General features: G+C 68.2%; 52 protein-coding genes and 1 pseudogene (1 of these 53 cut by a window edge). 36 read left to right on the top strand and 17 right to left on the bottom strand.

Translation table 11 applies throughout. From position 1 onward, the window contains the following. The 4 genes from AB0F41_RS15955 to AB0F41_RS15940 form a co-directional block, all read right to left on the bottom strand. On the bottom strand, positions 1-768 hold the 5' portion of the coding sequence (locus AB0F41_RS15955) for an aldo/keto reductase (protein WP_357424317.1). The gene continues 249 nt to the left of window position 1, outside the view; only the first 768 of its 1,017 coding nucleotides appear in the window; it begins with the start codon at positions 766-768; the stop codon falls past the left edge of the window. Between the two features lie 16 nt (positions 769-784). Continuing rightward, positions 785-1,225: a MerR family transcriptional regulator gene (locus AB0F41_RS15950; protein ID WP_357424315.1), complete on the bottom strand. Its 441-nt coding sequence runs from the start codon at positions 1,223-1,225 to the stop codon at positions 785-787. 194 nt (positions 1,226-1,419) lie between these two features. After that, positions 1,420-2,400, bottom strand: a complete 981-nt coding sequence (locus tag AB0F41_RS15945; RefSeq protein ID WP_357424313.1) for a pirin family protein — start codon at positions 2,398-2,400, stop codon at positions 1,420-1,422. Continuing rightward, on the bottom strand, positions 2,393-2,701 hold the full coding sequence (locus AB0F41_RS15940) for a GNAT family N-acetyltransferase (protein ID WP_357424311.1): 309 nt from the start codon (positions 2,699-2,701) through the stop codon (positions 2,393-2,395). The genes AB0F41_RS15945 and AB0F41_RS15940 overlap by 8 nt, the downstream gene beginning before the upstream one ends. 185 nt (positions 2,702-2,886) lie before the next feature. Between AB0F41_RS15940 and AB0F41_RS15935 the strand changes: the two genes are divergently transcribed. Then, positions 2,887-3,087 (top strand): hypothetical protein, encoded by a 201-nt coding sequence (locus AB0F41_RS15935; protein ID WP_357424309.1) that lies wholly within the window; start codon positions 2,887-2,889, stop codon positions 3,085-3,087. A gap of 13 nt (positions 3,088-3,100) precedes the next feature. Here AB0F41_RS15935 and AB0F41_RS15930 read toward each other — a convergent pair whose 3' ends face one another. Continuing rightward, entirely contained in the window at positions 3,101-3,592 is a 492-nt protein-coding gene (locus AB0F41_RS15930; protein WP_357424307.1) for a histidine phosphatase family protein, read from the bottom strand. 177 nt (positions 3,593-3,769) lie between these two features. On the opposite strand from AB0F41_RS15930, the gene AB0F41_RS15925 reads away from it, so the two are divergent. Next, positions 3,770-5,443, top strand: coding sequence for a 4Fe-4S binding protein (locus AB0F41_RS15925; RefSeq protein WP_357424306.1), 1,674 nt, complete (start codon positions 3,770-3,772; stop codon positions 5,441-5,443). Positions 5,444-5,606: 163 nt separating this feature from the next. On the opposite strand, the gene AB0F41_RS15920 is transcribed toward AB0F41_RS15925, so the two are convergent. Then, on the bottom strand, positions 5,607-6,356 hold the full coding sequence (locus AB0F41_RS15920; protein WP_357424304.1) for a helix-turn-helix transcriptional regulator: 750 nt from the start codon (positions 6,354-6,356) through the stop codon (positions 5,607-5,609). A gap of 65 nt (positions 6,357-6,421) precedes the next feature. Here AB0F41_RS15920 and AB0F41_RS15915 point away from each other — a divergent pair, with 65 nt between their 5' ends. After that, on the top strand, positions 6,422-7,798 hold the full coding sequence (locus AB0F41_RS15915; protein WP_357424302.1) for an MFS transporter: 1,377 nt from the start codon (positions 6,422-6,424) through the stop codon (positions 7,796-7,798). Positions 7,799-7,901: 103 nt separating this feature from the next. Here the strand turns inward: AB0F41_RS15915 and AB0F41_RS15910 are convergent, their stop codons facing one another. Then, a complete protein-coding gene (locus tag AB0F41_RS15910; protein ID WP_357424300.1) occupies positions 7,902-8,672 on the bottom strand; it encodes an acyl-ACP thioesterase domain-containing protein in 771 nt (256 codons plus the stop codon). A gap of 247 nt (positions 8,673-8,919) precedes the next feature. On the opposite strand from AB0F41_RS15910, the gene AB0F41_RS15905 reads away from it, so the two are divergent. The 8 genes from AB0F41_RS15905 (at position 8,920) to AB0F41_RS15870 (ending at position 17,268) form a co-directional block, all read left to right on the top strand. Continuing rightward, positions 8,920-9,894 (top strand): NADPH:quinone oxidoreductase family protein, encoded by a 975-nt coding sequence (locus AB0F41_RS15905; RefSeq protein ID WP_357424337.1) that lies wholly within the window; start codon positions 8,920-8,922, stop codon positions 9,892-9,894. 78 nt (positions 9,895-9,972) lie between these two features. Beyond that, positions 9,973-10,500: a DUF3558 family protein gene (locus tag AB0F41_RS15900; protein WP_357424299.1), complete on the top strand. Its 528-nt coding sequence runs from the start codon at positions 9,973-9,975 to the stop codon at positions 10,498-10,500. A gap of 5 nt (positions 10,501-10,505) precedes the next feature. After that, the gene (locus AB0F41_RS15895; protein ID WP_357424297.1) at positions 10,506-11,066 is read left to right on the top strand and encodes a DUF3558 domain-containing protein; all 561 of its coding nucleotides are present in this window, start codon (positions 10,506-10,508) and stop codon (positions 11,064-11,066) included. 451 nt (positions 11,067-11,517) lie between these two features. Continuing rightward, positions 11,518-11,892 (top strand): 30S ribosomal protein S12, encoded by a 375-nt coding sequence (gene rpsL, locus AB0F41_RS15890; RefSeq protein WP_014353064.1) that lies wholly within the window; start codon positions 11,518-11,520, stop codon positions 11,890-11,892. Position 11,893: 1 nt separating this feature from the next. After that, entirely contained in the window at positions 11,894-12,364 is a 471-nt protein-coding gene (gene rpsG / locus AB0F41_RS15885) for a 30S ribosomal protein S7 (RefSeq protein WP_030525248.1), read from the top strand. A 128-nt stretch (positions 12,365-12,492) separates the two neighbouring features. Then, the gene (gene fusA / locus AB0F41_RS15880; RefSeq protein ID WP_357424295.1) at positions 12,493-14,595 is read left to right on the top strand and encodes an elongation factor G; all 2,103 of its coding nucleotides are present in this window, start codon (positions 12,493-12,495) and stop codon (positions 14,593-14,595) included. Between the two features lie 83 nt (positions 14,596-14,678). Beyond that, complete coding sequence (gene tuf / locus AB0F41_RS15875) at positions 14,679-15,869, top strand: elongation factor Tu (protein WP_357424293.1); 1,191 nt, start codon at positions 14,679-14,681, stop codon at positions 15,867-15,869. 580 nt (positions 15,870-16,449) lie between these two features. After that, positions 16,450-17,268: a hypothetical protein gene (locus AB0F41_RS15870; RefSeq protein ID WP_357424291.1), complete on the top strand. Its 819-nt coding sequence runs from the start codon at positions 16,450-16,452 to the stop codon at positions 17,266-17,268. Between the two features lie 26 nt (positions 17,269-17,294). Here AB0F41_RS15870 and AB0F41_RS15865 read toward each other — a convergent pair whose 3' ends face one another. Further along, a complete protein-coding gene (locus tag AB0F41_RS15865; RefSeq protein WP_357424289.1) occupies positions 17,295-18,539 on the bottom strand; it encodes an FAD-dependent monooxygenase in 1,245 nt (414 codons plus the stop codon). Positions 18,540-18,610: 71 nt separating this feature from the next. On the opposite strand from AB0F41_RS15865, the gene AB0F41_RS15860 reads away from it, so the two are divergent. Then, the gene (locus AB0F41_RS15860; protein WP_357424287.1) at positions 18,611-19,729 is read left to right on the top strand and encodes a WYL domain-containing protein; all 1,119 of its coding nucleotides are present in this window, start codon (positions 18,611-18,613) and stop codon (positions 19,727-19,729) included. Here the strand turns inward: AB0F41_RS15860 and AB0F41_RS15855 are convergent. Next, positions 19,706-21,904 carry a hypothetical protein gene (locus tag AB0F41_RS15855; protein ID WP_357424285.1) on the bottom strand — a complete coding sequence of 733 codons (2,199 nt, stop codon included), beginning with the start codon at positions 21,902-21,904 and terminating at the stop codon, positions 19,706-19,708. The genes AB0F41_RS15860 and AB0F41_RS15855 overlap by 24 nt on opposite strands. Before the next feature lie 315 nt (positions 21,905-22,219). Further along, the gene (locus tag AB0F41_RS15850; protein ID WP_357424283.1) at positions 22,220-22,576 is read right to left on the bottom strand and encodes an SPW repeat protein; all 357 of its coding nucleotides are present in this window, start codon (positions 22,574-22,576) and stop codon (positions 22,220-22,222) included. A gap of 221 nt (positions 22,577-22,797) precedes the next feature. Here AB0F41_RS15850 and AB0F41_RS15845 point away from each other — a divergent pair, with 221 nt between their 5' ends. Both AB0F41_RS15845 and AB0F41_RS15840 read left to right on the top strand, forming a co-directional pair. Beyond that, positions 22,798-23,997 (top strand): FAD-dependent oxidoreductase, encoded by a 1,200-nt coding sequence (locus tag AB0F41_RS15845; protein WP_357424281.1) that lies wholly within the window; start codon positions 22,798-22,800, stop codon positions 23,995-23,997. Positions 23,998-24,006: 9 nt separating this feature from the next. Then, positions 24,007-24,807 (top strand): aspartate/glutamate racemase family protein, encoded by an 801-nt coding sequence (locus AB0F41_RS15840; RefSeq protein WP_357424279.1) that lies wholly within the window; start codon positions 24,007-24,009, stop codon positions 24,805-24,807. 36 nt (positions 24,808-24,843) lie between these two features. Here AB0F41_RS15840 and AB0F41_RS15835 read toward each other — a convergent pair whose 3' ends face one another. Next, the gene (locus AB0F41_RS15835; RefSeq protein WP_357424277.1) at positions 24,844-25,746 is read right to left on the bottom strand and encodes a LysR family transcriptional regulator; all 903 of its coding nucleotides are present in this window, start codon (positions 25,744-25,746) and stop codon (positions 24,844-24,846) included. Between the two features lie 167 nt (positions 25,747-25,913). Here AB0F41_RS15835 and AB0F41_RS15830 point away from each other — a divergent pair, with 167 nt between their 5' ends. Together AB0F41_RS15830 and AB0F41_RS15825 are read left to right on the top strand one after the other, a co-directional pair. Beyond that, complete coding sequence (locus tag AB0F41_RS15830) at positions 25,914-27,185, top strand: MFS transporter (protein ID WP_357424275.1); 1,272 nt, start codon at positions 25,914-25,916, stop codon at positions 27,183-27,185. Positions 27,186-27,192: 7 nt separating this feature from the next. Continuing rightward, on the top strand, positions 27,193-28,461 hold the full coding sequence (locus tag AB0F41_RS15825; RefSeq protein ID WP_357424273.1) for an FAD-dependent oxidoreductase: 1,269 nt from the start codon (positions 27,193-27,195) through the stop codon (positions 28,459-28,461). A 113-nt stretch (positions 28,462-28,574) separates the two neighbouring features. Here AB0F41_RS15825 and AB0F41_RS15820 read toward each other — a convergent pair whose 3' ends face one another. Then, on the bottom strand, positions 28,575-29,630 hold the full coding sequence (locus AB0F41_RS15820; RefSeq protein ID WP_357424271.1) for a ferredoxin--NADP reductase: 1,056 nt from the start codon (positions 29,628-29,630) through the stop codon (positions 28,575-28,577). 66 nt (positions 29,631-29,696) lie between these two features. Further along, complete coding sequence (gene mftR2, locus AB0F41_RS15815; protein WP_357424269.1) at positions 29,697-30,347, bottom strand: mycofactocin system transcriptional regulator MftR2; 651 nt, start codon at positions 30,345-30,347, stop codon at positions 29,697-29,699. A gap of 286 nt (positions 30,348-30,633) precedes the next feature. Here mftR2 and mftA point away from each other — a divergent pair, with 286 nt between their 5' ends. The 4 genes from mftA to mftG all read left to right on the top strand — a co-directional run bounded on the left by mftA (position 30,634) and on the right by mftG (position 35,376). Beyond that, positions 30,634-30,783 carry a mycofactocin precursor MftA gene (mftA, locus tag AB0F41_RS15810; RefSeq protein WP_357424267.1) on the top strand — a complete coding sequence of 50 codons (150 nt, stop codon included), beginning with the start codon at positions 30,634-30,636 and terminating at the stop codon, positions 30,781-30,783. Positions 30,784-30,797: 14 nt separating this feature from the next. Beyond that, positions 30,798-32,303, top strand: coding sequence for a mycofactocin radical SAM maturase (gene mftC, locus AB0F41_RS15805; RefSeq protein ID WP_357424265.1), 1,506 nt, complete (start codon positions 30,798-30,800; stop codon positions 32,301-32,303). A gap of 194 nt (positions 32,304-32,497) precedes the next feature. Continuing rightward, positions 32,498-33,898 (top strand): mycofactocin biosynthesis glycosyltransferase MftF, encoded by a 1,401-nt coding sequence (mftF, locus tag AB0F41_RS15800; protein WP_357424263.1) that lies wholly within the window; start codon positions 32,498-32,500, stop codon positions 33,896-33,898. Positions 33,899-33,912: 14 nt separating this feature from the next. Next, entirely contained in the window at positions 33,913-35,376 is a 1,464-nt protein-coding gene (gene mftG / locus AB0F41_RS15795) for a mycofactocin system GMC family oxidoreductase MftG (RefSeq protein WP_357424261.1), read from the top strand. 814 nt (positions 35,377-36,190) lie between these two features. On the opposite strand, the gene AB0F41_RS15790 is transcribed toward mftG, so the two are convergent. Further along, positions 36,191-36,808 (bottom strand): hypothetical protein, encoded by a 618-nt coding sequence (locus AB0F41_RS15790; RefSeq protein WP_357424259.1) that lies wholly within the window; start codon positions 36,806-36,808, stop codon positions 36,191-36,193. Between the two features lie 201 nt (positions 36,809-37,009). Here AB0F41_RS15790 and AB0F41_RS15785 point away from each other — a divergent pair, with 201 nt between their 5' ends. Then, on the top strand, positions 37,010-37,645 hold the full coding sequence (locus tag AB0F41_RS15785) for a Pr6Pr family membrane protein (RefSeq protein WP_357424257.1): 636 nt from the start codon (positions 37,010-37,012) through the stop codon (positions 37,643-37,645). 273 nt (positions 37,646-37,918) lie between these two features. Here AB0F41_RS15785 and AB0F41_RS15780 read toward each other — a convergent pair whose 3' ends face one another. Beyond that, positions 37,919-38,842, bottom strand: a complete 924-nt coding sequence (locus AB0F41_RS15780; RefSeq protein WP_357424255.1) for an oxygenase MpaB family protein — start codon at positions 38,840-38,842, stop codon at positions 37,919-37,921. Between the two features lie 273 nt (positions 38,843-39,115). On the opposite strand from AB0F41_RS15780, the gene AB0F41_RS15775 reads away from it, so the two are divergent. The 11 genes from AB0F41_RS15775 to AB0F41_RS15725 all read left to right on the top strand — a co-directional run bounded on the left by AB0F41_RS15775 (position 39,116) and on the right by AB0F41_RS15725 (position 49,267). Continuing rightward, the gene (locus AB0F41_RS15775; protein WP_357424253.1) at positions 39,116-39,340 is read left to right on the top strand and encodes a hypothetical protein; all 225 of its coding nucleotides are present in this window, start codon (positions 39,116-39,118) and stop codon (positions 39,338-39,340) included. After that, positions 39,340-39,555, top strand: coding sequence for a hypothetical protein (locus AB0F41_RS15770; RefSeq protein WP_357424251.1), 216 nt, complete (start codon positions 39,340-39,342; stop codon positions 39,553-39,555). The genes AB0F41_RS15775 and AB0F41_RS15770 overlap by 1 nt, the downstream gene beginning before the upstream one ends. Next, positions 39,552-40,418, top strand: coding sequence for an ABC transporter permease (locus AB0F41_RS15765; RefSeq protein WP_357424249.1), 867 nt, complete (start codon positions 39,552-39,554; stop codon positions 40,416-40,418). Before AB0F41_RS15770 ends, AB0F41_RS15765 begins: the two co-directional genes overlap by 4 nt. Position 40,419: 1 nt before the next feature. After that, entirely contained in the window at positions 40,420-41,283 is an 864-nt protein-coding gene (locus tag AB0F41_RS15760; protein WP_357424247.1) for an ABC transporter permease, read from the top strand. A gap of 7 nt (positions 41,284-41,290) precedes the next feature. Beyond that, positions 41,291-42,811 (top strand): MCE family protein, encoded by a 1,521-nt coding sequence (locus AB0F41_RS15755; RefSeq protein WP_357424245.1) that lies wholly within the window; start codon positions 41,291-41,293, stop codon positions 42,809-42,811. After that, positions 42,811-43,833 (top strand): MlaD family protein, encoded by a 1,023-nt coding sequence (locus AB0F41_RS15750; RefSeq protein ID WP_357424243.1) that lies wholly within the window; start codon positions 42,811-42,813, stop codon positions 43,831-43,833. Before AB0F41_RS15755 ends, AB0F41_RS15750 begins: the two co-directional genes overlap by 1 nt. After that, complete coding sequence (locus tag AB0F41_RS15745; protein ID WP_357424241.1) at positions 43,833-44,843, top strand: MCE family protein; 1,011 nt, start codon at positions 43,833-43,835, stop codon at positions 44,841-44,843. Before AB0F41_RS15750 ends, AB0F41_RS15745 begins: the two co-directional genes overlap by 1 nt. Next, positions 44,843-45,943: an MCE family protein gene (locus AB0F41_RS15740; RefSeq protein ID WP_357424239.1), complete on the top strand. Its 1,101-nt coding sequence runs from the start codon at positions 44,843-44,845 to the stop codon at positions 45,941-45,943. The genes AB0F41_RS15745 and AB0F41_RS15740 overlap by 1 nt, the downstream gene beginning before the upstream one ends. Before the next feature lie 238 nt (positions 45,944-46,181). Then, the gene (locus AB0F41_RS15735; RefSeq protein ID WP_357424335.1) at positions 46,182-47,297 is read left to right on the top strand and encodes an MCE family protein; all 1,116 of its coding nucleotides are present in this window, start codon (positions 46,182-46,184) and stop codon (positions 47,295-47,297) included. Then, the gene (locus AB0F41_RS15730) at positions 47,294-48,472 is read left to right on the top strand and encodes an MlaD family protein (RefSeq protein WP_357424237.1); all 1,179 of its coding nucleotides are present in this window, start codon (positions 47,294-47,296) and stop codon (positions 48,470-48,472) included. Before AB0F41_RS15735 ends, AB0F41_RS15730 begins: the two co-directional genes overlap by 4 nt. Before the next feature lie 12 nt (positions 48,473-48,484). Continuing rightward, positions 48,485-49,267, top strand: a complete 783-nt coding sequence (locus AB0F41_RS15725; protein WP_357424235.1) for a hypothetical protein — start codon at positions 48,485-48,487, stop codon at positions 49,265-49,267. A gap of 35 nt (positions 49,268-49,302) precedes the next feature. Here AB0F41_RS15725 and AB0F41_RS15720 read toward each other — a convergent pair whose 3' ends face one another. Continuing rightward, complete coding sequence (locus tag AB0F41_RS15720) at positions 49,303-50,241, bottom strand: LysR family transcriptional regulator (protein WP_357424233.1); 939 nt, start codon at positions 50,239-50,241, stop codon at positions 49,303-49,305. A 97-nt stretch (positions 50,242-50,338) separates the two neighbouring features. Between AB0F41_RS15720 and AB0F41_RS15715 the strand changes: the two genes are divergently transcribed. Continuing rightward, a complete protein-coding gene (locus AB0F41_RS15715; protein ID WP_357424231.1) occupies positions 50,339-51,517 on the top strand; it encodes an MFS transporter in 1,179 nt (392 codons plus the stop codon). On the opposite strand, the gene AB0F41_RS15710 is transcribed toward AB0F41_RS15715, so the two are convergent. After that, on the bottom strand, positions 51,514-52,812 hold the full coding sequence (locus AB0F41_RS15710; protein WP_357424229.1) for a TetR family transcriptional regulator: 1,299 nt from the start codon (positions 52,810-52,812) through the stop codon (positions 51,514-51,516). The genes AB0F41_RS15715 and AB0F41_RS15710 overlap by 4 nt on opposite strands. Before the next feature lie 197 nt (positions 52,813-53,009). Between AB0F41_RS15710 and AB0F41_RS15705 the strand changes: the two genes are divergently transcribed. The 3 genes and pseudogenes from AB0F41_RS15705 to AB0F41_RS15695 all read left to right on the top strand — a co-directional run. Then, complete coding sequence (locus AB0F41_RS15705) at positions 53,010-53,435, top strand: YbaB/EbfC family nucleoid-associated protein (protein WP_357424227.1); 426 nt, start codon at positions 53,010-53,012, stop codon at positions 53,433-53,435. 20 nt (positions 53,436-53,455) lie between these two features. After that, complete coding sequence (locus tag AB0F41_RS15700; RefSeq protein ID WP_357424225.1) at positions 53,456-55,072, top strand: hypothetical protein; 1,617 nt, start codon at positions 53,456-53,458, stop codon at positions 55,070-55,072. After that, positions 55,069-56,454: pseudogene (locus AB0F41_RS15695) on the top strand (hypothetical protein); the annotation flags it as partial. The gene AB0F41_RS15700 and the pseudogene AB0F41_RS15695, both read left to right, overlap by 4 nt.

Here is a 56,454-nt window from a genome sequence, read left to right as displayed (position 1 = left end):
ACTGCGCAGGGGAGCGAGCAGCGCGGCATTGTGATCGGCGTTCTCACCGGTGAACCGGGGCATGTTCCGCCGGAAATCGGAATCGTTCAACTCGTCGCCCCGGGCGAAGGATCCGGTGAGGAAGCCCCGGCCGAGCGGGGAGTACGGCACGAAGGCGACACCCAGTTCCGCGGCGGCGGGCACCGCGGTGCTTTCGACATCGCGTGAGAACAGCGACCATTCCGACTGCACCGCGGCGATCGGGTGGATCGCATGCGCCGCCCGCAGCTCGGCCCCGGTGACCTCGGACAGGCCCAGTGCTCGCACCTTGCCCTGCCGGACGAGCTCGGCCATGGTGCCCACGCTGTCCTCGAGCGGGACGGCCGGGTCCCGGCGATGCATGTAGTACAGGTCGATGGTGTCGATACCGAGCCGGTACAGGCTCGCGTCCACGGCGCGGCGGATGTAATCGGGGGAGTTGTCGAAACCCCGATAGGCCGGGTCGTCGGCCTTGCGGACGATGCCGAATTTGGTGGCCAGCACGATCGCGTCGCGGTTGGCGCGGACGAAATCGCTGAGGAATTTCTCGTTGTCACCGGACCCGTAGATATCGGCGGTATCGAACAGGGTGACGCCGAGTTCGAGCGCGTGGTCCAGGGTCGCGCGGGCCTCCGCGCTGTCGGTGGGGCCGTAGAACTCGCTCATGCCCATACAGCCCAGGCCCTGGAGCCCGACCCGTAGTCCGTCGGTTCCCAGCGTGGTCGTCGGCAATGACGAGGAGGAGGTCATGGTCGCGGATATCCCTTCACGATGCGGCATTATCGGGCGCCCGGGCGGGGTCGTTCGCTATGTGCTGCTCATAGGTCGCGATCTTGCGGTCCAGCACGCCCACAGTCTGCTGGAGTTCGGCGATACGGTCGAGGACCTCGGCGCGGGTCTGCCGGAACATGGCCAGCCGCTCCGGAATCGTCGCCGCACCGGCTCGGACCAGTTCGGCGTAGCGGATCATGTCCGCCACCGACATCCCGGTGGTACGCAACCGGGTGATCAGGATCAGCCATTCCAGATCACGATCGCTGAACCGGCGTCTACCGGTGTGATCGCGGCCGATATGGGACAGCAGGCCGATCCGCTCGTACCAGCGCAGGGTGTCCTGGCTCAGCCCGCAGTACCGGGCCGCGGCGCCGATCGGATGGCGGGGGAGATCACGCGTGGGGTCGCCCGGGGCCGGTCCGGATACGTTCACGACTCTGTCTCCTCACCGAGTGTCGTTGCGCCCGCCGGCCCTGGGTGGGCTATCCGGCTCGTCGAACGTCATCGACGCTACCCACTTGGAGTGGACTCCAGGCAAGCGGCGATTCCGCAACGCTCGGGTCGCGTGACCGGCTTCGCGGCCGTGTCCGGCGGTGCCGGAGTTCCCACGGCGTGGGAGAGCGAAGGTCAGCTGTGTGAGCGCCGCCGCCGCGGCTTCAGATGCAGACCCGGCAGCGGCGGGGCGGGTATGCGCTGCTCGGGAGTATGGCCCTCGATATCGCCGAACCGGTCGGTGTCGTGCGCCTCCCAGGCCGCGCGGGCCGCGACGATCTCCGTGTGATCCCGGGCCACGAAGTTCCACCACATCACCAGTTCTTCGGCCAGCGGTTCACCGCCGATCAGCGCGAAGCGGGCGCCGGTGGTGCTGGACAGAGCCAAACGGTCACGGCCGGTGCCGAGATACAGCAGCGGGCCGGGGGCGAGCTCGATCCCGGCCACCGTCACCGTCCCCTCCACGACCAGGACCGCGTACTCGAACCCCGGATCGGTGTCCAGGACGGCGGTGGTTGCCGGGTCCATCCGGATATCGGCGCCCACCAGCGGGGTGTAGACGATCGCGGGTGAGGTGGCCCCGGCCAGCGACCCCAGCAGCACGGTGGCCCGCAACCCGGGCACGGTGTACACGGGCAGATCGCGATGCTGCTCGAAATGCGGGGCGATTCCGCGGTGACCGCCGGGCAGGGCGATCCACAGCTGCAGGCCGCGGCCGGCGGGCGCGTCGGGCACGGTGTACTCGGAATGGGCGATCCCGCGACCCGAGGTCATCAGGTTCAGCTGACCCGGTTCGATCCGGACATCCGAACCCACCGAATCCCGGTGCCGGATCATTCCCTCGAACGGCCAGGTGACGGTTTGCAGGCCGATATGCGGATGTGGATCGATATCAGGGGGCGCATCGGTCGTGGTGACCGTGGGCGCACCGAAATAGTCCAGGAAGCACCAGGCGCCGACGGTCGGCAGGTCCCGCTGCGGCAGGGTGCGTTCCACGTAGGTTCCCCGGACTCCGCCCAGCGGTACCTCCCGCGCCGGATGGAGTTCCGCGACCGGTCCCGGCCCGGATACCGGTTCGCAGTGGGTTTCGGCGGGATGGGGGTCGAGGTCACTCACCGCTGTCGCCGACGATATGACCGGCGTATTCGGGGTGCTTGTCCAGGTAGGCCCGGATGAACGGGCATTGCGGGCGAATTCCGCGCTCCCGGTCCACCGTGTCCTCGATGGCGAATTTCGCCAGTTTGCTGCCCAGGCCCTTGCCCTCGAAAGCGGAATCGATCTCGGTATGGGTGAAAACGGTTTCCGTGCCCTGCTCGTTGTACTCGGCGAACCCGGCCAACTCGGCGCCGTACCAGACCTCGTAGCGGTCCTTGTCCGCGTTCCGGATCACCTTGCTCTGCGCGGTCGCTTCGGTCATCTCCGCAGTTCCTCTCCCTCGGGACAAATCTGCTCGGGCGGCCCGGCCGCCGGCCTGTCCGCCGAGCGCCAGCCTAGTCGGCAGCGAACCGGTCGCACCCGCCGCGACCGCCGTGTCCAGCCCGCCTGACAGCGTGGAATCCGCGCGTGCCAGCACATCCTGCCGCCGGAACGTAGCCTGGAACCATGGCGAAGGAAATCGACCACGTACGGGCGCGTTCGGCCTGGGCGACGGTCAAGGAGAGCCCGGTGATCACCGCGATCGCGGTGGCGCCGATCGTCGTGGTGTTCGGACTGGTCTGGTGGCTGATCGGCGGCTGGGCGGCGTTCCTGCTGCTTGTGCTGCTCGGCGCCGGGGCGGTGTTCGGCGGCAAACTGCTGCGCTGAACGGCGCGCCCCGTCAGCGTGGGACGTGGAAGGTCACCAGATCGCCCGTACGGGTGTCCACCGCGTCCCACTCGCCGGCGAATCGCAGCACCGCCAGCGCCGACGTGGGAAATTTGCGGCCGATTCGCACCGCGGCATCGCTGTCGTGGGTGGCGGCGAGATCCCACGCGGTCCACGGCATGCCCGGTGCATGCCCGATGACCAGCAGCGTCGACACCGCGGGATCGGTCAGTCGCACCAGTTCGATCAGGTATTCGGCGGACGCCTCGTAGATACCGGATTCGAACACCGCCGGGGCCTGGACTCCGGTGGCGGCCAGTGTTTCCCGGGTACGGGTGGCGGTCGAACAGCGCACTTCGTCGACCGGCGGTAAGGTCGCCCGCAGCCAGTCCCCGGCCAGGCCCGCTTCCCGGCGTCCACGCGGTGCCAGCGGGCGCTCATGATCGGCGACACCGGCCGGGTATGCCGACTTACCGTGCCGCATCAAGATCAGGGTCCGCACCATGGAACTACCGTAAGCACCCTCCGTTCGGAGATCCACAACACACTCGAGGCAAACTGAAAGCGGCATCACAATAGAGTGGAAGGCCGGTGACCCCGGTCCACACCCAGTTGTGACGCCCCGCCACCCGTGACCCGGACGGCACCAGACCGCATATAAGTCTCGAGGATCTGTACAAATATGGCCTACGTAATCACGCAACGTTGCTGTAACGACGCCAGCTGCGTTTCCGAGTGCCCGGTCGACTGCATCCGCCCGACTCCGGACCAGCCGGAATTCGCGACGACCGAAATGCTCTACATCGACCCCGACACCTGCATCGACTGCGGCGCCTGTGTCGACGCGTGCCCGGTGGAGGCCATCTTCTCCGAGGACGATCTGTCGGCCTCGCTGGCCCGCTTCCGGGATATCAACGCGGCCTGGTTCGAACGGCATCCGCTGGAATCCAATCTGGACCCGATCTCGACCCCGGTGCGTCCGCCCAAGGAGCTGGGCACCCTGCGGGTCGCCATCGTCGGCGCCGGACCGGCGGCCGCCTACGCGGCCGACGAACTGCTCCGGCGCTGCGACGTACAGGTGGAGATGTTCGACCGGCTGCCCACGCCGTGGGGGCTGGTGCGCGCGGGTGTGGCACCCGACCATCCGGGTACCAAGACGGTGGCGGGGATGTTCGAATCGGCGTTCCGCCGCGACACCCTCCAGTACTACCTGAACGTCGAGGTCGGCACACACATCACGCACGAGGAACTGCTCGCGCACCACCACGCGGTGCTGTACGCGGTGGGGGCGTCCTCGGATCGCCGGATGGGAGTCCCGGGCGAAGATCTGCCCGGCAGCCATTCCGCCACCGAATTCGTGGCCTGGTACAACGGGCACCCCGACTACGCCGACCGGGTATTCGATCTCTCCGGCGAGCGCGCGATCATCGTCGGCAACGGCAACGTCGCCCTCGACGTCGCCCGGGTGCTCACCGTGCACCCCGACGAACTCGCCAAAACCGATATCGCCGACCATGCCCTGGCCGCGCTGCGCAGCAGCAATATCCGGGAAGTGGTCGTGCTCGGCCGGCGCGGACCGCTACAGGCGGCCTACACCTCGCCGGAATTCCTGGCGCTGGCACATCTGTCCGATGTCGATATCGTCATCGATCCGGCCGAACTGGAACTCGACCCCGCCTCCCAGGCGCTGCTCGACGACCCGGACGCCGAACCGTCGCTGAAGCTGAAGTACACGCTGGCCGAGGAATTCGCCGCCCGGCCCGCCACCGAGGGCAACAAGCGGATCGTGTTCAGATACCTGGCCGCTCCGACCGCGGTGACCGGCACCGACAAGGCGGAAGGGCTGGAGTACGCCCGCAACGAACTGGTCGAGGAGGACGGCGTCCTCAACGCCCGGCCCACCACCGACACCGGAACACTCCCGGCGTCGCTGGTCCTGCGGTCCATCGGCTACCGCGGCCGGCCGATCCCGGACCTGCCGTTCGACGACAAGCGCGCGGTGGTGCCCAACGAACACGGCCGGGTCATCGGCCCCGACGGAGCGCCGGTGAACGGCGTCTACGTCAGTGGCTGGATCAAACGCGGCCCCCGCGGGGTCATCGGATCGAACCGCGTCGACTCCGAGGAAACCGTCGAAGGCCTGATCTCCGATTTCATCGCGGGCAAACTGGTCGCCCCCACCGGCGACCGGGAGGCCCTCCGCGCCCTGGTCCGGGAACGCCAGCCCGACCTGGTCGACCGCGTCGGCTGGAAGGCCATCGACCAGGCCGAACGTGGTGCGGGTAAGGAAGCCGGGCGGCCGCGGGTGAAGTTCACGAGCCTGGCGGACCTGCTGCAGGCGGCGAAGGGGTCGTGAGTAGGTAAGTTCACACCTTTGGCTGGGGCGGTGCCGGTTTTCGGCACCGCCCCGGTGTGTTTTTGCGTGCGGAGGTGGGGGTTCACGGCGATGGGGAAGGTGGCCCAGCTGTTGCCGGCCGGGACGTTGCTGACGGAGCGCGACCGGCGATCTGGCGTCGATGTCAGCGAGGTGACAGCCATGCCGCCAGGTTCGCTACCCCTTCAGCGGTGACGTTGACGCTGCGTGGGACCGGGCTTCGTGTGATCCAGCCGAGCTCGAAGAGTCTGTCGGTGATCGCTGTGCCGAGCGGCCCTGCGAGGTGGTGTGCTTGCTCGGTCCAGTCGATGCAGTAGCGCAGCGGTCGCACGGTCGAGAGCCGGCCGGGAGCTACGCCCAACGCCACCAACGACTCGGCTCCGTCCGCGGTGAGCCGGTACTGGTCGCCTTTCCCCGATGAGGAGAGCCGGTCACCTGTGATCTCCGGGTGGTGGAGACCATCGCCTCCAGTGATCCAGCCTGCCGCGATGAACCGCTGGAACAGGTCAACCCCGGCCTGCCCAGCGAGATGGCGGTAGCAGGTCCGAGCGCTCCGGACCGCGTGGGCGCGGGTGTGAGCACGCAGGGAAGTGATCGGCGTACGTGGCGCGAGCCGAGCGAGAGCTTCCAGGACTCCCTCGACATCGTCGGTCGCCAGGCGGTAATAGCGGTGGCGACCCTGCTGCTCGACGGCGACCAGTTCGTGGTTCAGCAGCACCGTCAGGTGGTTGCTGATCGTAGACGCGGACACGCCCGCCTCCTGGGCAAGGCGTCCGGCCGGGAGCGCACGGCCATCGGCCAGCGCCATCAGCACACGGGCGCGTCTGGGGTCAGCGAAGGCGGAGGCAACACCGGCGATGTCAGGCTCACCCGGTGATGTCCGATCCTGGCTCATATCTCGAGGCTACGAGAGGAACGCTTCGACGCCCGCTGAAACGTCCCGGACCGAGGATCGGGAGCATGGCGTCAAATCCCTCCCGATGGCCCCTGACCCTTGCGCTGTGCGGCGGCTACTTCCTCGTCCTGCTCGACGTGACCGTCGTCAACGTCGCGCTCCCGCAGATCGGCGCTGAGCTGCACGCGGAAAGCAACGGGCCGGCGTGGACGGTGGACGCTTACTCGGTGCCACTGGCTGCGCTCCTGCTGGCCTCGGGCGCGATCGGCGACCTCATCGGCCACCGCAGAGTTGTCCTGCTCGGCCTCATCGGCTTCGGTGGCGCGTCCGTGCTGTGCGCTGTGGCACCGACCATCGTCGTGCTCGTCGCGGCACGCGCAGTCCAGGGCATCGGCGCGGCCTTGATGCTGCCGGGCACGCTCGCGCTCCTCGTCGGCAACAGCCCGGACCGGACTTCCCGAGATCGGCTCGTCGGGGCGTGGGCGGCGATCGGCGGGGCCGCCCTCCCGGCAGGCCCCGTCATCGGCGGGCTCCTGGTCCAGGCCGCCGGATGGCGGGCGGTGTTCTGGCTGAGCGTCCCAGTCATCGCGCTCGCACTCGTGCCGGTCATCCGGCTGCCGAGGTCCACGCCACAGCAGCAATCAGCACGCAACGTGGACTGGGCGGGCGCTGCGCTGCTCGTGGCCGCGCTGACCTGCTTCGTCATCGCGATCATCCAGGCTCCCGCCGCGCCGCCGTCGGCGGTGCTGTTCGCGGGGGTTGCCGTCTTCGCGCTGGCGGCTTTGCTCGTCATCGAGCGGCGGGTGCCGCGACCGCTGCTCCCGGTACCCCGCGAGGCACGATGCCTGCTCGGGCTGGCGTCCCTGGTGGCCGGATTGATGAACCTGTGCGCACTGGGAGGGCTGTTCCTGTTGACGCAGGCCTTCCAGGACGTGGACCAGCTGGACCCGCTCGCCGCAGGTCTCCTGACGCTCCCTGCGATGCTGCCGCTTCCGCTCCTCGGAGCACCAGCAGGGCGGCTGTCCACTCGCATCGGCGTATGGCGCACCGCCGCTCTCGGCCTCCTCGTCGCCGCAGCCGGGATGGCTGGGATCGCCGCCGGCCTCACCAACACCGGAACCGGCCGCATCGTCCTGGCACTCTTCCTCACCCTCTGGGGCACCGGCCTCGGCGTTCTCACTCCGGCGATCGTCGCGGCAGCGTTGAGGGCCACGCCTCACGCACCTGGCCTCGCTTCCGGTGCAAGCAACACCGCCCGGCAGACCGGCGGAGCGCTCGGCATCGCGACCTTCGCGGCCGTTGCCGGGTCTGCGAGAGCACCTGGTTTCAGCTCGCACTCGACTGCGCTGTTCACAGGTTCAGCAGCCCTCTTCGTTCTCGCCGGCCTGCTCTGCCTCGGCGTCGCGCAAACCCGGCAACCTCCCGCGAAGGTGGGCAGGTGACCTTGGCGGGTGGGGTCGCTGTCTCACCTTGGCCAGCAAGCCCACCCCCACCTTCAGGAGCAGGTCGCCCCACCTCGGCAAGCCCGCTTACCCGCCCATACCGTCACAGCGGTGCGATGCGAACCACCGTCGTCGTCTCCCCGTCCACCACGAACCACAGCCGCAGCGACGGACGTCCGAAGTTGCCGCCCCCCGGCTCGTATCGGCTGCGGACGCTGATGTGCTGCCGGGCCAGGACCGGGGCGACGTATTCGATCACCGCGCGGTAGGGGCCGCTGACCAGTTTCGGGTAGTCGACCAGATACTGCTCCACGGCTTGCCAGTAGCAGGCGTTGTTCACGTGGTTGTACTGGTCGATATCGGTGGCGCGCAGCGGGAAGGGGTGGTCGATATCGGATTCGGCGGGGGTGGTGTCGGTGAGCCAGGGGCGCCAGCGCAGGCGCTGCTCGGTGGTGGTCTGGGCGAGGTAGGCGAGGCCCGCGTCACTGATGCGGGCGGGCATATTGTTCGCCTCGTTGATCTTGATCCAGAAGCCTTCGGTTTCGATCAGCCCACCGCGGTCGCTGGTGATCCGCACCCGCATATTGCTCCAGCGGGTGGACATGCTGGAGCACCAGCGTTGCAGATGCACCTGGTCGGGCCAGCGGACGGGGCGGATCACGTCGATCACTGTGCGCCGCACGATCCAGTGGGGATCGGTCTGCTCCAGAATGGATTGCTGGAGGTGCTCCCAGGCAATGTCCTGGAGATAGCGGGCGATACCGTCCAGCCGCACGCGGTTGTACGGGTCCACGTCGCCGGCCCGTACCGGCCACGCCGAAGTGAACCCCATGCTCTCCTGGGGGAGCGGGGCGAGCGGCTGATCGAGTGACACCTGTGCTCCTCGCGCGGCGCGGACCGCCGCGGTACTTCTCCGTGTTCCTGTGAGAAGACTTTACGGGCCCCGTGTCACCGCGCCACGCGGAGCCATCCGTTTGCTGGGCACTCCGCTAGCGGTGGCCGGTATCGGGGGATGGACTTCGGCTGCCCGCCCCCGATAGGTTGATGGAGACCAGTTGATTGGTACATATCACCCGGCGCGTCTCTATACGTGGCCGGTGACGAACAGAGAGGTCGGCACTATGCGCGCAGCTCAGGTGAGCAAACTCGAGGGGCCGGAAGCGATCGAGATCGTCGACATCCCGGAACCGAAGCCTTTGCCCGGTGGCATCGTCATCGACGTGCACGCCGCCGGTGTCGCCTTTCCCGATGTGCTGATGACCCGTGGGTTGTACCAGATGAAACCGGAGATGCCCTTCGTCGTCGGCGGTGAGGTCGCCGGTGTGGTGCGGGAGGCGCCCGAGGGCGCGCACGTGCGTCCGGGTGACCGGGTCTGCGCGCTGACCCTGCTGGGCAACGCGATGGCCGAGGTGACCACCACCACCGCCGAGATGGTTTTCCCGCTCCCGGACAACATCTCGTTCGAAGAGGGCGCCGGCATCCTGTTCAACGATCTCACCGTGCACTTCTGCCTGCGTAACCGTGGCCGGCTGGCCGAAGGGGAAACCGTGCTGGTGCACGGGGCCGCCGGCGGTATCGGCACCTCCACGTTGCGGATGGCGAAGGCGCTGGGCGCCGGCCGGGTGATCGCGGTGGTCAGCACCGAGGAGAAGGCCGAGATCGCCCGGGCCAACGGCGCCACCGATGTGGTGCTCACCGACGGCTGGCTGAACCGGGTCAAGGAACTCACGGACAATCGCGGCGTCGATATCGTGCTCGACCCGGTGGGCGGTGACCGGTTCACCGACAGCATCCGTTCGCTGGCCCGGGCCGGGCGGATACTCGTGGTGGGCTTCACCGGCGGCGATATCCCCACCGTGAAGGTGAACCGGCTGCTGCTGAAGAACGTCGAAGTGATCGGCGCCGGCTGGGGCGAATGGATGCTGTCCAACCCCGGCTATCTGGCCGAGCAGTGGGCGGAAGTGGAACCGCTGTTCGCCTCCGGCGCGATCGCCCCGCCCAAGCCCGCGTTGTTCCCGCTCGAACAGGCCGCGCAGGCCGTGGCTTCGCTGGAAAACCGTGCCGCCACGGGCAAGGTCGTGGTCGCCGTCCGCTGACCGGCCGGGCGGCGCGGGGAACCCACGGGCGACCTGCGCCGCCGTCGGACAAGCTCTTTCGTCGGTATTGTGCACTGCATGCGGATCAGGTCGGCGATAGTCCTCGGGTTAGCCGCCGCGTTTGCTCTGACGGGGTGCGGTACCGACGAAGGTTCCGGGGAGGACGAGGGGCCGCGGGGGCCCGCTCCGAAAGTCGCCGCGCTGGGTCCGTTCGTGGGGGAATGCGGTCATGTCACCGATGACGAGGTGCGCGATATCGGTGGGCTCGGCCAGATCGTGCAGTCGTTCAAGAACGCTGTCGGCTGTAACTGGCAGGCGGGTGGGCTCGCCGGTTCGTCCATTACTTTCGCCTCCTACCGGGGCAGTCCGCTGGAACGGGAGAAGGCCTGGGTCACCACCCACGGCCGCCCGCCGGAGCCGATCACCGTGGGCGGGCGCACCGGTTTCGCCGCGCTCGACCCCAGCGGCCGCATCTGCGACCTCGCGGTACAACTGGACGACGACTTCTTCGAATGGTCCACCGCCTTCTCCGGATACGACACCTCCGGCAACCCGTGCGACCGCAGCAGGGCGCTGGCGGAACTGACCATCGAGCGGCTGGGGTGAACGCGATGTCCAGGGGTGAGGCGACCGTCCGCGGGCGGGGAATCCGCACGGCCGCCGCGGTCGTGACGTTACTGGTCACCGCGGTGCTGGGAGCCGGTTGCGGCAGCACGGTCCAGGGGACCGCGATACCGGTGGGCGGCGGCGAGACGGTCGATACGGCGCAGATCGACAAACTGCTGCGTGAATGCGATGTGGTAACCGATCAGCAGATCATCGACGCGCTCGGCGGCAACACCTACATCAGCGATTCGTTCTTCGGCGCGGTGTGCATGTGGGATATCGGCGGCGGGTCGGGGATGCTCACTCTCAACTGGTACGAGAACGGATCGCTGCGCAATGAGCAGGCGACCAACGACAAACTCGGTTACACCAGTACCAAGACCACGGTTCAGGGAACCATTGCCCTGGAGGTCCGCCGGCCCAACGATCCCAACGCCTGCGGTATGACGGCCAGCGCCGCGGATTCCGGGGTTATCGGGTGGTGGGTCAACTCGGCAGGGGGGACGGGCGATCCGTGTGCGGCGGCGAAGAAACTGCTGGAGTTGACGCTCAACATCGCCAGGTAGGGGTGGGAACACGAACCCACGCCTATCCGTTGAACACTCCGAGACCGCTGGACCCGCCCTGATTCGAAAGGTTCGCTGCGCCGAATAGCCCACCGATCGGCGCCGAGTCAGCGAGACCCTGAAAGGGTTCGGCCCGCGTCGCCAAGAGGGCCGAACCCCCGCGCGGCGAAGCCGCGCCAGCATTACTGCCGTTACCACATGACGCCCCTCTTTTGCTCCGTTTGCGACCCCCGAGTACAGTGGACCGCTGTGCCCGGAAGGATACGGGCAAGTTCGAGCGCAGACGTAGGCCAGCGAAAGCGGCTGACGGTTCCAGCGTGCCTGTAAATCGGGCCCTGAACTGCGTGCGACACGCCCGACCTCGGGACGCGAGAAACGTGGTTGGACGTGCGGGTGAAAGCTCGATGAACAGCCCTGACACCGCCAGAACCGATTAAAGGAAAGCCGGTCTATGCCAACCATCAACCAGCTGGTCCGTAAGGGTCGCCGAGACAAGGTCGCCAAGACCAAGACCGCGGCCCTCAAGGGGAGCCCGCAGCGGCGTGGCGTGTGCACCCGCGTGTACACCACCACCCCGAAGAAGCCGAACTCCGCACTGCGGAAGGTCGCGCGTGTTCGCCTGACCAGCGCGGTCGAGGTCACGGCCTATATCCCCGGTGAAGGTCACAACCTGCAGGAGCACTCGATGGTGCTCGTCCGTGGCGGTCGTGTGAAGGACCTCCCCGGTGTGCGTTACAAGATCATTCGCGGCTCTCTCGACACGCAGGGCGTGAAGAACCGCAAGCAGGCCCGCAGCCGTTACGGCGCCAAGAAGGAGAAGAGCTGATATGCCGCGCAAGGGCCCCGCACCCAAGCGTCCGCTGATCAACGACCCGGTCTACGGGTCGCCGCTGGTGACGCAGCTGGTCAACAAGATCCTGCTCGACGGCAAGAAGTCCACCGCCGAGCGCATCGTCTACGGTGCGCTCGAGCAGGCGCGTGAGAAGACGGGCACCGATCCGGTGGTCACGCTCAAGCGCGCGCTGGACAACGTCAAGCCGGCGCTCGAGGTGAAGCCGCGTCGTGTCGGTGGCGCCACCTACCAGGTGCCGGTCGAGGTTCGTCCGGGTCGCTCCAACACCCTCGCGCTGCGCTGGCTGGTCAACTACTCGCGGGCGCGCCGTGAGAAGACCATGATCGAGCGCCTGGCCAACGAACTGCTCGACGCCAGCAACGGCCTGGGTGCTTCGGTCAAGCGTCGCGAGGACACCCACAAGATGGCCGAGTCCAACCGGGCCTTCGCGCACTACCGCTGGTGATGTCTGTCCGGCCCATCGCTCCTGGGTCGGGAGGCTTACGGAAGCACCGCTTCCGGCGTTGACAAGAGAAGGCGACCGTTTCGGTCGTCGGCGAAAATCCCAACTAGCTACGAGCGGGGAAGATTTCCGTGGCACAGGACGTGCTCACCGACCTGAACAAGGTCCGCAACATCGGCATCATGGCCCACATCGATGCGGGCAAGACCACTACGACCGAACGCATCCTCTTCTACACCGGTGTGAACTACAAGATCGGCGAAACCCATGACGGGGCGTCGACCACCGACTGGATGGAGCAGGAGCAGGAGCGTGGCATCACCATCACCTCCGCGGCGGTGACCTGCTTCTGGAACCAGAATCAGATCAACATCATCGACACCCCGGGCCATGTCGACTTCACCGTCGAGGTGGAGCGCAGCCTGCGTGTGCTCGATGGCGCCGTCGCCGTCTTCGACGGCAAAGAGGGCGTGGAGCCGCAGTCCGAGCAGGTGTGGCGGCAGGCGGACAAGTACGACGTGCCCCGGATCTGCTTCGTCAACAAGATGGACAAGCTCGGTGCGGACTTCTACTTCACCGTGCAGACCATCAAGGACCGTCTGGGTGCCAAGCCGCTGGTCATCCAGCTGCCCATCGGCGCCGAGGACACCTTCGAGGGCATCGTCGACCTGGTCGAGATGAAGGCCAAGGTCTGGACCGGCGAGACCAAGCTGGGCGAGAAGTACGAAGTCCAGGACATCCCGGCCGATCTGGTCGAGAAGGCCGAGCAGTACCGCCAGGAACTGCTCGAGACCGTCGCCGAGTCCGACGAAGCGCTGCTGGACAAGTTCTTCGGCGGCGAGGAGCTCTCGATCGACGAGGTCAAGGGCGCCATCCGCAAGATGACGGTCAACTCGGAGCTCTACCCGGTGCTGTGCGGTTCCGCGTTCAAGAACAAGGGCGTGCAGCCCATGCTCGACGCCGTTGTGGACTACCTGCCCTCGCCGCTGGACGTCGAGTCGGTGCAGGGTCACGCGCCGAGCAACGAGGAAGAGGTTCTCACCCGTAAGCCGAGCGCCGAGGAGCCGTTCGCGGCCCTGGCGTTCAAGATCGCGGTGCACCCGTTCTTCGGCAAGCTGACCTACGTCCGCGTCTACTCGGGCAAGGTCGACTCCGGTGCCCAGGTCATCAACGCGACCAAGGGCAAGAAGGAGCGTCTGGGCAAGCTGTTCCAGATGCACTCCAACAAGGAGAACCCGGTACCCCAGGTCAGCGCCGGCCATATCTACGCGGTCATCGGCCTGAAGGACACCACCACCGGTGACACCCTGTGCGATCCGAACAACCAGATCGTGCTGGAGTCCATGACCTTCCCGGACCCGGTCATCGAGGTCTCCATCGAGCCGAAGACCAAGTCCGACCAGGAGAAGCTGGGCACCGCGATCCAGAAGCTCGCCGAGGAGGATCCGACCTTCACGGTGAAGCTGGATCAGGAGACCGGCCAGACCGTCATCGGCGGTATGGGCGAGCTGCACCTGGACATCCTGGTCGACCGGATGAAGCGCGAATTCAAGGTCGAGGCGAACGTCGGCAAGCCGCAGGTGGCCTACCGCGAGACCATCACCAAGAAGGTCGAGAAGCTCGAATTCACCCATAAGAAGCAGACGGGTGGTTCGGGTCAGTTCGCGAAGGTCATCATCGCGCTGGAGCCGTTCATCGGCGAGGACGGTGCCACCTACGAGTTCGAGAACAAGGTCTCCGGTGGCCGGGTGCCGAGGGAATACATCCCTTCGGTCGACGCGGGCGCACAGGACGCCATGCAGTACGGTGTGCTCGCCGGTTACCCGCTGGTCAACCTGAAGGTAACCCTGCTCGACGGTGCGTACCACGACGTCGACTCCTCGGAGATGGCGTTCAAGATCGCCGGCTCGCAGGCCCTCAAGGAAGCGGCCCGTAAGGCCGGTCCGGTGATCCTCGAACCGCTGATGGCGGTCGAGGTCACCACGCCCGAGGAGTACATGGGCGATGTGATCGGCGACCTGAACTCCCGCCGTGGCCAGATCCAGGCCATGGAGGAACGCAGTGGTGCCCGTGTCGTCAAGGCGCTGGTTCCGCTCTCGGAGATGTTCGGTTATATCGGTGATCTGCGGTCGAAGACCCAGGGCCGGGCGAACTACTCCATGGTGTTCGATTCGTACGCGGAGGTTCCGGCCAACGTGTCGAAGGAGATCATCGCCAAGGCGACCGGCGAGTAATTCGACCGGGCGTCAGCACGACCCTGTAAATAAATCCGCACTGCTGCAACTGCAAGCAACAACAAGTCCAGGAGGACACCACAGTGGCGAAGGCGAAGTTCGAGCGGACGAAGCCGCACGTCAACATCGGCACCATCGGTCACGTCGACCACGGCAAGACCACGCTGACCGCGGCGATCACCAAGGTGCTGGCGGAGAAGTACCCGGATCTGAACGAGAGCTTTGCCTTCGATCAGATCGACAAGGCGCCGGAGGAGAAGGCTCGTGGTATCACGATCAACATCTCCCACGTCGAGTACCAGACCGAGAAGCGTCACTACGCCCACGTAGACGCCCCCGGTCACGCCGACTACATCAAGAACATGATCACCGGTGCGGCGCAGATGGACGGCGCCATCCTGGTGGTCGCGGCGACCGACGGCCCGATGCCGCAGACCCGTGAGCACGTGCTGCTCGCCCGTCAGGTCGGTGTGCCCTACATCCTGGTCGCGCTGAACAAGTCGGACATGGTCGACGACGAGGAAATCCTCGAGCTCGTCGAGATGGAGGTCCGCGAGCTGCTGGCTTCGCAGGAGTTCGACGAGGATGCCCCCGTCGTGCGCGTCTCCGGCCTGAAGGCGCTCGAGGGTGACGCCAAGTGGAGCGAATCCATCGTCGAGCTGATGAACGCGGTCGACGAGTCGATCCCGGACCCGGTCCGCGAGACCGAGCTCCCGTTCCTGATGCCGATCGAGGACGTCTTCACGATCACCGGTCGTGGCACCGTCGTCACCGGCCGTGTGGAGCGTGGCGTGATCAACCTCAACGCCGAGGTCGAGATCGTCGGTATCCGTCCGGAGAAGACCAAGACCACCATCACCGGTATCGAGATGTTCCGGAAGATGCTGGACTCGGCGCAGGCCGGTGACAACGCGGGTCTGCTGATCCGTGGCATCAAGCGCGAGGATGTGGAGCGCGGCCAGGTCGTGGTCAAGCCGGGCACCACCACCCCGCACACCGAGTTCGAGGGACAGGCCTACATCCTGTCGAAGGACGAGGGTGGCCGCCACACCCCGTTCTTCAACAACTACCGTCCGCAGTTCTACTTCCGTACGACTGACGTGACGGGCGTTGTGACCCTGCCCGAGGGCACCGAAATGGTTATGCCCGGCGACAACACCGAGATGTCGGTGAAGCTGATCCAGCCGGTCGCCATGGACGAGGGTCTGCGCTTCGCGATCCGCGAGGGTGGCCGCACTGTCGGCGCCGGTCGCGTCACGAAGATCGTCAAGTGATTCACTGAATCGCTGAGAACGGCGTCGCTCCGAAAGGGGCGGCGCCGTTTTTCATTTCGCCGGCCGAGTCGACAGAAAGCGTTGAGGGCGGCTAATGTCCGATTCGGCCTGGTATTCGTTCACTTCGTGAACGATCACCGCCGCGGGGATCCGGGGGGATGGTTTGCCGGACAATCGGATACGCGTTTTCGCGGCGGTCCTCGTAGTCGGACCGGGCTCGGAGCGGGTCCGGCGTCGGCAGCCTGGGTCCGGAGAAGGCAGGACGAGGTAGATGACGAACCCGCAATATCCCGGTGCCGGCGATCGGCCCGGCGGATTTCCGCCGCAGCCGCCCAGTGGGCAACAGCAGCCCGGGCCGTACGGTCCGGGACAGCAGCCGTATGCCCCGGGCGCACAGCAGTTTCCTCCGCAGGGGATGCCGCCGATGTACGGGCAGGTGCCGTACCAACCGCCATCCGGGGGACCGTACCAACCGCCACCCGGTGGGCCGTACCCACCGCAGCCGGGCGGGCCCTATCCACAAGGGGCCGGTGGGCCGTACCCACCGCAGCCGGGCAAGAAGCGCGGGACCGTGGTGCTGGTGACGCTGGTCGCGGTCATGCTGGTCATCGGCCTCGGTGTCGGCGGGTATTTCCTGGTCTCCGGTGGCGGCGGGGGTGGGGATCCGCGTGCTGTCGCCCAGCAATTCGTGGACGGCGACGGCGATGACAAGGAGCTGATCTGCGCATCGGACCTCGCGAAGATCGAGGAGGCCGGAACAGCGGCGCCAGTGCCCACCGAGCCCGTAACGATGCCCGATGATGCCGCCGCGAAGAGCGAGCTGGTCGGTGTCGATGTGCCGGAGGGCAGCGACCGGGGGACTTTTACGGTCAAGACGGACGTGACAGTCGGTACGCAGAGCCACAGCCAGACCGTGGAGTACGACCTGGTCGAAGAAGACGGCGAGTGGAAGGTCTGCGGCATTCTGGAGGCCTCGGAGCCCGGGAGCAGCGACTCCGAGGAACCTGGGACCAGCGACCCCGACAGCAACAGTCCCGACGGCAACAGTCCCGGCGGCAACAGTCCCGGCGGCAGCGACTCCGACGCCGCACGTGCTGTGGCCCAGCAGTTCGTGGACGGCGACGGCATCGACAAAGGTGTGATCTGCACAGCGGATGTCGCGACAATCGAACTGGCCGAAAAGTCGGGGTCCGGGCAGGTCCAGCTGCCGGATTCCGAGTATTCGACAAGGAAGATCACGAACTTCGAGGTGCCCGAAGGCAGCGATGAGGGGACGTTCACCCTCGAACTGAGCGTGAAGGGGGGCAGTTCGGCACCCATCAAATCCCTCGACTACGACCTTGTCCAGGAAAGCGGCGCCTGGAAAGTGTGCGGCGTCCTGCAGGCGTGGCTCAATTGACCCGGAAACCGAGGTGGCCGATCACGTCAGCGTCTGCGGCCGAGCCGGTTTGCGGCGGCGAGCACCGGGATCACCGCGCCGGTCGCGGCCGCTCCGAGCCCGGTGTCGGTGAGCTGTATCCAGCGGACGGTTTTCATCGCCTGGTGTAGTACCTCACTGCCGCGCAGCCGCATATCCGCTTCGAAACGGCTGACAGCCACGGCGAGGGTGGTCGTGCCGTCGGCGACCGTACGCAATTGCGTGACGAGACCCGCGGCGTCACGGATGGCGGCGCCGGCTCCCATACCCGCGGTGGGTGGGGTCGCGTGGACGGCGTCGCCGAGAGCGGTGACGGGTCCGGCGGGCCAGGGGGCGAGATCGTGTGACCGGGTCGAAGCGGCGTTGAAACGGAAGGCGGCGATGCTGTCGGGGTCGGCTCGGGCGATGACCTCCAGTGAGCGTTCGCCCCACCCTCGCCGGCGGAACGCGGCGAGCAGCGCGGTCCGCAGTGCGTCGCCGTGGAGTCCGCGCATCGAGTCGGACACCGCGGATTCGGGGAACATGGCGCCCCAGATATAGGTGGGACCGGTCGTTATCGCCTCTCGGCGACCGGGCACGTCGAGGACGGCATTGCCCACCGGGTCGAGGAAACCGACGTAGAGCGCGGTGGCCCTGGGGCCCACGGCCATCCCCGAGCGTGCTCCGAGCCGTTGCCGTTCGGGTGCGCCGATACTGTCGGCGGCGGTGCGGCCGGAGAAACCGATGATGCCGGTGGGTTCGCTGGTGGGGCCGCCGGCCAGCTGCCGGGCCACCACCGAGTGGGTGCCGTCCGCGCCCACCAGCAGATCGCAGCGGACCGGAGGCCCGTCGGCGAATACGGCCATCGGTGCGCTGTCGGTCGCACGGCCGATTTCGGTAACGGTCCGGCCCAGGTGCAGATCCGCGCCGACGGCATCGGCGAGTACGGTCCGCAGGGTTATGCGGTCGATGTCCACGCTCGGGCTGTCGCCGAGATGCGGCCCGTAACCCAGCAGGCGCCCGTGCCGGTCCCAGAGTGCGTCGGGGGGCCGCAGCCGTAGTGCCGATGCCGACGCCAGCAGCCGTTCGAAGATCTCCGGTGCGACGAGTTCCCGCAATGCGGCCTGCGCCCGGCCGTCGAGCGTGATGTGGTAGCCCCCGGTATTCGCGACGTCGAGATCGCGATCGAAGACCTGAACGTCGAACTCCTGCCGACGGAGACCGGTGGCCAGCGCCAGGCCACCGATCCCGCCTCCGACGATGATGATGCGCATTGTGTTCCGGCTCCTCGCACGTGATCGAACATGGTGTCGGATGCGACAGTGCCACCGGTGGTGGACATCGAATGTCCACTATGGTGGGGCCGGTGGCCGATACCTCCCGGCGCGCGTTACGCCTGCTGTCCTTGCTCGCCACCGGACGACGCTGGTCGCTCCGTGAACTCGCCGCTCGGCTGGAGGTCGGTGAGCGAACTGTCAGGCGGGATATCGAAACCCTGCGCCTGCTCGACTATCCGGTAGAGACGCTGCACGGCCCGGCCGGCGGTTATCGATTGGGTGCGGGCCGTGCGCTGCCACCCCTGCTGTTCGACGATGATCAGGCGCTGGCGGTCGCGGTGGCCCTGCAGACCGCCCCGAACTCGGTGTTCGGGCTCGGCGAGGACACCGCGCGGGCCCTGGACACCCTCGAACAGGTCATGCCGGCCAGGTTGCGGGCGGCCGTGGAAGCGCTGCGGCTCACCACGTTGCAGAACTATTGGGAGTTTCCGGCGCCACCCATCGACGCGGCGGCGCTGAAGGCCGCGGGCAGCGCGGTGAGCCGCCGCCAGGTACTCATCGTCGAAATGCTCGGCGCCGACGGCACCCGCGCGGCCCCCGGCGCGCCCGGGTTCGACCCGGCCCGTCGCCTCGAACCGCACCACCTGGCGGTCTGGGCGGGCCGGTGGTACCTCGTGGGTTACGACCACGCCGACAGCGCCTGGCGCGTGCACCGCCTCGACCGCCTCTATCTCCATCCACCCACGGGTATCCCGTTCACACCGAGGGAGCTACCCGGCGGCGATATCGCCCGCTTCGTCATGACCAACCACGACCGCGGGGACACTCCCGCCACCTGGGAGTGCACCGGGAGCGCGCGGCTGAACCTGCCGGCGGAGACCGTAGCGCGCTGGGCGCCCGGCGGTTCGGTTGTCGAGCCTCTCGATCCCGGTCACTGCAGGCTCACCGTCGGTGCGTGGTCCTGGGCAGGTGTCGCGGGACTCATGGCGACTTTCGATGCCGATCTCAGCGCTGTGGAACCGCCGGAACTCGTGCGAGCCTGCCGCCGGCTCGTGGGGCGATGGCAGGCCGTGACCCTCGACCGCGATCAGGCCGGTGACAGCGATCGGGCCGGGGACCCGGGTACGCCGCCGCGGCCTCGAGCCGGACGCGGCGGCGCCGGATCAGGATTCGCGGGCGGCCTGTAGGAGGGCGTTGGCGAACTTCACCATCTGGGCCGGGCCGCCGTACCACGCGGAGATCGCGGAGAGGAGGGCGGTGCGGGCCTCGCGTGCGGTGCGGGCGACCTCGTCCGCCGACACGTCACCTTTCTCGGCCTTACCGGCCAGGATCTCGAGATCATCGCTTGCGGTGAGCAAGCGCATGATGACGTGGATATCGATATCGGCGCCTTCCTCGGGGCGGCCGTGCCGCGATGTGCTGTCGGCGGGTGCGGCCGGGCGCCCGGTTTCGGGCTGTTCCGACCCGGAAGGCACTGAAGGCACGGACAGCTCAGGGAGCGACGGCAGCGCCGGTTGCGGCTGTTCGGCCGGCTCCGGTGCGGCCGGTGCCGGTGCGGACGATACCGATGCGGCGGCCGACGCCTCGGCGGCCTCGCGGGCCCGCCGGGAGCGGCGGGTTTCCAGGGGCGGACGCGAATCACTGTCGGATTCGGTTGTTTCCGGGGCGGTATCAGCGGCATCCGGTACCAGCGTCAGCGCCGACGCCGTACTGCGGCGGGCGGTCGGGAGTTCGGGCGAATCGGGCTCCGTGCCGGTGTCGTCGGTTCCGGCATGCCGGGACTCGGGTGCCTCGTGGCCGGATTCCAGGATCCGGGTGAGGATCTCGGAGACAGGCGATCCGGACTCGTCGTCGTCGGTGCCGTGGGCCGGTTCCGGGTCGAGCAGGCGGTCGAGGATCGGGGTGCCGTCCGGCGGCGCCAGACGCGGCGGGGCAGCCGCCTCCGCGGGATTGCCGGCCGGTTCGGGATCGCCGGAGTCCGCGGCCGTGCCGATCGGCCGCAGGCCGCCGGATTCCGGGTCCCGGGCCGGGGCATCGGAGGAATCGCCGGGTTTGTAGCGTCCCGCGGAGCGCGGCAACCGGCGCGCGGGCAGTTGGCCCGGGGTGCTGTCGGACTCCGCGATATCGGTGGTCCGGGTGGGGAGTCCGATATCGGATTCGCCGGAGACGCCGCGGGTGAGCGTGTCGCGAGGGCTGGTGACGGGGGCACTCTCGTCGGTGTCGGGAGCGTGCCGGGCCGCGGAACGGGGCAGCCGCCGGGCCGGGGCGGCCGATTGCTCTCCGGTGCCCGGTGCGGCGGCTTCGGGGGACCGCGGTGTGCGGGTGGGGAGCCCCTGCGTGGCCTGTTCCGGGCCGGGATCGCCGGGCAGCGGATACTGCTCGGCGATATCGGCGGGCAGCGCCCCGGAGAGGCCGGTGGACTGCGACTCGGAAAGTCCGGAGGGCTGTGACCCGGAAAGGCCGGGGGCATGGTCTTCGGAGAGTCCGAGGGCGTGCTGATCTTCGAAAGGGTTGAAGTTCTCGGGGGACTCGCCGGTGTCGGCGGGGTCGAGTTTGCGGCGGCGGCCACCGGTCTCCAGCGAATGGGGTACCGCTTCCTCACCGATGGAGCTGAGCCAGCTGGGCAGCGAACCGGTGTCCGCGGACGAGCCGGTGAACGAATCCGTGTCGACCGGTTCGGGGTAGCGGTCCTCGGGGTTGCCCGGCGCGGCCGGTTGGGAGCCGGGGCCCGCGTAGTCCGATTCGGATCCGGAGGCCGGCAGATGGGTGGTCGGGGGCGCGGGACTACCCGCGGTGGGGATGGTCGGATCGGTGGAGTGCGCGGGATACGGCGTCCCGGGCGCGGGGATCCGGGACGAGGACGAGAGCGCGGGGGCGGACCCGCCCGGCTGCGAGATCTGCGGCATGGGCGCGGAATCGGCGGGTGCGGCGGAACGGCTCGGCCTGCCGGCACCCCGGGTGGGCAGCGCGGTGGTCTCGGCACCGGAAGGGTCGTCCTCCGGTGGGGTCGAGAACGGTGGATTGTCGGGTGGCGGGACGGGGTATCGGGTATCCGTGTCCTGGCCGACAGAAGTCATCACCTGTCCGGGTGCGTCACCGGTGTTCCAGGCGGCGAACGGATCCATTGCCGCCGAGCCGCCGGTGGTCTGGGTCGGAGTGGACAGGGGTGCAGGGGTCCACGTGTAACCGTGATCCGGGATGGAATCGGATCGGTTCGTGGCGCCGTTCGAACCATTCGCCGAATCGAATCCATGAGATCCGAAGCCGGCGAAGCCCCTCGACTCGGAGTCCCACTGCCCGCGCCCGTACTCCTCCTGAGGGGCGCGGCGTTCGTCTCCGAGGCTGGCATTTTCGGCATCCATGTGCCCATTCTTACCTCCCGGGGCGGATTTCGTTCCAGTGTGCGAAGCTTGCCGCCACTGCTGCGGAGGCCGAGGGTGATCAGGATTACATCGGCGCCCGAGTCCTCGTTCGGGCGCCGAGATCTCCGTGATACCCGGTCATGCGGCGCTGACGTGCGCGGTCGACGGGCCACCGGAACGCGGGCCCCGATCGTCGGCCTGCCGGAGGGCAGCGCGCGGCCGGAATCCGTGCCCCTTACTTATTTCCCGGTGGTGTCGATGGCACATATGTGCCTTCCGCCGGTGTCACCGGCGGTGGTTCGATACGGCCCGGCGTCAGTGGTGCGGGGCCGCCCCGTGCATCCGTCCGGCCACGGCAGGCAATGCCGCCACCGCGATGACGACGGTGACGATCCCGACCACCCATGAGGTCCACGACGCGCCGTTGTAGGCGGTGTAGTCCATAACCCACGGCGCGAGGAACAGCAATGCGCCGAAGAGGGCCATGGCGTAGTCGGTGGCCGCCATAGCGGGCCGGTACATCTGAGCGAGCCCGGTGAGTGCGATGAGCACACCGAGCACGATCATCGTCCAGGCCGCGCGCTCGTTGGTCGCCACCCAGATCGGTGAGAGGGCGGTGAAGACGCCGAGCACCACGGCCAGGAAGTCCTGGGTCCGGCTTTCGGTGAACATAGTGGCCTCCTGATCTCCGAAACAGGTCCGTAGGTAGGGCCTGACCTCGGTATATCGCTGCGCGGGCGGTGGGTCGATACCGCGACGGACACGATTGCGCGGCGAATCGGTGCCCAGCCGGGGCGCTTCCCCCGCCGGGATCCGCAAGTTAGGGTGGGCTACACAAATTTCTATAACCTGTTTCAGGCGCGGCACGCGGGGGCCGCGGGAGGGAGTTCGGTATGTCCGCGCCGATCGTTATCGCCGGTGCCGGCCTGGCCGGGCTGCGCACCGCCGAGGAGTTGCGCCGGGCCGGGTACGAGGGCGAGCTGGTGTTGCTCGGGGACGAGGCGCACGCGCCCTACGACCGGCCCCCGTTGTCCAAGGACTTCGTCCGCGGCACCACCGCGTCCACCCCGCTGCGCCCCGGCGACTTCTACGACGAGAAGAAGATCGACCTCCGGCTGGGCACCGCGGCGGCCGGTGTGGATACCGCCGCCAAGCAGGTCCGGCTGGCCGACGGCCGCACCCTGGACTACGACCAGCTGGTCATCGCCACCGGCCTGCGGCCGCGGCTGCTGCCCGGTGCGGAGGACGTCACCGGCGTGCATGTCCTGCGCAGCCACGACGACGCCGTCGCGATCCGGGAGGGGATGCGCTCGGCCGAGCGCGCCCTCATCATCGGCGCCGGGTTCATCGGCTGCGAACTGGCCGCGAGCCTGCGCGCGGAGAACCTGGCGGTGACCCTGGTGGAACCGCAGCAGACCCCGCTCGCCGGGGTGCTGGGCGTGGAACTCGGCGAACTGGTGGCTCGCCTGCACCGGGCCGAGGGCGTGGACCTGCGCTGCGGGGTCGGCGTGGACGCGCTGCTCGCCGATCCCGAGGGCCGGGTGCGCGGTGCGACGCTGGCCGACGGATCGGAGGTCGCGGCGGATCTGGTGGTCTCCGGAATCGGCTCCCGTCCGGTGACCGATTGGCTGGCCGGTTCCGGAATCGAGCTGGCCGAGCCGTCGGCCGGAGGCGGCGTCTTCGCCGACGAAACCGGGCGGACCAGCGCGCCGGGAGTCTGGGCGGTCGGTGATGTGGCTGCCTGGCGGACTCCGACGGGCGAACATCGCCGGATCGAACACTGGACCAACGCCGGGGAACAGGCCAAAGCGCTGACCTGCGCGCTGCTGGGCGTGGAGGCTCCGGGCATCGTGCAGGTGCCGTATTTCTGGAGCGATCAGTACGAGCTGAAACTGCAGGCGCTGGGCACCCCGCGCGCCACCGACGATATCCGCGTCCTCGCCGACGACGGGCGGAAGTTCCTCGCGTACTACTTCCGCGAGGGCCGTCTGGCCGGTGTGGTCGGTGCCGGGATGACCGGTCAGGTGATGAAGATGCGTGCCAAGATCGCCGCGGCCGCCCCGGTGGAGGAGTTGCTCGGCGCGACTCAATAACCTGTTGGGGTGATCGTCGCGCTCATCGACTCCGGTTTCGGGCTGCTGCCCACCGCGGCGTGGCTGCGCAAGCTGCGTCCCGACGTGGATCTGCTGCTGCAATTGGACCCCGAGGGCGCGCCGTGGGGGCCCAAACCTCAGGACTGGGTGGTCGAGCGGGTGGTGTCGGCCGGCCGGACCGCCCGTGACCTGGGCGCCGAGGTGGTGGTGTTGCCCTGCAACACCGCCAGTGTGACCGCGCTCGAACACGTCCGGGCCGAGCTCGGCGCCGAGGTGCCGGTGGTGGGCACGGTTCCGGCGATCAAACCGGCCGCGGCGGTGTGCCGGTCGGTCGCGGTCTGGGCGACCGCGGCGACCACGGCCAGTTCCTATCAAGCGGATCTGATCGCACGTTTCGGCGGTGACGCGAAGGTGACCGGAGTGGCCTGCCACGGGCTGGCCGAGGCGGTCGATCTCGGCGATATGGCCGCGGTGCGGGCGTCGGTGGCGGACGCCGCGGCCCGGACACCCGCCGACGTCGAGGGAGTGGTGCTGGGGTGCACCCACTATCCGCTGATCGTGGACACCATCGTCGCCGCGCTGCCCGACGGGGTCCGGTTGTTCGACAGTGCCCAGGCTGTCGCGGCCCAGACGGTCCGGCGGATGGAAGCGCTGGGCGGTCCGGCCACGGGCGATGGGACCGTGCGGGTCTATCTCAGCGGCCGTCCCGGTGAACTGCCGCCCGGTGCGTCCGCCTATGAGCCGGGGCGAATTCTCGGCGCGGCCGGCGGCGCCGCGCGTCGCGGCGATGCCGATCTGCCCGGCAGATGAGGGCGATCTGCCGGCGCCGCGATACGCACCCGATGATCACGGACGGCCCGACTCCGTTCCGTCGATACCGAATTCCGCGGCGATGACCTCGGTGACGACGGCGACGATGCTGCGGGCGACGGGTTGCCGCACGATCCAGGTCTGCATGGTGATCGGCGGATCGGTCAGCCGTCGCCACCGCCAGCCCGGTAGCAACCGCCCGGCGGTGGTCCGGCTCAGGATGGCCCCGTGCGCGCCGGTGGCGCGCAGGCAGGCGCGGGCGTTCTCGGTGTAGTTGGCGAAATGCCAGCGCGGTGTTATTCCGGCCTCGTGTGCGGCCGAGACGAGCCGGTCGTGGCCGATCGGCACCTGATCGCGCGCGTGCGCGAGGACGTCCATCCCGTCGAGGGCACGTAGTGGGCAGCTGTCTCCGGTGAAGCGGTCGTCGGCCCGGGGGTCGACGACGAGCCCGAACGGCTCCTCCAGCACCCGATGGCGGACCAGATCCGCTGTGGGCGGCTCATGCACGAATGCGATATCCAGCCGACCGGCGCGTAGTTGCTGGAGTTGTACCGTGCTGATCGCGTCGGTCAGCGCCAGATAGGCCTGCGGGACGGCGTCGCGCACGGTGTCGATCAGGTGGTCGAGCCAGTCGGGCGGTAGCCCGGGCGCCAGGCCGACCTGGACGATCTCCCGTACCGGGCCCGCGTCCCGGGCCGCGTCCTTCGCGGTGTCGGCATATCGGAGCAGGGTCAGTACATGCTGGTAGAGGGCAGTTCCGGCGGGAGTGGGCACCACTCCGGCCGGAACCCGCTCGAAAAGCGTTACGCCGCATTCGCGTTCGAGTTGCTGGAGCCGGCGGGTCAGGGCGGGCTGGGAGATCAGCAGCGCTTTCGCGGCCGAAGACAATGATCCGCGATCGAAGACCTCGACGAAATATCGCAGTTGCTGCAGCTCCATCGCCGCCCCCGATCCTTCACTCCGAGCCCGATGCCATAACTTCAGAACATACCCGGGCCATTCAAGCGGCATTGGATCACGGACTGTTCGCGCGGTTGCATTGTGGTCGGCACCACAGTCGCCCGCAGCGGGCCACGATGCCGCAGCTTCGCTCGAAAGGATCCACGGTGACCGCGTTATCCACCGCACCGCCATCAACCCGGTATCGCTGGGTCGTTCTCGTCCTGTGCTGGGCCGCCTTCACGATGACCTCGGTCGATCGCGCGACCTGGGGCCCGGCGGCGGGCTCGGTCGGTGACGACCTCGGGGTCGCCGTCGCCGGACTCGGGGTGTTCGCCACCGCCTACTACATCGGATACGTCATCTCGAACCTGATCGGCGGCTTCGTCGCCGATTGGATCGGCGCCCGGTTGACCGTCGGCGCGAGCATCCTGCTCTCCGGCGGATTCATGCTGGCCTTCGGTGAGGTGGACAGCCATGCCCTGGGGCTGCTCTTCCAGGCGTGTATCGGATTGTGCGCCGGCGCCGAGGTCGGCGGCGGGGTCAAACTCATCACCAGCTGGTTCCCGGCGCACCGGCGCGGGTTCGCGATGGGTGTTTTCATGACCGCGACCTCGCTCGGCCTGGTCGTCGCGAACGCGGTCGTGCCCCGGCTGATCGAATCGCACAGCTGGCGGACCTCCTACCACCTGTTCGGGGTCACCTCGATCGTGATCGGCCTGTGCTGCCTGGCCCTGCTGCGCCCCGGCCCGCTGACGGTGGCCCGCCCGGAAACCGGCGGCCGGCCGAACCTGCGGCCGCTACTGGGCAATCGCGGTCTGCTGCTCCTCGCGCTCGCCGGATTCGGCGCGCTGTGGGGCACCTACGGCTTCATCACCTGGTCGAATCTGCTGATGGTCAAGGGGGTGGGGATCGACCCGGTGCGGGCCGGCACCGTCGTGGTGATCTTCGGCGCGGTCGCTGTGTTCTCGAAACCGCTGGTCGGCCTGGTGGGTGACACTCTCGGCCTGAGTCGCAGACGGCAGTGCATCGCGATTCTGGCGGCGTTCGTGGCCTGCCTCATCGCTTTCAGTTTCGCCACCACCGCGACCCAATTCCTCTGGATCGCCCCGTTCCTCGGTATCACCGCCTATATCTACAGCCCGGTGATGATGGCCATGATCCCCACGCTGTCGGGTCCGGAACTGGCCGGGACCGCATCCGGCGGGGTGAACGCGTTCTGGCAGCTCGGCAGCACCATCGTGCCCGCGGTGGTCGGGCTGGTCTTCGGTGCGACGGGGTCGTTCCAGCTCGTCTTCCTCGTCCTCGCCGCGGGCCCGCTGCTGGCGATCGTCCCCATGTATTTCATCCGCGGCGCCGACCGCCGCGAGGCCGCCGGTACCGCGACCGCGCGGCCCGGCGACAACCCGCTGATCCTCGCCACTCCCGGAAAGGCCTGATCCCCGAATGCCATCGAGCAGTACCCACTACGACGTCATCGTCGCCGGCGGCGGATCGGCCGGTATCGCGGCCGCCGCCGGTGCCGCCCGGGCCGGTGCGCGCACCCTGCTGATCGAACGCGGCCCCTGCCTGGGCGGGGCGGCGACCCTGCGCAATGTCGTCACCTACTGCGGGCTCTACACCCGCGACGATCTGCGGCAGGTGGTCTTCGGTATCGCCGACGAGGTGGTCTCCGCGCTGAAGACGCGCGGTGCGGTGAGCGAACCGCGCAAATTCAACGCCGTCACGGTGGTCTTCGACCCGGAGAGCGTCAAGGTCGTCCTCGACGACCTCTGCCGGGCCGCGGGCGTCGATATCCGGCTGCACAGCCTGCTCATCGGCGCGCACACCGACGGCGACCGCGTCACGGCCGTCGAAGTCGCCGACCACGAGGGCGTGCACCGGTTCACCGCCGACGCGTTCGTCGACGCCACCGGCGACGCCGACCTCGCGCAGCACGCGGACGCCGAGGTCCGCTACGGCACCGACGGCTGGGTGCAGAACGGGAGCCTCGGGGTCCGGTTCGGCGGTATCGAGCCCGATGCCGAGGTCACCATGCGCACGGTGGGTGCGGCCGTGCGCGCCGCGAAGGCCGCGGGCACCGGCGGGCTGCTCGCCGAATCCGGTCTGGTGGCCCGGATGCCGGTGTCCGGCGATGTCATCGCGTATCTGGTGGACGAAGGCTACGACGCCCGATCCGCGGCCGACACGACCCGCGCCGAGATCGGTGCCCGCCGCCAGGCCCAGGCCTATCTCGGGGTCATGCGTACGATCCCGGGGGCCGAAGACGCCTATATCGTCAGCACCGGGCCCGAACTCGGTACCCGGGAATCACGGCACATCATCACCCGGCATCGTCTTCGCGAATCCGATGTCGCGCACCCGGGTACCACCGAGAGTGCGGTCGCGATCGGGGCCTGGCCGATGGAATACCATCCCGGCCCGGGTATTCCGTCGACCTGGAAATTCATCGGCGATCCTGGTTTCTATCCGATCCCGCTCGACTGCCTGCGTAGCGTGAGTACGAGCAACCTCTACGCGGCCGGGCGCACTCTCGACGGCGACCGGCAGGCCGGCGCTTCCCTGCGGGTGATGGGCACCGCGTTCGCCACCGGCCAGGCGGCCGGAGTCGCGGCGGCCCGGCAGGCGCTCGACGGCGACGCGACCACCGCGAGCGTGCGCGAGGAACTGCAACGTCAGGGGGCGCGTTTACCCGAGTCGGTGCCCGCGATCTGACGGGTCCCCGGCCACATCCGGCCGATACCCGGCGGCCGTGGCCGGGGCGTGTCACGGGTCCGGTGGGGACGCGGGGTTCCACCGGACCGTTGGGCGCCGCCCCGGCCCGATCGTCAGAACTGGATACGCAGGTGGTCGGTGACGGGGCGGGCCTGGCAGCCCAGGATATAGCCGTTCTCGATGTCCTCGGGATCGAGGATCTCCGCGTTGTCCATTTCGACCTTGCCCTCGAGCACCGTGCAGGCGCAGGACCCGCATTCGCCCTCCTGGCACGAGTACGGGACATCGATGCCCTTGTCGAGCATGATGTCGACCAGGGTCTGCTTCCGCGGCCAGCTCAGGTTATGCGTTTCGCCGTCCAGTTCGACCTCCACCGTCGCCGCGTCGGCGGCGTCCTCGTCGGAGATCTCGGCGGGCGCGGTATCGGCGAAGGGGTCGCCGGCCAGGGAGTTGAACACCTCGGCGTGGGTGCGGTTACGCGGGACACCCACCAGGGCCAGCGCCTCGTGGACGCCTTCCATGAACGGTTTCGGGCCGCACATGAACGCGGCGTGCCCGGTGTAGGGCCGGGTCAGTTCGGCGAGGGCGGTGACGGTGGGCAGGCCCTGCACGCTTTCCAGCCAATGGATCACGGTGAGCCGCTGCGGGTGCTTCCCGGCGAGTTCACGCAGTTCCGCCGCGAAGATCACCGATCCTTCGTCCCGGTTGGCGTAGATCAGCACGATCTTGCCGCTGCCGCGGTCCAGGGCGGATTTGAGGATGGACATCACCGGGGTGATGCCGCTGCCCGCGGCGAAGAGCAGCAGGTCGTCGTCCAGATCCTTGGGTGTGAACACACCGGAGGGCGGTAGCACCTCGAGTTCGTCGCCCGGTTTGACGTTGTCGCACAGCCAGTTGGAGCCGTAGCCGTCCTGCGTGCGCTTCACCGTGACCTTGGGCAGGTCGTCGGTGTAGGGGGAACTGGCCAGCGAATAGCACCGCGCCACCGAACCCGTGCGATCACTGGGGATACGCAGGGTCAGGAACTGGCCCGGCCGGTACGCGAACTTCTCCCGAGCCTGCTCGGGGATCTCGAAGACCAGCGAGCTCGCGTCGGTGGTTTCCGCGATGACCTGAGCGACCCGCAATACGACGGATCGCGAGCCATGGGGCACTTCGACGGTGGTCATCTCGTCCTCTCGACACTGGTAGCCGGCGGCCTCCAGCCTACGGCAAAACTAGAACGTGTTTCAATTTTAGCCTATGCCGGCGGACCGTTGGTGGACGAGCTGACCTTCCAGCCCGGCGACCAGTACGCCGACGCCGAAATCGTAGGAGTACTTACCGCGCAGGTCGGGCAGGTATTCCATTGCGCGGGCAACTCGCTCCGGCATGACCACATCGGGCGGGGTGTCGAGGTTGCGGGGGTTCACCCGCCGGCGGCCGAAGAGATAGGTATGGATGGTCGCGTAGCCGGCCAGCACATTGCGATCGTCGAACCCGGCCTCGAACAGGATCTCCATGATCGCGGCGATCAGATCGAGCTGTTTGCCGAGCATCTGCTCGATGAGAACGTCGCCGAGACCGGGATGGCGGCGCAGCCGTTCGTCGATCTGGGCCAGCAGATCCACCAGCCGGTCCTGCCAGGTGCCCGATTCGGGGGGCGGTTTACGCACCCCGGCCAGTGCGGCCGTGGCCACGAGGTCCAACAGCTCCCGTTTGTCGGCCACGTAGTAGTACGGCGCCATGGGCGAGACCCCCAGCTCGCGTGAGAGCCGCCGCATGGATAGTTTCTCCACCCCGTCGGCACGGACGACCCGCAGTGCCGCCTCCACGATCTCGGCCTCCGACAGGGTGCTCCCGTTACCACCCCCACCCCCGCTGGCCTGCATCCGCACGACTCCCATTGCCACCTCAATACGTCGGGCGGCATCCGCCCGTCACGTTCTGTTCAGCTGCTTTGCCCCCGCAGTCTAGGACTACTCCGGATGGTGCTGTGAGCGGAACCGGGCCGTGGGCATTACGCCGAAACTGTTCCATTTTGTCAGTGGATGACGTTATGGTGTGACGGTGATCGCATCCGGCGATCACCGCGCCGGCTTCGTGCCGTGGCTCACCGGCGATCTCCACGGGGATCGCGGCGGCCCCGGCCGGACAGCCCGTCGGCGCAGGCACCAATCTGTGGAGGTAGCCATGGCGGACAACCGTTCCTTCGGACCGGCCGGAACCGAACAGCGCGGTCCGATCGGCACTGTCGACAACCACGCGGCCGACGACGCGCCCGTCATCGAGGAAAGCCTGGTCGAAGAGGTTTCCATCGACGGTATGTGCGGCGTCTACTGATCGGCGGGGCCGCAATGCTAGATCTGGAAACCCGCTGGCAGTTGCATCCCAGGGTGTCGCTGCGCCCGGAACCCTTCGGTGCGCTGCTCTACCACTTCGGTAATCGCAAACTGTCGTTCCTGAAGAATCCGCGGATCGTCGAGATCGTGCGATCCCTGCCCGGGCATCCCTCGGCCCGCGCGGCCCTGCGGGCCGCCGGGATCGCGGACTCGGCGTCCGATCCGTACGTGAAGGCCCTTGCCGGTCTGGCCGATTCGGACATGATCCAACCCGCGCCCGAGGCCTCCGTGCCCGCCGTACCCGCGCCGTTCGCCGGCGTGGGCCCGGCCGACCCGGCGGTGCGGCTGGTGGACCGTTTCGAATCCGGGCTGGCCGCGCCGATCTGCCTCACCTGGGAGCTCACCTACGCGTGCAATCTCTCGTGCGTGCACTGCCTGTCCTCTTCGGGCCGGCGCGATCCGCGGGAGCTCAGCACCGAGCAGTGCAAGGCGCTGATCGACGAATTCCAGAAGATGCAGGTGTTCTACGTGAACATCGGCGGCGGCGAACCCACGGTGCGTCCGGACTTCTGGGAACTCGTGGATTACGCGACCGCGCATCAGGTCGGGGTGAAATTCTCCACGAACGGCGTGCGAATAACTCCCGAGGTCGCGCAGCGGCTGGCCGCCAGCGATTATGTTGACGTCCAGATCTCACTGGACGGGGCCGATGCCGCGGTGAACGACGCGGTGCGCGGGCCGGGCTCCTACGATATGGCGATTCGCGCGCTGGAGAATCTGGCCGCGGCCGGTTTCCGGGACGCGAAACTGTCCGTGGTGGCCACCCGGCACAATATCGACCAGCTCGATCAGTTCCGCGAGATCGCCGATCGCTACGGCGCCACACTGCGGCTCACCCGGCTGCGTCCATCTGGGCGCGGTGCCGACGTCTGGGATGATCTGCATCCGCTTCCGGAACAGCAGCGCACGCTGTACGACTGGCTGGTCCGCAACGGTGACGGCGTGCTCACCGGCGATTCGTTCTTCCACCTCTCCGCCTACGGTGAGGCCCTGCCGGGGCTGAACATGTGCGGCGCCGGCCGGGTGGTCTGCCTGGTCGATCCGCTCGGTGACGTCTATGCCTGCCCGTTCGCGATCCACGAGCGGTTCCAGGCCGGAAATATCGTCACCGACGGCGGTTTCGAGACGGTGTGGCGGGAATCGGAGCTGTTCGCCGAACTGCGGGAACCCAGCGGCGGCGGAGCCTGTGCGTCGTGCGCGCACTACGACTCCTGCCGGGGTGGCTGTATGGCGGCGAAGTTCTTCACCGGACTGCCGGCCGACGGGCCGGACCCGGAATGCGTACAGGGATACGGGGAAGCGGCGCTGGCCGACGCCGGTCGCATCATTCCGCGCCCGGCGGTGGACCATTCCCGCACGAGTGCCCCGCGCCGGTCCCGTTCCGGTGGTCCGGTTCCGCTGACGTTGCTGCCGCCGGCGAAACGTCCGGCGCGCGCGTGTGACGAGAGTCCGCTCGTGTGAGAATTGTTGTCCGAGACCGCCCGGAGCGCCGATTGCCGAATCGTTGCTCCGGGCGGTTATTCATATCCGTGCTATCGGTTCGGTGACCTATTTCATGTTCACGCGCACGGTCGTCGCGGGAATTTCTCCCGATCGGCCCACTTTTTCCCGGACTGCTGATGTCAGCCGTCGAAACGGCAGTTACCATCCGTGGAATGCGCCATGATCGCCTGCCCGACGGATTCGGGGTGCGGATCGACCCACGGGTACGCGCATACTCGGGGGGACGCATCCTGATCGGAGGCTCACCCGCACGTTTGCTGCGCCTTGCGCCCGAGGCCGCCCAGATGATCGGTGACGGCTATCTCGAGGTGAACAGCCCGCAATCGGCGGTGGTTGCCAGACGGCTACTGGACTCGGGGGTCGCCAATCCCCGGCCCCGGCTGTTGCCTTCGCCGGAGGACGTCACGATCATCGTCCCGCTGCACAACAATCCCGGCGGACTGGACCGGCTGCTGGCCGTGCTGCGCGGCCATACGGTCATCGTGGTGGACGACGGATCCGACGAACCGGTCCACGTCGCCGACGAGCACGGCCGCCGCTGCGAGGTGAAGGTGCTGCGGCACGAGGAGCGCCGCGGTCCCGCCGCCGCGCGCAATACCGGCCTGCGGGAGGCCACCACCCAGTTCGTCGCGTTCCTCGATTCGGATGTGGTCCCACGCAGCGGCTGGCTCGAAGTGATGCTCGGCCATTTCAGTGATCCGCAGGTGGCGCTGGTCGCCCCGCGGATCGTGGCACTGGATCCGGAATCCAACACCCTCGCCCGCTACGAACACGCCCGCTCCTCGCTGGACCTCGGCCGCCGTGAATCCGCGGTGCACTCCGGCGGGGTGGTGTCCTATGTCCCCAGCGCGGCGCTGCTGGTGCGGCGCGCGGTCCTCGAAGCCGAAGGCGGTTTCGACGAAAACATGCACGTCGCCGAGGATGTCGACCTCTGCTGGCGGCTGGAACGGTCGGGTTGGCGGCTCCGGTACGAACCGGCGGCCCATGTGGCCCACGATCATCGGGTCTCGTTCCGCGACTGGTTCCGCCGGAAACTCTTCTACGGCACCGGTGCCGCACCGTTGAGCGAACGGCACGCCGGAATGGTGTCGCCGTTGCAGATTCCCAAGTGGACCGCGGTATCGGCGCTCTTCCTGGCGACCCGCACCCGGTGGGGTCTGCTGGGCGCGCTGCTGACCCTGCTCGTGCCGCTACGCCGCCTGCGGCTCGCCTTCGCGGGTGTGGACAACCCGACCGGTATCGCGGCCATATACGTCGCTCGCGGGTTCTTCGCGGGGCTGTGGCGGCTGGCCTCGGCCATGTGCCGCCACTATTGGCCGATCACCCTGGCCGCGATGCTGTTCTCGCGCCGGATCCGCCGGATCGCGCTGTCCCTGGCCGTGGCCGAGGGAATGGTCGACTGGTACACCCACCGGGAGGCGGGCGGACTGGACCCGTTGCGCTATATCGCCTTCCGCCGGATCGACGATATCGGGTACGGCACCGGCCTGTGGCTGGGCGCGTTCCGGGCCGGCAGCCCGGCCGCGTTGAGACCTACCGGCCCCCCGCGGTAAGGGGGCGGCCGGCCGTGGTGGAGACGCTGATCATCGGTGCCGGGACGGCCGGTTGTGTCCTGGCCGCGCGACTGAGTGAGGATCCCGGGCATCACGTCCGGCTCGTGGAGGCGGGCAGTTACTGGGCGTCGGCCGCGGATTTCCCGCCCGAACTCACCGATAGTGCCGGGCTGCCCGTCGGCGACGACGCACCGTGGCTCTGGCGCTACCCGGTGCTGTTCACGCCGAACCGTCCGGGCCGGATCGTGCGTGGCCGGGGCATCGGCGGTTCCGGATCGGTGAACGGCTGCTATTTCATCCGCGGCGCGGCCCGGGATTTCGCGGCCTGGAGCCGGGAAGCCGGCACCCGGGCCTGGGATTTCGAGGATGTCCTGCCGTATCTGAGGTCGTTGGAGAACGATCACGATTTCGGTGACCATCCCGGGCACGGCCGCAGCGGTCCGGTGCCGCTGCGGCGGATCGCCCGCCCGTCCCGGCTGGTGGCCGAATTCGGCGCGGCCTGCCTGGATCTCGGCTTCGGTGAGGTCGCGGACTGGAACGCGCTGCCCGGTGGCCCGGAATCAGGCGTGGGACCGGTGCCGTGCACGGTCGGCCCGCCGGACGCGGCGGGCCGGTATCAACGCATCGGACCGGCGCACTCGTATCTGCTGCCGGCGCTCTCGCGGCCCAATCTGTCCGTCCGGGGCGATACCTCGGTGCTCCGGCTGCGTTTCGACGGAGCCCGGGTGGTCGGTGCGGACTGTCTGTCCGGCGGGCGGGTCGAGACGATCTACGCCGACCGGGTGGTGGTGTCGGCGGGGGCGATCGAATCGGCCGCGCTGCTGCTGCGTTCCGGTATCGGTCCGCCCGGACAACTGGCCGCGTTGGATATCCCGGTGGTGGCGCCTTCGCCCGTCGGGCAGTGGGCCACCGACCACCCCGAGATCGGGATCGACTACCGGCATCCGGCGCCGTCGGACGGTGTGGTGCCGGTCGAATACGTGCTGGAATTCGACGATATCGAAATCCGCCCCTACACGATCGCCTTCACGCCCGGAGCGCACCGGATGGGTGTGACCCTGATGCGGCCCACCGGCACGGGCAGCATCCGCCTGGCCTCCGCGGACCCACGCACCGCGCCACTGATCGAACACGGATATCTCGCGACCCCCGTCGACCGCGCCCGGCTCCGCGAGGCGGTGGAACTGGCCGGCAAGATCCTCGACACCATGTCGGCGCGGCCGGTCGGCGCGGCGGCCTCCGGCGCCATCACCGATGAATGGCTGCACGAACGGCTGGAGACCTCGCAGCATCTGTCGGGAACCTGCCGGATGGGTCGCGCGGACGACGCGCGGGCGGTGGTCGACGAGCGCTGCCGAGTCCACGGAGTGGACGGGCTGTCGGTGGTGGATCTTTCGGTGGTCCCGGTACCGCTGAGCCGGGGCCCGCAGGCGACCGTGGTGTTGCTCGCCGAACGCGCGACCGCGGATCTGCGCTGATACGCCGGCGGTGAGAACGGCCGGTTCGCGGCCGTGTGCGCCACGATTCGATACACGCGTTCGGTGATGTCGCGCTAACCGGTGGCGAACGCCGCTGCGCGCTTCCGGCCCGCCCCGGTGCTGGTCTCGCTGTTCGGTTGGCGCGCCCGCGGACCCTACGGTACTTTCCACCGGTGCGATTCGCCGGGCGGCGGCTCGGTCCGCGCGCGCGGGCGATCTCCGTGGCCCGCCCGCGAACCGCCACGGCAGTGGTATAGCCGTTTGCTATGGATATGCCCCCACTGCCCCGCGCCGGGACAACCGGTGTGGTAGGTGAGCTGTATCGGTCGGGGATACAGCTCACCGGGGCGCTTCGCCGAAATACCAAGCGGCATCACGCAATATTGCGTCTCCAATTTCGACACCCCGGCCCGATCTCCCCGAGATCCCGCCGCGAACAAGTACTCTGGTCCTTCGGGTGGCCCGCTGCGGCAACGTGATACGGGCACCCGGGAATCCGCACCCGGCGCCGGACTCGGGGAAGGTACGGCGCCGGTGCGGAAGACCCAGCGAACTCCCCGCGATCGCGGAACCATCGGAATTCTGCGCCCGGCCCCGTCGGGGAATCGTGCCCGCGAACATCGGTGCCGGGCTCGACGTCGACATCGGTGTGGTGCGTGCGGGCCGGAGCGATGAACCCGCAGCGGCCGATCGCCTCCGCCGGCTCGGGGACTGCCGGAAAGAGCTACCCGGATGTTTGAGTTGCCAGGAGACTTTGCCAGGAAAGCGGCCCGCATATGGATGTACCGTTGGATAACGGTACAAAATTCGAGGATCAGAAGGCGCTACCGGTGCCGGGAAGGCCGGGGAGGCCCGTTACCGGCAGGGGCAGCGGCAGCGGCGGCAGGCCGGGCAGCAGCGCCGGCAGTGACGGCAGCAGGCTCGGCGGGGCCGGCGGAATGTAGGGGTTGGGCATGTTCCAGCCACCGTGCGGCGGTCCGCTGCGGTTGGTCTCGCGATCCCGGGTGACGGGGGTGTCGTGATCGTTGTCGCGGTCGTTGCCGTAGCCGGCGTGCGAATCGCGGTCCCCGCGGTCGTTGCCGCCGCTGTTGAACTGGTCGTTCCAGCCGTCGTAGTTCTGCCGGTTGTGGTCGCGATATCCGTACCGGCCGTTGTCATCCCAGCCGAAATCGCCGTTGTCGTAGCCGACTCCGTTGTCGCCGATGCCGGTGTGGCCGGTGCCGCGGTCGCCGGAACCGTAACCGTGATCGTGGTCGTTGCCGAAGCCGCCGAAGCCGCCGGAATCGCTCGAATCGTGGGAATCGCTGCTCGAGGAGGCCGGGTCGGCGAGGGCGGTGCCGGCGACACCGGCGAGTGGCGTCAGGGTGAGGACTGCGATCGCGGCGATCCGGGCGGCGATACGTCGGGTGCGCTGGGCCGGGGTTCGGTTCATCGGTGGGGTCCTAACTGATCACGTCCCGGTGGGCTCGCGGGGCGCTGCATTTATCGGAACAATGCTTACCGTACCGCTAGATAACGGCACATTCAATAGGTAGGGAAATTTTTGGTGACAGGTCGTAGTGGGGGCAACGGCCGATGCGACCGTCCGCGCGTCCGAGCAGCCGATCGCCTCCCGTGTGATCATCTGGGGGGCATGACTGCTGATGCGGGCGCGGCGAGTTGGCTGCGGGTGGTGCGAATCGGCGTCGGGATACTCGGCGTCGTAGCGCTGGCGTGGATCCCGGTGCGGGACCTGGGCGCGGAGGGCTTCTCGCTCGCGAACTACTTCAGCTACTTCACCATCCAGTCGAATGTGCTGGGTGTGGTGGTGTTGCTGGTCGGCGGTTTCGCCGATCCCGCTGCCCGGCGCTGGCAGGTGCTACGTGGCGCGAGCACCCTCTACCTGGTGATCACCGGGGTTGTGTACGCGACCCTGCTGGCCCACCTCGACGTGATGCTCGACGACCGCTGGATCAACGACGTGCTGCACCGCGTGCTGCCCATCGTCATCCTCGCCGATTGGATTGTGGCGCCCCGGCGGCTGGGGATCACACCCGGTTTGATCGGCGCCTGGCTGGCCTACCCGGCGGTGTACGCGGCCTACACGCTGCTGCGGGGGCCGTGGGCGGGCTGGTACCCGTATCCGTTCCTGGACCCGACGGAACAGGGGTATGTATCGCTGGCACTGGGGCTGATCGTGCTCACCATGGTGTTCGCGCTGCTCGCGGTGGCGGTGGCCGGAATCGGTGATCTGCGCGGCCGGCGGGAGCGGCCGCCGCGGCTCAGCTGAAGATCTCGTCGAGGCCGGTCGCACCCAGTTCGGCCGCGCTTTGTGGGCCGCCTCTTCCCGGATGGACATTGCGAACCTACTGTCCCCGGTATCCGAGCGGTCCCGAGGCGCCGGTCCGAAGCAATCGACATCACTTCAACGCGTTTTAGCGGAATCGCGCCCGAATCTGGAGCTTCCGTTCTGCCCGGTCGCCTCACCGGGTCCTCCCGCCCCGGTGGTGTGGCCGGGCTCGATCTGATGCGCGCCCGGTGCCGGTCCGGCCTGCTCCCGGCTTCAGATGAGGTTTTTCTGCCGCTTGATGCGGCGGCGGATGTCCATCATCAGGGTGTGGCTGCCGCCGTGGCGCAGGAAGCGGGGGATGAAGCGGTTCACGAAACCGACGAAGAGGAAGAGGTTCTCGAAGCGACGCTGATCGGCGGCGGTCCATTCGACCCGCATCTGTTCGCGGAAGTGGGGGGCGAGGAAACCGATGGTGAGGAATCGCAGCAGGCCCCGGAACGGGATGCGCAGGTACCAGTGGATCATTCGCAGGTCGAGCAGGTCGTTGAGGTAGGAGCGGACGAAATCGTCGAGGACGGCCTGTTCGCAGGCCTTGTTCCAGTACTCGTCGAAGTCGGCGCGGGTGGCCGGCCACATATCCTCGGGAACCTGCAGGGTGGTGCCCAGCGAGGAGGAGGACCGGTAGAACGCCTCGTTCTGCTCCGGGCTCATCCGGCCCGATAGCAGCTGGTAGGTGTCCTCGAAGCCGATGTAGAGGCAGGCCGCCACCCACAGCTGCAGGTTGCGGTCGAAGGCGTTGTACTCGACCGGGGCTCCCGGTTCGGAACGCACCTGCCGGTGGGCGACGTTGACCGCCTCCCGGAATGCCTTCTTCTCCGCGTCGTTGCCGAGGATGGCGACGGCCAGGTACTGGGTGGTGGTGCGGGCGCGCTTCCACGGGTGTTTCATCAGCGAACCCGATTCCACCTTGCTCTCCGCGACGCCGTATCCCACACCGGGGTTGGCCATTTGCATGATCACGTTGGCGGCGGCGCCGGCGAACTGCCAGAAATCGAGGGCATCGGTGAGCCGGAGCGGGCGTTTGGTGAGCGGCCGGTGTGTGGTGGCGATCCGGATACGTGTCTGCTCCGTGGTCGGCGGTCGGTGACCGGAGTCGTCCGGAGCGTTGGTTTGCCAGGAGTGTGCGGCGGCGGTCATGGGCATCCTTCCCCAGGGATCAGATGTGTCCTAAGTTACTCTAAATTCTTCCCACAGTCACTGGATATGAATGAACTGTGGCTAACTTACGGTTCGGATTCGGGGGTGGGAAAGATACCTAGAACAGGTGTCAAGCCATGATCTCATGGCACCAATCTTCACGAAAACCTTCCGGCGCGACAGGAATCGTGCGTAACATACCGCTCCGACCAACCGTCTCAGACGTTCCCTGGCGGGGGGCGGCGCGGCGGCCGGTCAAGGAAGGAGCGCGATATGCTCAAACGGCTGGATCGTATTTTCAGCTATGAGATGAAGGTGTCCGAGTTCGTGGGCACCTTCATCATCCTCGGCATTCCCTACGGGCTCATCGGAATCGTCTGGACGCTGACCCACACCTCGCATCTGCGCGAGATGCACGGCCTGGATGTGATCATCTCGTTTCTCGGTTCGATCGTGTGCTGGCCGGTGCTCACCTTCGCGAATGTGTCGATGACCTGATGATGGCGCTGGTGTGGCTCATCGACATCATGGTGATCGTCGTCAAGATCCTCGGTGGGCGGACGAAGGTGAATCCGGTACTGCGCTTCGGACTCTGGCTCGCGCTGTTGTGTGTGCTCGCCGCGGGTATCGCGGCCGTCGGCGCCGGGCTGGTGCTGCTGCAGCACTACCTCACCGGTGATCTCGATACGAGCGGCCCGGTGTTGCCGTGGTGACCGCCGGATCGGCCGGAGCGGGCAGGCCACCGGACCGTACCGATCTCGAACAGGCCGTCGACGACCTGAAGGGCCTGTGGCGGCGCCACCCGCAGCGCTCCCTGGAGACCCTCGGCCGGCAGGTCACCCTGGGCCGGCAGGCCGCGGTGGAGACCGTGAAATCCATGGCCGCGCGCCGATTCCCGTTCGCGGAATTCGCCAAACAGTGCGGTTTCATGGCGAATGTATCGGCCGCGCCGACGATCTTCGTCGCCATGCCCATCGCTGTCGTGGTGTCGATCCAGATCGGTGCGCTGGTGAACCAGGTCGGCGCCACCACCTTCATCGGCGCGGTCGCCGGACTGGGCATCATCCGGCAGGGGGCGCCGCTGGTGACCTCCCTGATGATCGCGGGTGCGGTCGGTTCGGCCATCTGCGCCGACCTCGGGTCCCGGACGATCCGGGAGGAAATCGACGCGATGATGGTGATGGGGGTCGATCCGGTCCGGAGACTGGTCGCCCCGAGACTCGTCGCCGCGGTGCTGGTGAGCATGCTGTTGTGCGGGTTCATCGTATTCGTGGGCTTCGCGACCGCCTATATGTTCAACGTGTACGCCCAATCGGGTACGCCCGGTTCGTTCATCGGCTCCTTCGCCTCGTTCGCCGTGGCCAACGATATGGCCGTGGCGCTGGTGAAATCGGCGATCTTCGGGATGCTGACCGCGATCATCGCCTGTGATGTCGGCCTGCACGCCAAGGGCGGGCCGGGCGGTGTGGCCAACGCCGTGAATTCGGCGGTCGTCTCATCGGCCCTGATGCTGTTCGCCACCAACATCATCATCACCCAGGTGTACAACACCGTCTTCCCGACGAAGGTGATCTGACGTGGGCACTCCGTACACCCCACCGGCCCTCAAACCGGTCCGCCTGGTCGCCTCCGCGGCGGCGGCGCCCATAGATGCCAATCGCCGGCTCGGCCATCAGGCCATCACCTTCGTACAGGCGCTGTTCGCGGTGCCGTTCGTGCTCAGGCACTACCGCAAGGAAGTCCTGCGCCTGACCGCCGATGTCGGCTGGGGCAACGGATCGCTGATCGTGGGCGGCGGCACCGTCGGCGTGGTGATCATCCTGTGCGGGTTCGGCGGGATCACGGTCGGAATGGAGGCTTTCAGCGCGCTGAACCTGCTGACCATGGGACCGCTCACCGGCGCCATTTCCGGGTTCGCCACCACCCGTGAGTTAGCGCCGATTCTTGCCACCCTGGCGTTCGCGATCCAGGCTGGCTGCCGGTTCACCGCCCAGCTCGGTTCGATGCGTATCGCGGAGGAGATCGACGCTCTCGAATCCATCGCCATCCGGCCGCTGCCGTATCTGATGACCACGCGGATGATCGCGTCGACACTCACCATCATCCCCCTGTACAGCGTGGGGCTGGCGGTGGCGTATCTGGCCACGAAATTGTCGGTGCTGCTCTTGGGCGGTACGTCGGCGGGTACCTACGATCACTACTTCTTCCAATTCCTGATCGGCCCCGATCTCTTCTTCTCACTGCTCAAGGTCGTGGTGTTCGTACTGCTGGCCACCTTCATCCAGTGCTACTACGGCTTCTTCGCGGCAGGCGGGCCGGAAGGTGTCGGGGTGGCGGCCGGGCAGGCGATCAAGATGGTGATCGTCGTGATGGTGTTCGCGAATCTGTTCTTGACACTGGCGATCTGGGGTATCGACCCCGGTTTCCGGATTTCGGGGTGAGGCGTCGATGATCATCGATCACAGCGGCCGGGGGCCGCGACCGTGGCATATGACGACGGCCGGTCTGGCCATGCTCACCCTGCTGGCGGTGCTGCTCGGGCTGCTGGGCCTGCGCTACACCGGACGTTTCGAGGACCGGGTGCCGGTGCGGGCGGTGCTCACCAGCACCGGCGACGGGCTGCCCGAGCGTGCGGATGTGAAATTCCGCGGCATGGTGGTGGGCGCGGTGACCGCCGTGGAGGTGGTGGCGGCCGGTAAACGGCAGCAGGTCGAAATCGACCTGGACTCCCGGATCGCGCCGACCATTCCGGACAACGTGACCGCGCGGGTGGTGCCGAACAACCTGTTCGGGGTCACCGGTATCGAACTCGTCGACAACGGCGTCACACCCGGCCGGTTGGCCGAGGGCGCGGAGATCGCCGAGGACACCAGCGCGGGCACCGTGCAGTTGCAGACCACTCTGACCGTCCTGCGTGACGTGCTCACCAAGATCCAGCCGGAGAAACTCGGCCGCGTCCTGGCGACCTTCTCCGAAGCGCTCGATCCGGGGGCGCGGGCACCCGGATCGACAGTGGAACGGCTCGACAAATGGGTCACCGAGATCCGTCAGGTCCAGGGCGTGGGAGATATGCTCGGCGACCTGGGCCGCGCGACCACCGCGCTGAGCCGGTCGGCGCCCGAGCTCGTCGGGGTGTTGTCGGAGTCGGTGACCACCGCGCGGACGCTCACCGAACGCCGCCAGAACCTCATCACCATGCTCGCCGACGCGGGCGGCGCGGTGGATTCGGTGAACGGCCTGTTCGCCCGGAACCCCGACGCGGCCAAGGAACTGGTGCCCGGCCTGGACGGCCTGTTCGGTTCGCTGGCGCAGGACCCGGAGGCCATTCCGACCGCCGTCGCCAACCTCAACGCGGCCCTCGGGAAGCTGTCCGGTGCGTTCGGCTGGGGCGCGCAGCGGCAGATGCGCTGGAGCCTGGACGTCTCGTTCACCCCGTTCCAGCAGTACACGGCCCGGGATTGCCCCCGCTACGGCGAAATGGCCGGCCCGCGCTGCGGCGGCGCTTCCGTTCCGGAGACGGCGCCCGCGCAGGAGTACCCGCCGACCCTGCTGCCCGGATGGGTCGAGGGCGCCGGGCCGAAGCCGCAGGCACCGGTTCCGCCGGCACCGGTGCCCGGCCCCGCGCTTCCGGCGTTGCCGGGCCTGCCCGCCATCCCGGGTCTGCCCGCGATCCCGGGTATCACCGTACCATTGTTTCCCGTCGCTCCGGGAACTCCCGTCGTTCCGGGAACACCTGTCGTTCCGGGTGCTCCCAGCGTTCCGGGAACTCCCGGTGCTCCGGGGACACCCACCGGCCCGGGACAACCGGCGCCCGCGGCGGCTCCGGCCGGTGCCCCGATCGCGCAGCTGCGGGGTCACGCCGCCGTCGCGGCGCTGCTCGGGCGCGAACCCACGACCGCTGAACTGCTCCTGCTCACCTCGGTGCTCGCCGGCGGCACGATCGACGTCTACTCGGAGGGGGACGCCTGATGCGTCTGGCGCGCACGATCACGGGATTCAGTCTCTTCGCTGTGATCGCGATAGTGCTGACCTACACCATCTGGTCCACACTGCAGCGGTCGGTGCCCGGCGAGACCGAGACCTACACGGCGACCTTCACCGATGTGATGGGGGTGCGGGAAGGCGACGATGTACGGATGGCCGGGGTGCGGGTCGGCAGGGTCGATTCGCTCGAGTTCGAGCCGGATTACAAGGCCCGGCTGGTGCTGCGGATCGAGGAGCGCCAGCGGCTCACCGATACCACCAAGGCGCTGGTGCGATACCAGAACCTGATCGGGCAGCGGTACATCGCGCTGCTACCGGGGACCGAGCGGGGAACGGAGATACCGCCGGGCGCGCATATCCCGGTGGACCGCACCGAACCCTCCTTCGATGTCTCGGCGTTGCTGTCCGGATTCGAGCCGCTGTTCAGCGTGCTGCAACCCGACCAGGTCAATTCGTTGTCGGACACCCTGATCCAGGCATTGCAGGGCGACGGGGTGTCGTTGAGCGCGCTCATCACCCAGGCGGCCGAACTGGCCGGCACCTTCGGGCAGCGGGACGAGATCCTGGGCGCGGTGATCACCAACCTGAGCAGTGTGATCGCCGGTCTGGCCAACCGCAGCGAAGAGCTGGAGACACTGATTACGCAGACCAGGGGTTTGATGGACGCGCTGTACGCCGAGGGCGAGACCTTGAAGAGTTCGGTGGACCAGGTGGCCACCGCCACCGATTCGCTGACCGGCCTGATCACCGCGGTCAAACCTGATATCGCGCTCGCGCAGAACGAGGCGTCGACAGCGGTGGAACTGCTGCTGCTCAACGGTGCCGCGCTGGATCAGGCGGCGGTAGAACTTCCCAACGTGCTCAACGGCCTGGCCCGGTTCACCGGGTACGGCGCCTACGGCAACGCCTATATCTGCAATCTGGACGTCTCGCTGTGGGGTGTGCTGCTACCGCCCGGACTGTTCTCGCAGATCGGCGGGAACTCCCAGTCGGAGGTGTGTCGCTGATGGCCCGATTGCGACTCCCGAGGTACTCGCAGAACCGGTTCCTGTGGCAGGGCTTGATCGCCGCGGCCGCGGTGGCGGCGCTGCTGGTGGGATCCAGTGTGGTCTCCCAGTTGCGGTTCACCGATAAAACCGTGACCGCGGAATTCCAGCAGGCCGCGGGCATGCGTCCCGGCGCGACGGTGGATGTGTCCGGAATCGAGGTCGGCGAGGTTCGTGCGGTGCGGCTGGCGGGGGACAAGGTCGAGGTCGTGATGAAGATCAGCCGGGATATCCGGCTCGGCACCGATGCCCGTGCCGCGATCAAGATGTCGACGATTCTGGGCCGCCTGCACATCGAACTGGTACCGGGATCGGGACCGGAATCGTCCGAGGGCCGGATTCCGCTGGCCGCCACCAGCGTTCCGTACAACCTGGCCAAGGTCATCCAGGATCCGATGTACAAATCCTCGTTCGAGCGCATAGAGCGCATCGACCCGGGCAAACTCCGGCACGCGCTGGACGCCTTCTCGCAGCAGATGGGCGACTCCCCGGAACTCGCGGTGACCGCCCTGGATTCGATCGGTTCACTCGCCGCGGTGATCAACGCCCGGCGTGACGAGGTCGACACGCTGCTCAAGGGAATGGACCAGGTCTCGCAGCTGGTCGCCGACAACCAGAACAGCGTGCTCATGCTGCTGACCCGCGGCGAGGCCATCGGTAACGCGGTGGCGATGCGCCAGGACCTGCTGCGCCGGCTGCTGGACAATGTGGCCGCCCTGTCCGGACTGCTGCGGGATATGGGTGTGGAGAACAACGAGCAGCTCGGTCCGCTGATTGCCAACCTCGACACCATGACCCAGGGGCTGGAGAAGAACCGGGACAACCTGGACCGGTTGTACGAGGTCATGCCGGTCACCCTGCGGCAGTTCAACAATGTGATCGGCAACGGGCCCTACGCCGATGTGTGGGCGCCCTGGTTCCTGCCGGACAACTGGCTGTGCTTCGCGCAGGCTGTGGAGGGTTGTGGATGATGAGCCTGCGCAAGATTCTGCGGGTGGTGGCGATCGGTATCGCCGGGTTGTGCGGGGCCGGGTGCTCGGTGCTGCCGGACAGTATCGCCGGGCTGCCGGAACAGTATCTGGGTGAGAACATCCGGATCAGCGCCGATTTCGAGAATGTGGCCGGTCTGTACGCCGGCAACGAGGTCGCGGTGCTGGGGGTCCCGGTGGGCCGGGTGGAGACCGTGACTCCACGCGGAAGCTACGTCGAGGTCACCATGGCGCTGGACAAGGATGTCGCGGTGCCCGCGGACGCGATGGCCGCGCTGATCTCCCCGCAGCTGATCACGAACCGGCATGTCGAACTCGCGCCCGCCTACACCGGTGCGGGACCGAAACTGGCCAACGGGATGCATATTCCGCTCGAACGAACCCGGGTGCCGGTGGAACTGGACCGGATCCTGGAGAATTTCGACCAGCTCGGCGCCGCGCTCAAAGGCGACAACCAGGCCGGGCCACTGGCGAGCCGGGTGCTGTTTCCGCTGCTCGAGGGCAACGGCGACCGATTGCGTGAAACCCTGGACGATCTGTCGGCGGCCTTCGAGGTGACCTTCGCCAACAAGGACCAGATCGCCAACACCATCGTGAAACTGAACGAGATCACCCAGGTGGTCGCGCAGAACGATCAGACGGTCCGGGATTTCAGCGCCCGGCTCACCGAACTGGTGCAACTGATGGGTGAGCAGTCGCCCGGTCTGCACGCGGTGCTCATCCAGCTGAACGATTTCGTCGCCAACACCTCGTCGGTGGTGGGGCAGAATCGCGACCAGCTGGCCGGCGCCCTCCAACGGTTCGTGACCATCTCCGCGCAGATGCGGGCCAACGCCCGCGGCCTCACCGAGCTGGTGGATATCGGACCACTGTTCTTCCAGAACCTCGCCAACGGGGTCAGCCACGAACATCAGGCGTTCCGGGTGCACGCGCTACTGGACAAGGCGTTGCTCGACAACGAGGTCCTGTCCACCTTCTGTGAACGGATACAGATGCGCTCCGACGGCTGCCGCACCGGCCGGCCCCAGGACTTCGGCCCGGACTTCGGTATCACCGCCGCACTACTGGGGATGACGCAATGACATGGCGCCGCCTGCGGCGTCGCGGGGGTGCGACCGTCCGGGGGAGACGAGAGACCGCACACCTCACGCGCACCATGGACCTCTGGGCGGGTTCCGTGATCATGGAAGTGCTCAAAGGCCGCAACCCATGGTTTGTGCGCGCACATCGCTCCCTCCCTCTGGTCGCTCCAGAACCGGGCGGGCCCCACCCACAGAATGCGACCATCTCCGGCCACGGATGCGACTGCCCACAGAAGGGATGGAGATGAGGATCGGACTTGCCGCGCTGGTGCTGGCGGTGGTGCTCGGGGTGTCGGGGTGCGGGGCGGTGACGGTCCAGAATGTGCCGATGCCCGAACCGGGTATCGGCGGTCCCGGCTATACCGTGCGCGCGCGCTTCAACGACGCGCTCAACCTGCCCGACCGCGCGCACGTGAAGATCGGGGGTACCGATATCGGGGTGGTGACCGGGATTTCGACCACCGATTTCGTCGCCGATGTGGATCTGCTCATCCGCGAGGACATCCGGTTGCCGCGCGGCACCACCGCCGAACTACGCCAATCCACTCCGCTCGGCGACATATTCATCGCCATGACGCTGCCGCGGGAGGATCCGGACGCGGCGCTGCTCGGCGAAGGCGACATCATCGATACCGACCACACCGGCGCGGGCGCGTCCGTGGAGGAATTGATGGTGTCGGTATCGCTGCTGCTCAACGGTGGCGGTTTGAACCAGGCGGCGCGTATCACCGCGGAGATGGATTCCATGTTCGCCGGGCGCGCCCCGCAACTGGCGCATCTGATCACCGAGATGACGCAGGTGCTGAGCGCGCTGAATGCCCGGACCGCCGATATCGACAGCGTGCTGCACGGGGTGAATGTGCTCACCGGTGAACTGGCCTCGCGGAAACAGGAATTGGGTCAGGCCGCCGATACCTTCCCCGATCTGCTCGGGCTGGTGGCGGAGAACAATCGCGATATCACCGGGCTGATCCAGAAGATCTCGGTGACCATGGCGGCCCTGGGCGATTTCACGGATACGACGAGCCCGGAATTCATCAGCCTGTTCGGAAGTATCCGGCAGCTCATGGGCGGTTTCACCGCGATGGGCGACAATCTGCGCCAGACCCTGGACGGTCTGCACAGTCTGTATCCGTCGCTGGAGCAGTCGTTCGAGGGGCCGGCGCTGGCCGTCGCGGCGCGGGTCTCCTATCTCAGTGTCGGCGCGTTGACCGATCCGAGTCGCAGCCGGTTGCCGGACGGCACCGATGTGCCCGCGTTCATCGGGAGCCTGGCGCAGGTGCTGGCCAAGATCCAGGGTCGGTTGACGAGTCCGCCACAACCCGGACCGTCCGGGCAGGGAGGTCCGCGATGAACATTCCGCTCTGGAACTGGCTGGTCCGGCGGCGGGTCGGCGTCGCCAACATCGGCCTGGTGATCGTACTGATCGCGGGCTGTGGATATCTCGGCGCGGAAGTCCTGCGAATCAACGTGCTGCCCGACAGCACCTACCGGGTCACCGTGGAACTGCCCGGGTCCGGTGGACTGCTGACCGGTAACGATGTGACCTTCCGCGGTACCCGGATCGGCCGGGTCGCCGATGTCCGGGTATCCGAGACCGGTATCGAAGCCGTGGCCGAAATCGACTCGGCGACCGAGATCCCGGCGGGCGGCACCGTGGTGGTGGGCCGCTTGTCGGCGGTCGGTGAGCAGTACCTGGATTTCCGGCCGGATGCCGATACGGGGCCCTATCTGCGGGACGGTGACCGGGTCGATATCGCGCGGACGCGGATTCCGGTGACCGTGCAGTCACTGCTCTCGAATATGAGCGCCATGATCAGCGGCCTCAATCCCGAGCGGCTCACCGTGATCGTCGACGAACTGGACAAGGCGCTGGCCGGTGGGCCGGACCGGTTGCGCAATATGATCTCCGGGATCAGCCGGGCGATGGCGGGTCTGGAGGGTCTGCTGCCCCAGACCGAGCAGCTCATCGAGAACCTGTCGGTGATCGCCGACACCACCCAGTACGCCCAGCCCGATCTGAGTACGCTCACCGGTTCCGCGGGCGCGCTGTTCCAGCAGCTCACCGCCGCCGACGCGGAAGTGCGCCGGCTGCTGGACCTGGCACCGGGCCAGCTGGCCACCCTCGGTGGGTTCATCACCGAGACCCAGGATCCGATCACCAACCTGGTCACCAATTTCGTGGCCATCACCCGCGCCGCGAAACTACGGCAGCCTGCCATCGCGGCACTGTTCCCGGCGCTGCGGGCGGGTTCGGCGGCGCTGAACGTTCCGGTGCACGACGGGATGTTCCATACGCTGGTCGATATCTGGCCCCGCCCCACCTGCGAATACAACACGATCCCGGTGGTCCCGACCGAGCGCGCCGACAGCCGGGTCCGGTTGTACAACTACTGCGTCACCGATGATCCGGCACTGCAGGTACGCGGCTCGGCGAACGCGCCCAGGCCGAATGTTCCCGACAATACGGCGGGTCCGCCGCCGGGAGTGACCGGTGATGAACTGTCCCGGCCGATTCCGGGTCGTTAGGAGTAATCGAGGATGAGCGATAAGGCAGCCGAACCCGGTTCCAGCGAGCCGGAGCCGACCGCAGCCGAAACCGGCGCCGCGGAGGCGGCGAGCCCCGGGGAACCGAAACCGGCGGCCGAACCGGGGGCCGAACCGGCGGCCGAACCGGCGGCCGTGAAATCGGAGGCCGGGCAGCCGGGTCCGCCGGAGGCCGAGAGCCGGCCCGCCGGTGCCGGATCGCCGGGCAGGACCACCGTGAAGCAGACGGGCCCGGAGAGCCGATCGGACGACCCAGGCGCGGGTAGTTCGCTGGTCAGGGTCCTCTCGGTAGGGCTGGGGGTGGCGTTGGTGCTGCTGATCGCCGCGGTCGGGGTCGGTGCGTACCTCTTCGTGCAGGAGCGGAACCAGGCCGAAACGCTGACCGCGCACGAGGAAGTGCGGCAGGCGGCGTGCCGGTACGCGCCGGTGCTGGCCAACTACGACGCCAAGAATCTGGACCCCTACTTCACTGCTGTTTTGTCCGGCGCGACCGGCGACTGGAAGAAGGAATTCGAGACCACCACCGCCGAACTACGAGAGGCGCTGGTGGCCGGGCAGGTGGTCTCCACGGCCGGCGATATCCAATGCGCCGTGAAATCGGCCGACGCGGAATCCGCGGAGGCGGTGGTGGTGATCGGGCAGACGATCACCAGTCTCGGGACGCGGGGACAGCCCGCGCCCGGTCAGCTGGCGATGGTGCTGCGGATGGAGAAAACCGATGGACGCTGGCTGGTGAATCAGATGAACTCACCGCTGGCGCCGACGTCCGTGCCGTGATCGGGGGTGCCGCCGGGGGCGAGCGGCCACCCGGCTCAGGCGACGGTAGCCCTGCCGGGATCCGGCTGTGGTTGCGGCGCGCCGGGGAGTTCGCCGAGCATGGCCGCCAGTTTCGTCAATTGCGGACGGCGGTGCGCGGAGCGCCAGATCAACGCCATCCTCGACTCCTCGTCGAAACCGGCGACGCGGAGGAAGCGCAGGTCGTCGCGCTGGTTGCGGTCCGCGACCGGACGGCAGGTCAGCATCGCGTACCGCCCGGTGGCGGCCAGAGTCATCCCTTCTTGGAGCGTCGCCACCCGGACCGTCGCCGTGATGGGTCTGCCGAGCGGCGTGAAGCGCGGGAAGTGAACGTCGCGCCAATATTCCGGTGCGGAGCCGTCCACCGATACGAGGTCCACGGTCGCCAGGGCCTCGGCATCGATGCGTTCGACCGCCGCCAGCGGATGTCCGCGTCCTACCGCCAGCATTCGGGGTGCGGGCGGGAACACGTAGCCGACCGCGAGTTCCGGCTCCCGCACCGGTAACAGGGCGACGGCGGCGTCGACCTGCCCGGCCAGCAGGGCGCCGAACGGGTCGCCGAGCGGGATTTCCTGCAATGACAAGGCCACGTCGGGGTTGTCGCGGGCGAATTCGGTGAGCGTCCACGTGACGGTTTCGTAGGCGATGCCCTGGAAGCCGAGGCGGATCGGGGCGGGCAGCTCGTGCCGGGCTTCCTGCCGCGCACCACCGACCAGATCGGCCAGCTCGGTGTACACGGGCCGCACGCGGTCCACGAATTCGGCGCCGAAATCGGTGAGCGCCACCCGGCGGCTGGTGCGGTGCACGAGTTGGGTGCCGATGGTGCGTTCCAGCGCGGCGACGAGCTGGCTTACCCGGCTCTGCGAAACCCGCAGGCGCTGGGCGGTCCGGCCGAAATGCAGTTCTTCGGCCAGTATCAGCAGACATTCCAGCTCGCGGACGGGTAGGTCCGGCATGCCGCTCCTCCCGGTCACCGCGATCGATCAGTTCAGCTGATCGAACAATGAGCTGATCACTGTTGTTCCGCGATACCGCGCATCCTTGACTGGGTTCATGTCCATTGTGAGTGAATCGCGGGCGTCCGCGGCCGAACCCGCCGAACGCTGGTCGTCGATCGCCGTCCTTGCCCTGTCCACATTTCTGGTCGTCACGGCGGAGATGCTGCCCGTGGGAATTCTCACCCCGATGTCCGAAGGCCTGGGCATCTCCGCGGGTACGGCGGGGTTCAGCCTGGCCGTCACCGGCGTCGTGGCCGCGCCGGCCGCGCCTTTCGTCGCCCGGGCGATCGGTGGTCTCGACCGCCGCCGCGTTCTGGTGGCGGCCGCGCTGCTGCTCGCCGCCGGAAATCTGATCACCGCGGTCGCCCAGGGGTTCGCGGTACTCGTCGTCGGCCGGATCGTGGTCGGGCTCGCCATGGCTACCGTGTGGGCGCTGGCGGTCGCGCTGGTCACCCGGCTGGTGAGCGCTCGCCGGGCGGGCCTCGCGGTATCGATGGTGGTGAGCGGTGTCGCGGTGGCTTCCGTACTGGGCGTGCCACTCGGGACCGTGCTCGGCGATATCGCGGGATGGCGCAGTGCCTTCGGGGCGCTCGCGTTGGTGGCCGTCGGTCTTGCCGTGGGACTCGCGACGCTGCTGCCCGCACTTCCCGCGCAACTCGAGGCGGATGGCAACTCGAAGACCGGTTCGTTGCTTGCGATTCCGGCGGTGCGCCGAGGACTGGTTGCGGTAATTCTCGTGGTCACTGCGCATTTCGCGGCCTACACCTATGTGCGGCCCGCGTTGGAAGAGTTGTCGGGCGTCCACGGTATCGGTATCTCGCTGCTGCTTCTGCTCTACGGGATCTGCGGAATCGTCGCGAACTTCGCGGCGGGCGCGGCGGCCGCGCGCCGGGTCCGGTCGACACTGCTCGTCCTGGCGATCGGTATCGCCGCCGCGTTGCCGGCTCTGCTCCTGCTGGGAACCACCCCGCTCGGCGCCGCCGCGGTACTCGTGCTGTGGGGGCTCTCCTACGGTGGTGTGTCGGTATGCAGTCAGCTGTGGGCGGTGCAGGCCGCGCCGGACCGGGGGGAAGCCGTTTCAGGCCTATATGTCGGTGCCTTCACCGGGAGTATCGCGCTGGGCTCGTTCGCGGGAGGCGTGATCCTCGACGGTGCCGGGTTGTCCATCCTGCTCTGGGCGTCGGCGGGTGTGGCGGCCGTGGCCGCGCTGGCGACGATGGGGGACAGGTTCTAAGCCGGCGGGGGGCCGTACAGGATCGTCCGCATGAGCAGGGCCACCCGTTCCTGGGATGCGACCGGGACCGTGCCGAACGACCGGCCCAAGTCCACTACCAGCGCGAATGCGGCGTGGACGAGGAAGCGGGACTGCGGGCCGGACAGGTCGGGGCGGACCTGGCGGACCAGCCGGGCCCATTCGTCCACGCTGAGCCGCTGCACATTGCGCAGTGCGGCGCGTTCCTCCGCGGGGACGTGCTGGAATTCCGTGTAGTAGACGAAGGTCAGTTCGCGTTCCGTGAACGATCCCTCGACGTACTGGTCGATCAGCGAATCCAGTGCCTCCCGGGGGCCGCCCGCCGCGGCCACGGCCGGGCCGATCGCGCTGGACACCCGTTCGGCGGCGCGGCGGAAGGCCGCTGTCAGCAGATCGCTCTTACCGCGGTAGAAACGATATACCGCCGAGGCCGCGGAAAGCCCGGCGGCGGTGGCGATATCCTCCACGCTCACATTGGGGTAGCCGCGGGCGTGGAAGAGTTCCACTCCTTTGCGGAGCAGCAGTTCGTGTTTGAACGATTCCGGTATCTCCACCGGGGGGACGGGTTCGATATCCGCCGGTGGCGGGAGGGCGGTCCCCGTGAGATTCATACAGGTCGAAACGAGAAGGGCGACCAGCGATTTGGGGGGCAGCGCGGCGTGGTGATCGGCGATGCTGGTGATGGTGGACAGCAGTGCGATCACCAGCACGCGGCGATCACCGGACCTGAGGCCGGGGGCGTAGGCGGCGAGCCGGGTATCGAGGGCATCGAGTACGGCGGTTTCCTGTCCGGCCCGGACCTCGCGGTCGGCGGGTTCCAGGTAGCGACCCTCCCAGCGCACCAGCGTGACACTGGCCCGGTTCGCCACCGTGACCGTGCTCAGCCCTTCCAGCACCTGGCGGAGGCGGATTTCCGGCGACCGTTCGGCGGCCTCGGGCGGCAGCCGCACCGATTCGGCCATGGCCTGGCCGACTCGCAGCGATTCCTCCTGGAACAGCGCGTATTTACTGGGGTAGTGGCGATACAGGGCCGCGGAGCTGATACCGAGCCCGCCGGCGATGTCCTCCATGCTCACGCTGTGGTAGCCGTATGAGCCGAACGCCTGAGCCGCGGCGGCCGCGATCTGCGCCCGCCGGTTCTTGGGCCGGCGCCGGACGGGCCGGGCCGGTTCCTCGGATTTGCGGGCGCCGCCTGGTCCGTTGGCCAGGTCGTCTCCGCGCCCCCGCGCGCGCACCGGCGGCGAGGACGGCCCGGCCCGGCGGTTGTCGACGCTCATCCCGTAATCCTATCGTCGGCTCACCAGGGACAATGCCACCCACCCCGCTCAGCGGCCGCTTTTCGGTGGTGCGCACCACAGCCGCGTACCCGTCGTGCGGGTTCGGGCTCCCATCGATGGGGAGAACATAACCTGAGTACGACCGTTCGTTTCCTGAATGTCCGAACTGGGACACAACGGCAGTGGAGGTGGGCGAGATGGACGAATGGGAGCGTTCGGGACTCCGTTCGGCCAACTACGGAATGCGCAATCAGCTCGACCGGATGCTGGATACGCTGAGCGAACAACAGCAGCGCATGGGTGAGATCCAGGCGGAACTCGCGGCGGCGCGGGTGACGGCGCAGTCGCCGGACGGCGCGGTGGAGGTGACCGTCGACTCATCCGGTGCGCTGGTCGACGTGCGTTTCACCGATGCGGCCCGGCGCCACGGCCTCGACCGGCTCCGCGATTGCGTGATGCAGGCCTATGCGGAGGCGGCACGACGCAGCCGGGAACAAACGAGCGCGCTCATCGCTCCGCTCGCCGAGGCGGCGGAGCTCTCGCCCGATCTGCCGGATCTCGTCCCCGGTGCGCCCACGCTGCGGGGCGCTCCCGGGGCGGAGAGCGATCCGCGGACCTCCTGACGAGGCACCGGGAACGGCTCATGACCCGATCTCTGCATTTCGACAATGCGCAGGCGCTGGCCCTCGCCGCCGAACTCGAGGCCCTCGCCGAGAACACCCGCCACGGCCTCGAGCGTTTGCGCACCGCGCTCGGCGCGGAGGGTGCGTGCTGGGGTGACGACGAACCCGGCCGGATGATCGGCGAAACCTACGAGCCGGAGGCCGAACGTGGGCTCAGCGGATACGAGAACCTGGTGGCCAATATCCGCGGACTCGGCCACGGATTGACCGGTGCCGCGGAAACTTTCGACAACGCCGACGCTGAGGGTGCCCGTGCGGTGGCCTCCCGGCCCGGTGATCCGGCGCGCGTCTCGGGCCGTGCCGTGGATCGGGCGATGAACCGCTCTCCGGATAACACGTCGTCCGGGCCCGGAAACGCGAGTGCGGCAGCCGAACAGGCCGGCCACACGCCTACTCTCCACCCGGTGCTCCCGGATGATGGTGCGGTCTCTCCGCGCGGCGGGATCGCGCGGGATCCGGGAACCTCCGAGTCCCCGGCTATCGCGGGTGACTCGGGTGACGCGGATGACGCGGCGAATGCGGCTGCCGCGCCGGACAACCCGGGCGGTAACGCCCGGGCCCCGGACAGCCCCGCCCCGCCCGGAGGCCCGTCCGTGGCCGATGCCGATACGGGTCCGATCGGAGCAGCAGGTCCACCCACCGGTACCGGATCACCGGTTCGGCCGGAAGGAGCCGTGGCCCGGACGCAATCCCCGGCTCCGGCCGGGACCGTCGCCGCGGGTCCCACCGGCCGCTCGGCCGAGCGAGGGAGTGCGGTGCCGTGGTCCCGGTCCTCCTACGACCGAGCTCCCGCGGCGTCCACTCCACCCGCGTCCACCCCGTGGGGGCCGCCCCGGCAGCCCCCTGCCGGGGTCGTTCCGCCCGCGCGGACCGACCGGCCGGCGCGGGCCCCGGAGCCGTCCGCGCGCCGGCGGAAAGGCGGCCGGGACCTGGTCGCGAAGCCCGGGCCGGTCCGCGAGATCGACCCCGGCATTCTCGCGACCGTGCGGGAATTCGCCGCGCGGCACGGTCTGATCGTGGCCGGATTCGATATCTACCCCGCCGCACCGGAGGTCGTGGGGTCGCTGATATCCGCCATCGGCCCCGTCCTGGGGAAGTACCCGTTTCTCCGGCTCACCGGTATCGAGGTCGCCGAACTGGCCGTCGGCGCACCGGCGCGCGCCGCCTGGGAGCGCAGCGGTCCGGACGAACCCGACGCAACCTGGATTCTGCTGGACCGTGACGCGATAGCGGACCCGCCGCCGGGCGATTTCGGGGCGGCCGTACGCACCGAACTCGGCCGGATCATGGCAGCCGCGGCCGGACCGGGCCCGGCCCGGCAGGCTCAGCGCCGGCTCATCGAGGAGTACCGCCGGATCAGCGGCCCCTGGGGGCCCGGCGATACCCTCGCCGCGGTGACGGCGGGTTACCGGCGGTGGCGGGACGAGGCGATCGGTGCCGATGCGCGCTTCCAACCGGCGACGGCGCTGGTCCGCGCGTTCGCCGAGGTGGAGGGCGGCGAGACCGCGTCCGGACCGGCCCGGGTGCTGCATCGGCTGCTGGTCGAAACCGCGAGGCGGCGTTCCGAGGGCGGATGACCTCCTACGACACCTCGGATTTCCCGCAGTGGCTGCAGCATATGGTGACCGGGCCGATGCCCCAGGGCATTCCGGACGCACTGCGTCGCTGCGCCGACGCCTGGGCGGAATCCGCGCAGCGGTTGCGGGAGACCAGCACGCGGCTGGAGGAATTGCGTTCCGGTGCCGCGGCGGCAGCGATCGACGGCGCGACCGGTGCGGGCCTGCGCGCCGGGATCGAGAGCCAGATCCGCGATACCGGCACCCAGATCGAATTCCACGACCAGGTCGCGGCGCTGCTGTACGAAGCGGCCAATCAGATCGAACTCGCGCAGTATCTCGTCTACGGAACGGCCGCGGCCCTGCTCATCCAGCTCGCGGTCGATATCGCGATGGCCAACGCACCCAAGGCCGCCTACGACCGGGTGCAGGCCAAGATCGCTATGCAGTTGACCCTGCGCGATCTGATCCGCAATCTCGGGCAGCTGCTGCGGATGTTCGCGCTGGGGCAGTCGCGGCTGGCGGTGGCGGCCCGCAGCACCGTCCTGGCCGGGTCGGTCAACGGCTCGGTGCACGTGGCGGCCCAGTACAAACAGGTGCGCGAGGGAAACCGGGAGTCCGTCGATTGGCGAGCCGCCGGTATCGCCACGGCCGCGGCCGGGGTGGCCGGCCTGGTGGGTGCGGAGGCCGCGCGGGTGGTGGCGCCCGTGGTGCGGCGGGCCGCCGCGGGCGCGGCACCACAGGCGCTGGTAGGTGCGCAGGTCGCGGGGGTCGTGGTCACGGGGGCCGTGGCCGGAACCGCCGCCGGGTTCGCGGGGGGTCTGCTGGTGTGGCAGTTGACCGGAGGCCCGTTGCGGGCGAGCGATATGGCCACCATGGTGATGACCGGGTTCGGTGGTGGGCTGATCGGGGCCACCGGTGGATCGCTGCGGGTTTTCCGGGCCATGCGGTCGGCGCCGGTCAGCGTGGGCGCCGCTGTGGGTCCGGGGCGGGCCACGGTGGCGCTTCGGGACGGCCGGGCGCCGTATCCGTCCGATCCGCCGGTTGGTCCGGACGCCCCGCGAACCGGGCGTGTAACCGGAACAGGCGAGGCGGGGAGCGGGCCGCCCGAGAGGTGGCGGACGCCCGGGGCCGGTGAACTCCAGCGGATGGCCGATGCCCACCACCAGGGGTTGCTGCGTGGACTTTCCGAAGGTCCCGGTATCGGCGCCGGCCGGGGTGACGCGCGCCCTCCGAGCGGCGGATCGGACCCGCTGAGCGGCGGATCCCGCTCGGAGGCTGCGGGATCGCGTTCGGAGGCTGTGGGGCCGCGTTCGGAGGCTGTGGGGCCGCGTTCGGAGGCTGTGGGGCCGCGTTCGGAGGCTGTGGGGCCGCGTTCGGAGGCTGTGGGGCCGCGTTCGGAG

The organism is Nocardia sp. NPDC024068, from assembly GCF_040638875.1.
In the GTDB taxonomy this organism is placed as follows: Bacteria; Actinomycetota; Actinomycetes; order Mycobacteriales; family Mycobacteriaceae; genus Nocardia.
This window is presented reverse-complemented; position numbering and strand designations above follow the sequence as displayed.

What these genes read in the sequence shown, in the direction of transcription:
- AB0F41_RS15750 (WP_357424243.1), top strand. Translation starts at nt 42,811, where the DNA reads ATGCGTCTGGCGCGCACGATCACGGGATTCAGTCTCTTCGCTGTGATC.
- AB0F41_RS15725 (WP_357424235.1), top strand. Translation starts at nt 48,485, where the DNA reads ATGAGCGATAAGGCAGCCGAACCCGGTTCCAGCGAGCCGGAGCCGACC.
- AB0F41_RS15720 (WP_357424233.1), bottom strand. Translation starts at nt 50,241, where the DNA reads ATGCCGGACCTACCCGTCCGCGAGCTGGAATGTCTGCTGATACTGGCC.
- rpsG (WP_030525248.1), top strand. Translation starts at nt 11,894, where the DNA reads ATGCCGCGCAAGGGCCCCGCACCCAAGCGTCCGCTGATCAACGACCCG.
- AB0F41_RS15930 (WP_357424307.1), bottom strand. Translation starts at nt 3,592, where the DNA reads ATGGTGCGGACCCTGATCTTGATGCGGCACGGTAAGTCGGCATACCCG.
- AB0F41_RS15940 (WP_357424311.1), bottom strand. Translation starts at nt 2,701, where the DNA reads ATGACCGAAGCGACCGCGCAGAGCAAGGTGATCCGGAACGCGGACAAG.
- AB0F41_RS15895 (WP_357424297.1), top strand. Translation starts at nt 10,506, where the DNA reads ATGTCCAGGGGTGAGGCGACCGTCCGCGGGCGGGGAATCCGCACGGCC.
- AB0F41_RS15740 (WP_357424239.1), top strand. Translation starts at nt 44,843, where the DNA reads ATGAGCCTGCGCAAGATTCTGCGGGTGGTGGCGATCGGTATCGCCGGG.
- mftR2 (WP_357424269.1), bottom strand. Translation starts at nt 30,347, where the DNA reads ATGGGAGTCGTGCGGATGCAGGCCAGCGGGGGTGGGGGTGGTAACGGG.
- AB0F41_RS15925 (WP_357424306.1), top strand. Translation starts at nt 3,770, where the DNA reads ATGGCCTACGTAATCACGCAACGTTGCTGTAACGACGCCAGCTGCGTT.
- AB0F41_RS15905 (WP_357424337.1), top strand. Translation starts at nt 8,920, where the DNA reads ATGCGCGCAGCTCAGGTGAGCAAACTCGAGGGGCCGGAAGCGATCGAG.
- AB0F41_RS15900 (WP_357424299.1), top strand. Translation starts at nt 9,973, where the DNA reads ATGCGGATCAGGTCGGCGATAGTCCTCGGGTTAGCCGCCGCGTTTGCT.
- AB0F41_RS15705 (WP_357424227.1), top strand. Translation starts at nt 53,010, where the DNA reads ATGGACGAATGGGAGCGTTCGGGACTCCGTTCGGCCAACTACGGAATG.
- AB0F41_RS15775 (WP_357424253.1), top strand. Translation starts at nt 39,116, where the DNA reads ATGCTCAAACGGCTGGATCGTATTTTCAGCTATGAGATGAAGGTGTCC.
- AB0F41_RS15865 (WP_357424289.1), bottom strand. Translation starts at nt 18,539, where the DNA reads ATGCGCATCATCATCGTCGGAGGCGGGATCGGTGGCCTGGCGCTGGCC.
- AB0F41_RS15915 (WP_357424302.1), top strand. Translation starts at nt 6,422, where the DNA reads ATGGCGTCAAATCCCTCCCGATGGCCCCTGACCCTTGCGCTGTGCGGC.
- mftA (WP_357424267.1), top strand. Translation starts at nt 30,634, where the DNA reads ATGGCGGACAACCGTTCCTTCGGACCGGCCGGAACCGAACAGCGCGGT.
- AB0F41_RS15785 (WP_357424257.1), top strand. Translation starts at nt 37,010, where the DNA reads ATGACTGCTGATGCGGGCGCGGCGAGTTGGCTGCGGGTGGTGCGAATC.
- AB0F41_RS15820 (WP_357424271.1), bottom strand. Translation starts at nt 29,630, where the DNA reads ATGACCACCGTCGAAGTGCCCCATGGCTCGCGATCCGTCGTATTGCGG.
- AB0F41_RS15825 (WP_357424273.1), top strand. Translation starts at nt 27,193, where the DNA reads ATGCCATCGAGCAGTACCCACTACGACGTCATCGTCGCCGGCGGCGGA.
- AB0F41_RS15860 (WP_357424287.1), top strand. Translation starts at nt 18,611, where the DNA reads ATGTCCACTATGGTGGGGCCGGTGGCCGATACCTCCCGGCGCGCGTTA.
- AB0F41_RS15715 (WP_357424231.1), top strand. Translation starts at nt 50,339, where the DNA reads ATGTCCATTGTGAGTGAATCGCGGGCGTCCGCGGCCGAACCCGCCGAA.
- AB0F41_RS15770 (WP_357424251.1), top strand. Translation starts at nt 39,340, where the DNA reads ATGATGGCGCTGGTGTGGCTCATCGACATCATGGTGATCGTCGTCAAG.
- AB0F41_RS15780 (WP_357424255.1), bottom strand. Translation starts at nt 38,842, where the DNA reads ATGACCGCCGCCGCACACTCCTGGCAAACCAACGCTCCGGACGACTCC.
- AB0F41_RS15790 (WP_357424259.1), bottom strand. Translation starts at nt 36,808, where the DNA reads ATGAACCGAACCCCGGCCCAGCGCACCCGACGTATCGCCGCCCGGATC.
- mftF (WP_357424263.1), top strand. Translation starts at nt 32,498, where the DNA reads ATGCGCCATGATCGCCTGCCCGACGGATTCGGGGTGCGGATCGACCCA.
- AB0F41_RS15920 (WP_357424304.1), bottom strand. Translation starts at nt 6,356, where the DNA reads ATGAGCCAGGATCGGACATCACCGGGTGAGCCTGACATCGCCGGTGTT.
- AB0F41_RS15745 (WP_357424241.1), top strand. Translation starts at nt 43,833, where the DNA reads ATGGCCCGATTGCGACTCCCGAGGTACTCGCAGAACCGGTTCCTGTGG.
- AB0F41_RS15735 (WP_357424335.1), top strand. Translation starts at nt 46,182, where the DNA reads ATGGAGATGAGGATCGGACTTGCCGCGCTGGTGCTGGCGGTGGTGCTC.
- AB0F41_RS15845 (WP_357424281.1), top strand. Translation starts at nt 22,798, where the DNA reads ATGTCCGCGCCGATCGTTATCGCCGGTGCCGGCCTGGCCGGGCTGCGC.
- AB0F41_RS15850 (WP_357424283.1), bottom strand. Translation starts at nt 22,576, where the DNA reads ATGTTCACCGAAAGCCGGACCCAGGACTTCCTGGCCGTGGTGCTCGGC.
- AB0F41_RS15935 (WP_357424309.1), top strand. Translation starts at nt 2,887, where the DNA reads ATGGCGAAGGAAATCGACCACGTACGGGCGCGTTCGGCCTGGGCGACG.
- AB0F41_RS15835 (WP_357424277.1), bottom strand. Translation starts at nt 25,746, where the DNA reads ATGGAGCTGCAGCAACTGCGATATTTCGTCGAGGTCTTCGATCGCGGA.
- AB0F41_RS15855 (WP_357424285.1), bottom strand. Translation starts at nt 21,904, where the DNA reads ATGGATGCCGAAAATGCCAGCCTCGGAGACGAACGCCGCGCCCCTCAG.
- mftC (WP_357424265.1), top strand. Translation starts at nt 30,798, where the DNA reads ATGCTAGATCTGGAAACCCGCTGGCAGTTGCATCCCAGGGTGTCGCTG.
- AB0F41_RS15700 (WP_357424225.1), top strand. Translation starts at nt 53,456, where the DNA reads ATGACCCGATCTCTGCATTTCGACAATGCGCAGGCGCTGGCCCTCGCC.
- AB0F41_RS15710 (WP_357424229.1), bottom strand. Translation starts at nt 52,812, where the DNA reads ATGAGCGTCGACAACCGCCGGGCCGGGCCGTCCTCGCCGCCGGTGCGC.
- rpsL (WP_014353064.1), top strand. Translation starts at nt 11,518, where the DNA reads ATGCCAACCATCAACCAGCTGGTCCGTAAGGGTCGCCGAGACAAGGTC.
- AB0F41_RS15730 (WP_357424237.1), top strand. Translation starts at nt 47,294, where the DNA reads ATGAACATTCCGCTCTGGAACTGGCTGGTCCGGCGGCGGGTCGGCGTC.
- AB0F41_RS15755 (WP_357424245.1), top strand. Translation starts at nt 41,291, where the DNA reads ATGATCATCGATCACAGCGGCCGGGGGCCGCGACCGTGGCATATGACG.